At 65.7% G+C, this 57,474-nt stretch carries 49 protein-coding genes (1 of these 49 running past the window's edge); 17 read left to right on the forward strand and 32 right to left on the reverse strand.

All coding sequences use genetic code 11. The annotated features are described in order from the left end of the window. Positions 1-251 precede the first annotated feature (251 nt). From SFA35_RS23185 to SFA35_RS23205, 5 genes are all read right to left on the reverse strand, one after another. Positions 252-986: an aspartate/glutamate racemase family protein gene (locus SFA35_RS23185; RefSeq protein ID WP_320573083.1), complete on the reverse strand. Its 735-nt coding sequence runs from the start codon at positions 984-986 to the stop codon at positions 252-254. 91 nt (positions 987-1,077) lie between these two features. Continuing rightward, positions 1,078-1,473, reverse strand: coding sequence for an NUDIX domain-containing protein (locus SFA35_RS23190; protein WP_320573085.1), 396 nt, complete (start codon positions 1,471-1,473; stop codon positions 1,078-1,080). 81 nt (positions 1,474-1,554) lie between these two features. Then, on the reverse strand, positions 1,555-2,103 hold the full coding sequence (locus SFA35_RS23195) for a hypothetical protein (RefSeq protein ID WP_320573087.1): 549 nt from the start codon (positions 2,101-2,103) through the stop codon (positions 1,555-1,557). Positions 2,104-2,122: 19 nt separating this feature from the next. Continuing rightward, entirely contained in the window at positions 2,123-2,971 is an 849-nt protein-coding gene (locus SFA35_RS23200) for a TIGR03915 family putative DNA repair protein (protein WP_320573089.1), read from the reverse strand. After that, positions 2,968-4,188: a putative DNA modification/repair radical SAM protein gene (locus SFA35_RS23205; protein WP_320573091.1), complete on the reverse strand. Its 1,221-nt coding sequence runs from the start codon at positions 4,186-4,188 to the stop codon at positions 2,968-2,970. Before SFA35_RS23205 ends, SFA35_RS23200 begins: the two co-directional genes overlap by 4 nt. A gap of 199 nt (positions 4,189-4,387) precedes the next feature. On the opposite strand from SFA35_RS23205, the gene SFA35_RS23210 reads away from it, so the two are divergent. The 4 genes from SFA35_RS23210 to dxs all read left to right on the forward strand — a co-directional run bounded on the left by SFA35_RS23210 (position 4,388) and on the right by dxs (position 8,182). Then, entirely contained in the window at positions 4,388-5,011 is a 624-nt protein-coding gene (locus SFA35_RS23210) for an ATPase (RefSeq protein WP_320573094.1), read from the forward strand. Between the two features lie 64 nt (positions 5,012-5,075). Next, positions 5,076-5,330, forward strand: coding sequence for an exodeoxyribonuclease VII small subunit (locus SFA35_RS23215; RefSeq protein ID WP_320573096.1), 255 nt, complete (start codon positions 5,076-5,078; stop codon positions 5,328-5,330). Next, positions 5,327-6,214 (forward strand): (2E,6E)-farnesyl diphosphate synthase, encoded by an 888-nt coding sequence (gene ispA / locus SFA35_RS23220; RefSeq protein ID WP_320573098.1) that lies wholly within the window; start codon positions 5,327-5,329, stop codon positions 6,212-6,214. The genes SFA35_RS23215 and ispA overlap by 4 nt, the downstream gene beginning before the upstream one ends. A gap of 69 nt (positions 6,215-6,283) precedes the next feature. Continuing rightward, positions 6,284-8,182 carry a 1-deoxy-D-xylulose-5-phosphate synthase gene (gene dxs, locus SFA35_RS23225; protein WP_320573100.1) on the forward strand — a complete coding sequence of 633 codons (1,899 nt, stop codon included), beginning with the start codon at positions 6,284-6,286 and terminating at the stop codon, positions 8,180-8,182. Positions 8,183-8,260: 78 nt separating this feature from the next. Here the strand turns inward: dxs and SFA35_RS23230 are convergent, their stop codons facing one another. The 11 genes from SFA35_RS23230 to nrdR form a co-directional block, all read right to left on the reverse strand. Then, positions 8,261-8,689, reverse strand: a complete 429-nt coding sequence (locus SFA35_RS23230) for an MFS transporter (RefSeq protein ID WP_320573102.1) — start codon at positions 8,687-8,689, stop codon at positions 8,261-8,263. Then, positions 8,686-9,318, reverse strand: a complete 633-nt coding sequence (gene ribA / locus SFA35_RS23235; protein ID WP_320573104.1) for a GTP cyclohydrolase II — start codon at positions 9,316-9,318, stop codon at positions 8,686-8,688. Before ribA ends, SFA35_RS23230 begins: the two co-directional genes overlap by 4 nt. Before the next feature lie 105 nt (positions 9,319-9,423). Next, entirely contained in the window at positions 9,424-10,191 is a 768-nt protein-coding gene (locus SFA35_RS23240) for a transporter substrate-binding domain-containing protein (RefSeq protein ID WP_320573110.1), read from the reverse strand. Positions 10,192-10,219: 28 nt separating this feature from the next. Next, positions 10,220-10,735: a phosphatidylglycerophosphatase A gene (locus SFA35_RS23245; protein ID WP_320573112.1), complete on the reverse strand. Its 516-nt coding sequence runs from the start codon at positions 10,733-10,735 to the stop codon at positions 10,220-10,222. Next, positions 10,732-11,697 (reverse strand): thiamine-phosphate kinase, encoded by a 966-nt coding sequence (gene thiL / locus SFA35_RS23250; RefSeq protein WP_320573114.1) that lies wholly within the window; start codon positions 11,695-11,697, stop codon positions 10,732-10,734. The genes SFA35_RS23245 and thiL overlap by 4 nt, the downstream gene beginning before the upstream one ends. A 14-nt stretch (positions 11,698-11,711) precedes the next feature. Beyond that, a complete protein-coding gene (gene nusB, locus SFA35_RS23255; protein WP_320573116.1) occupies positions 11,712-12,209 on the reverse strand; it encodes a transcription antitermination factor NusB in 498 nt (165 codons plus the stop codon). Then, a complete protein-coding gene (gene ribE / locus SFA35_RS23260; RefSeq protein WP_320573119.1) occupies positions 12,206-12,682 on the reverse strand; it encodes a 6,7-dimethyl-8-ribityllumazine synthase in 477 nt (158 codons plus the stop codon). Before ribE ends, nusB begins: the two co-directional genes overlap by 4 nt. A gap of 134 nt (positions 12,683-12,816) precedes the next feature. Continuing rightward, entirely contained in the window at positions 12,817-13,908 is a 1,092-nt protein-coding gene (gene ribBA / locus SFA35_RS23265) for a bifunctional 3,4-dihydroxy-2-butanone-4-phosphate synthase/GTP cyclohydrolase II (RefSeq protein WP_320573121.1), read from the reverse strand. A gap of 25 nt (positions 13,909-13,933) precedes the next feature. Beyond that, complete coding sequence (locus tag SFA35_RS23270; protein ID WP_320573123.1) at positions 13,934-14,596, reverse strand: riboflavin synthase; 663 nt, start codon at positions 14,594-14,596, stop codon at positions 13,934-13,936. 43 nt (positions 14,597-14,639) lie between these two features. Next, on the reverse strand, positions 14,640-15,794 hold the full coding sequence (ribD, locus tag SFA35_RS23275; RefSeq protein ID WP_320573125.1) for a bifunctional diaminohydroxyphosphoribosylaminopyrimidine deaminase/5-amino-6-(5-phosphoribosylamino)uracil reductase RibD: 1,155 nt from the start codon (positions 15,792-15,794) through the stop codon (positions 14,640-14,642). After that, positions 15,791-16,255, reverse strand: coding sequence for a transcriptional regulator NrdR (gene nrdR / locus SFA35_RS23280; protein ID WP_320573128.1), 465 nt, complete (start codon positions 16,253-16,255; stop codon positions 15,791-15,793). Before nrdR ends, ribD begins: the two co-directional genes overlap by 4 nt. 107 nt (positions 16,256-16,362) lie before the next feature. Here nrdR and SFA35_RS23285 point away from each other — a divergent pair, with 107 nt between their 5' ends. Together SFA35_RS23285 and trxA are read left to right on the forward strand one after the other, a co-directional pair. Continuing rightward, entirely contained in the window at positions 16,363-16,812 is a 450-nt protein-coding gene (locus SFA35_RS23285) for a YbaY family lipoprotein (protein WP_320573130.1), read from the forward strand. A 75-nt stretch (positions 16,813-16,887) separates the two neighbouring features. After that, on the forward strand, positions 16,888-17,760 hold the full coding sequence (gene trxA, locus SFA35_RS23290) for a thioredoxin (RefSeq protein ID WP_320573131.1): 873 nt from the start codon (positions 16,888-16,890) through the stop codon (positions 17,758-17,760). 67 nt (positions 17,761-17,827) lie between these two features. Here the strand turns inward: trxA and SFA35_RS23295 are convergent, their stop codons facing one another. Beyond that, positions 17,828-18,199 carry a hypothetical protein gene (locus tag SFA35_RS23295; RefSeq protein ID WP_320573133.1) on the reverse strand — a complete coding sequence of 124 codons (372 nt, stop codon included), beginning with the start codon at positions 18,197-18,199 and terminating at the stop codon, positions 17,828-17,830. Between the two features lie 133 nt (positions 18,200-18,332). Between SFA35_RS23295 and SFA35_RS23300 the strand changes: the two genes are divergently transcribed. The 10 genes from SFA35_RS23300 to SFA35_RS23345 all read left to right on the forward strand — a co-directional run bounded on the left by SFA35_RS23300 (position 18,333) and on the right by SFA35_RS23345 (position 26,095). Then, on the forward strand, positions 18,333-18,899 hold the full coding sequence (locus SFA35_RS23300; protein ID WP_320573135.1) for a DUF2796 domain-containing protein: 567 nt from the start codon (positions 18,333-18,335) through the stop codon (positions 18,897-18,899). Between the two features lie 2 nt (positions 18,900-18,901). Then, entirely contained in the window at positions 18,902-19,615 is a 714-nt protein-coding gene (locus SFA35_RS23305) for an ABC transporter ATP-binding protein (protein WP_320573137.1), read from the forward strand. After that, positions 19,615-20,880 carry an ABC transporter permease gene (locus SFA35_RS23310; protein ID WP_320573139.1) on the forward strand — a complete coding sequence of 422 codons (1,266 nt, stop codon included), beginning with the start codon at positions 19,615-19,617 and terminating at the stop codon, positions 20,878-20,880. The genes SFA35_RS23305 and SFA35_RS23310 overlap by 1 nt, the downstream gene beginning before the upstream one ends. Positions 20,881-20,903: 23 nt before the next feature. Continuing rightward, a complete protein-coding gene (locus tag SFA35_RS23315) occupies positions 20,904-21,416 on the forward strand; it encodes a DUF3299 domain-containing protein (RefSeq protein ID WP_320573141.1) in 513 nt (170 codons plus the stop codon). 90 nt (positions 21,417-21,506) lie between these two features. Continuing rightward, positions 21,507-22,220: an OmpW/AlkL family protein gene (locus tag SFA35_RS23320; RefSeq protein WP_320573142.1), complete on the forward strand. Its 714-nt coding sequence runs from the start codon at positions 21,507-21,509 to the stop codon at positions 22,218-22,220. Between the two features lie 220 nt (positions 22,221-22,440). After that, positions 22,441-22,941 (forward strand): urease accessory protein UreE, encoded by a 501-nt coding sequence (gene ureE, locus SFA35_RS23325; RefSeq protein WP_320573143.1) that lies wholly within the window; start codon positions 22,441-22,443, stop codon positions 22,939-22,941. After that, entirely contained in the window at positions 22,938-23,612 is a 675-nt protein-coding gene (locus SFA35_RS23330) for an urease accessory protein UreF (protein WP_320573145.1), read from the forward strand. Before ureE ends, SFA35_RS23330 begins: the two co-directional genes overlap by 4 nt. Positions 23,613-23,621: 9 nt before the next feature. Continuing rightward, positions 23,622-24,236: an urease accessory protein UreG gene (gene ureG, locus SFA35_RS23335; RefSeq protein WP_320573147.1), complete on the forward strand. Its 615-nt coding sequence runs from the start codon at positions 23,622-23,624 to the stop codon at positions 24,234-24,236. Positions 24,237-24,276: 40 nt separating this feature from the next. Continuing rightward, complete coding sequence (locus SFA35_RS23340) at positions 24,277-24,849, forward strand: HupE/UreJ family protein (protein WP_320573150.1); 573 nt, start codon at positions 24,277-24,279, stop codon at positions 24,847-24,849. 166 nt (positions 24,850-25,015) lie between these two features. After that, positions 25,016-26,095, forward strand: coding sequence for an AGE family epimerase/isomerase (locus tag SFA35_RS23345; protein WP_320573152.1), 1,080 nt, complete (start codon positions 25,016-25,018; stop codon positions 26,093-26,095). Between the two features lie 85 nt (positions 26,096-26,180). Here SFA35_RS23345 and SFA35_RS23350 read toward each other — a convergent pair whose 3' ends face one another. From SFA35_RS23350 to SFA35_RS23400, 11 genes are all read right to left on the reverse strand, one after another. Beyond that, positions 26,181-26,942 carry an SDR family oxidoreductase gene (locus tag SFA35_RS23350; protein WP_320573154.1) on the reverse strand — a complete coding sequence of 254 codons (762 nt, stop codon included), beginning with the start codon at positions 26,940-26,942 and terminating at the stop codon, positions 26,181-26,183. Between the two features lie 451 nt (positions 26,943-27,393). Beyond that, positions 27,394-27,729, reverse strand: coding sequence for a phage holin family protein (locus SFA35_RS23355; protein ID WP_320573157.1), 336 nt, complete (start codon positions 27,727-27,729; stop codon positions 27,394-27,396). 16 nt (positions 27,730-27,745) lie between these two features. Next, a complete protein-coding gene (locus SFA35_RS23360; protein WP_320573159.1) occupies positions 27,746-30,655 on the reverse strand; it encodes an RHS repeat-associated core domain-containing protein in 2,910 nt (969 codons plus the stop codon). After that, positions 30,652-35,097 carry a SpvB/TcaC N-terminal domain-containing protein gene (locus tag SFA35_RS23365; protein WP_320573161.1) on the reverse strand — a complete coding sequence of 1,482 codons (4,446 nt, stop codon included), beginning with the start codon at positions 35,095-35,097 and terminating at the stop codon, positions 30,652-30,654. The genes SFA35_RS23360 and SFA35_RS23365 overlap by 4 nt, the downstream gene beginning before the upstream one ends. Positions 35,098-35,183: 86 nt before the next feature. Beyond that, positions 35,184-42,602 (reverse strand): neuraminidase-like domain-containing protein, encoded by a 7,419-nt coding sequence (locus SFA35_RS23370; RefSeq protein WP_320573163.1) that lies wholly within the window; start codon positions 42,600-42,602, stop codon positions 35,184-35,186. Between the two features lie 131 nt (positions 42,603-42,733). After that, positions 42,734-43,387 carry a helix-turn-helix domain-containing protein gene (locus tag SFA35_RS23375; protein ID WP_320573165.1) on the reverse strand — a complete coding sequence of 218 codons (654 nt, stop codon included), beginning with the start codon at positions 43,385-43,387 and terminating at the stop codon, positions 42,734-42,736. Positions 43,388-43,756: 369 nt separating this feature from the next. Continuing rightward, entirely contained in the window at positions 43,757-44,473 is a 717-nt protein-coding gene (locus SFA35_RS23380) for an ABC transporter ATP-binding protein (protein WP_320573166.1), read from the reverse strand. Next, a complete protein-coding gene (locus SFA35_RS23385; protein WP_320573167.1) occupies positions 44,470-45,345 on the reverse strand; it encodes an ABC transporter ATP-binding protein in 876 nt (291 codons plus the stop codon). The genes SFA35_RS23380 and SFA35_RS23385 overlap by 4 nt, the downstream gene beginning before the upstream one ends. Then, on the reverse strand, positions 45,342-46,625 hold the full coding sequence (livM, locus tag SFA35_RS23390) for a high-affinity branched-chain amino acid ABC transporter permease LivM (protein WP_320573169.1): 1,284 nt from the start codon (positions 46,623-46,625) through the stop codon (positions 45,342-45,344). The genes SFA35_RS23385 and livM overlap by 4 nt, the downstream gene beginning before the upstream one ends. 2 nt (positions 46,626-46,627) lie before the next feature. Next, a complete protein-coding gene (locus SFA35_RS23395) occupies positions 46,628-47,542 on the reverse strand; it encodes an ABC transporter permease subunit (RefSeq protein WP_320573170.1) in 915 nt (304 codons plus the stop codon). A gap of 169 nt (positions 47,543-47,711) precedes the next feature. Continuing rightward, entirely contained in the window at positions 47,712-48,854 is a 1,143-nt protein-coding gene (locus tag SFA35_RS23400; RefSeq protein WP_320573172.1) for a branched-chain amino acid ABC transporter substrate-binding protein, read from the reverse strand. Positions 48,855-49,377: 523 nt separating this feature from the next. On the opposite strand from SFA35_RS23400, the gene pncB reads away from it, so the two are divergent. After that, positions 49,378-50,577: a nicotinate phosphoribosyltransferase gene (pncB, locus tag SFA35_RS23405; RefSeq protein ID WP_320573174.1), complete on the forward strand. Its 1,200-nt coding sequence runs from the start codon at positions 49,378-49,380 to the stop codon at positions 50,575-50,577. 54 nt (positions 50,578-50,631) lie between these two features. On the opposite strand, the gene azu is transcribed toward pncB, so the two are convergent. The 4 genes from azu to SFA35_RS23425 all read right to left on the reverse strand — a co-directional run. Continuing rightward, on the reverse strand, positions 50,632-51,084 hold the full coding sequence (gene azu / locus SFA35_RS23410; RefSeq protein ID WP_320573176.1) for an azurin: 453 nt from the start codon (positions 51,082-51,084) through the stop codon (positions 50,632-50,634). A 127-nt stretch (positions 51,085-51,211) separates the two neighbouring features. Then, positions 51,212-52,114, reverse strand: coding sequence for a transglutaminase family protein (locus tag SFA35_RS23415; protein ID WP_320573178.1), 903 nt, complete (start codon positions 52,112-52,114; stop codon positions 51,212-51,214). Beyond that, entirely contained in the window at positions 52,114-54,600 is a 2,487-nt protein-coding gene (locus SFA35_RS23420) for a circularly permuted type 2 ATP-grasp protein (RefSeq protein WP_320573180.1), read from the reverse strand. Before SFA35_RS23420 ends, SFA35_RS23415 begins: the two co-directional genes overlap by 1 nt. A gap of 75 nt (positions 54,601-54,675) precedes the next feature. After that, on the reverse strand, positions 54,676-57,474 hold the 3' portion of the coding sequence (locus tag SFA35_RS23425) for a transglutaminase family protein (protein ID WP_320573182.1). Its footprint extends 483 nt past the window's final position; only the last 2,799 of its 3,282 coding nucleotides appear in the window; its start codon lies off the right edge, out of view; the stop codon is at positions 54,676-54,678.

The following is a 57,474-nucleotide window of genomic DNA, read 5'->3' on the forward strand; positions in this document are numbered from 1 at the left end:
CCCGCCATAACAGAGCGCCGCACCCCTTCAAAAGGGGCACGGAGACATCCAGCGCAGGTGCATCTGTTGTTCGGACCGCCAAGTCCGAGCCGCTACAGTTAACGGCGCGCTGAGGGTAGCCTCAGGGCCGCGCGGCGGCAAGGCAGGATGAGCTATCGTTACAAATTGGCAACCGCAGCTAGCCGTCATTGGGCGCGTACTGCACCGGCGCCATAAAAGCATTAGCCCACTCAGCAGAGCCTTCCATCCGCTTACCTCACCCGCCCAAATGCAAACGGCCACCCCGTCACCCTCTTCTCTCTGGGCTTGGCGTAGGTGCGCACCTTGGAGGTGCGCAAGCCGAGTCGCACCAGGGACTCGGCCAGGGTCACTGCCGCCGTCACCCCATCCACCACCGGCACCCCGGTGCGCTCGCGAATCAGCTGGTCCAGCCCGGCCATGCCGCCGCAGCCCAGGCAGATCACTTCGGCCTTGTCGTCGCGCACGGCGATGTCGGCCTGGGTGACGATGGCTTGCACGGCGCGGGCGGGGTCGGCTTCGAGCTCCAGCACGGCCAGGCCGCTGGCGCGCACCGAGGCGCAGCGCTGGAACAGGCCGGCCAGGCGCAGGCGATCTTCGATCAGGGGCACGGTGCGGTCCAGGGTGGTGACCACCGAGTAGGCATGGCCCAGCAGCATGGCCAGGCTGGCGGCGGCTTCGGTGATGTCGACCACGGGCACCTCGAGCAGCTCCTGCAGGCCTTCACGACCGTGCTCGCCGTAGCCGGCCTGGATCACCGCGTCGAAAGGTCTGTCGTAGGCCATCACGCAGTCCATCACGCCGAGGGCGGCCAGATAGCTTTCGAAATTGCCCTCCACCGATTCGGCGCCGAAACGCGGGGTCAAGCCGATGATTTCGGTACCCGGGGCGGCAACGCTGCGCGCTTGCTCGGCGATGCTGGCGGTAATGGATTCGGTAGTGTTGACGTTGACGACCAGAATACGCATGCAGTGACCTTGGCTGGCTCCCTAGAGATCACTGTTCTGCAAGAGCCGCACCAGAGCTTGCAAAAGCCGCCGCAGCTTCGCGCGGCCTTGCTCAGTTGAAGAAAGCAGGCAGCACCCAGTCCCGTGTCAGCGGCGCCAGTTGCAGTGCGGCGCTGGTGCGGTTGTCGACCCACAACGCCTGTTCGATCTCGGCCGCGGCCTGCACCTGGGCCGTCGTGGTGACCCGAAACAGTGCGCAGTGCACTTCATGGCCCGGCTCGTTGGCCGCTTCGGCGGTACGGCTGCCCAGATACTGCGCCTGCTCGGGCGCGATCTGCAGGCCTAGCTCCTCTCGCAACTCGCGGATAAGCGCCTGCACCGGTTGTTCACCCGCATCGATCTTGCCACCGGGTTGCATGAAGAACGCAGTGCCGCGCTTGCGCACCAGCAGAGTACGGCCTTGGGCATCGAGAAGCAGGGCGGCGGCGATGGTGATGAGCTTGTTCATGGGCGCAAGGATAGCGGCGCGCCCTGCCACTGGCTACGGCCTTGGCCTGGTGCGCTGGCCTGGCGGCGGGCGCCGCATTCGCTAGAGGATCGCCGGCTGGTCATACAGCCGCCGCTCCACCTCGAACGCTTGCGCCACTCCCATGCCGTTGACCAGATTGTCGATCACCACCTCGCGCAACTGGCGCATGACCTGGGCATATTCCTCGCGGTGCTCGAAGTAATACTCGGACATCAACCGGGTCGCGGTCTCGCGGCTGAGCCGGTGCCTGGGGGTCAGCGCCCGCTCGGCCGCTGCGCCGTACAGGTTGAAGTCGGTGGTGAACTCGGCCCAGTCGAACCCGAAGCAATCGCCACCCTGATGTTCGAGGAGGGCCGCTTGCTGCTGACGCGGCGCCAGTACCGTGCGAGTCAGGTCGGGCAAGCCATTGCGCTCGGTGAACAGGCGAATGACCGCCAGCACGCGGCCCAGGCGCAAGGGGATCAGTTGCCCGACTCGACGGTCGTCCAGATAGCGGGTCTGCGCCAGGTGCAGGAATTGCTGGGTGGAACGCGGAGTCTTGCCGCCGGCAATCTCGACCATCAGGGGGAACAGCAGGCGTGCCAGTTGTACGTCGAGCAAGGTGGTCATGAACACTCCTTGAGCGCGGCTACCGGCTGGCCTTGATCCGCTTGCCGCGCATGGCCGCGACCTCGCTGGCCTGGCCATCACGCTGCTTGCCGGTCCGCGCCTGGGTGATCAGCGCCGGAATCAACGGCCCTTCCGGCAGGTTCTTCCAGAAGCGGGCCGGCAGATGCCCCTGCATCACCTTGGGATTGAGCCGCGCCGGGTTGAAGATATGACTGTAGTAGGCCAGCCACAAGTCGCCATGGGGGTCGTCCACGCCTTGGGCCATCTGCTGCCACTCGAGCGGGCAGCGACGCTCGTGGATCAGTTGCTCGCCATCATAGTAGACGCCGTCGCGCGGCGTGGCGATCAGCCAGCGGTGCTGCCCCATGCGGCCGATGAAATGGCGGCTGGCGCTGGCGAGGATGTCGTGGGCCGGCTCATGCCAGGCGACGAACTCCGGCTGGTTGAGCGCCGCTGACGCCCCTGGCAACGCCACGAACCGCAAAAAGGCGTGCAGGTGATGGGCTTCGCGGCTGACCTGCTTGATGCGCCGATGCAACTCACTGCCCAGCCGGTCGCCGGCCAGCATGGCGGTCCGGTCGCCGTGGCAGACCCGCCAGAGCACCTCGTACAGCAGGCTCCAGCGCTGTTCGCCGCTTTGCTCGGCGACCAGATAGCGCCCAGCTTGTTCGAGCAGCTCGACCAGTTGCGCCGGAATGCGCGCCTGGAATGGCCCGAGCTGCTCGGGGAGCTGCTCGTCGCTGCCAAACAGGTCCGTCGAGCGCAGCCCGCTCCAACTCACCCTGCTAGGGTCGACCTGATGGCTGAGCAGCCAGCGTGCCTGCTGGCGCCAGGTGGCGAACAGCTCGTCGCAGTCCAGGCAGATCATCCCCACAACCCCAACTGCTGAGGTTGCGGGCGCTCGCGCAGCTGTTCGCGCAGCAGCACGCTGGTGGTTTCGGCCTGGTGCGGGTGGTAGTCGCTGGTGATGAAGAACGGCTTGGCCTTGGCCAGCACGCAGCGCAGGCGCGTCAGGTCGTCGAAACGGATGCGCCGCTCGCGGCGCAACTCGACCAGACGCTTGGTGGTGCGAATGCCGATGCCGGGGATGCGCGCGATCAGTGCCGGCTCGGCGCGGTTGAGGTCCAGCGGGAAGACGTCGCGGTTGTCCAGTGCCCAGGCCAATTTGGGGTCGATGTCCAGCGCGAGGTTGCCAGGGCCATCTAGCAGCTCGCCGGCGCTGTAACCGTAGCTGCGCAAAAGGAAATCGGCCTGGTACAGCCGGTGTTCGCGCATCAGCGGGGGCGCCGCGAGCGGCACGCTTTTGGGGCTGTCGGGGATAGGGCTGAACGCTGAATAATAGACACGCTTGAGCTTGAAATCGCCGTACAGCGACTGGGCGCTGTGGAGGATGACGCTGTCGTCGGTGGCGTCGGCGCCGACGATCATCTGCGTGCTTTGCCCGGCCGGCGTGAAGCGCGGCGCGCGCGGTTCGTTCTCGACGGTGCGCTGGCCGGTATAGATGGTCTGCATGGCCTGCTTGATCGATTTGACGTTCTTTTCCGGGGCCAGGGTCTGCAGGCTCAGGTCGGTCGGCAACTCGATATTGACACTCAGGCGATCGGCGTAGCGCCCGGCCTCCTCGATCAGCAGCGGGTCGGCCTCGGGAATGGTCTTGAGGTGAATGTAGCCGCGAAACTGGTGTTCCTCGCGCAGCAGGCGCGCCACCCGGTTGAGCTGCTCCATGGTGTAGTCGGCCGAGCGGATGATGCCGGAGCTGAGAAACAGGCCACTGACGCAATTGCGCCGGTAGAAGTCCAGGGTCAGGCGCACCACTTCTTCAGGGCTGAAGCGGGCGCGCGGCACGTCGCTGGAGCGACGGTTGACGCAGTACTGGCAGTCATACAGGCAGAAGTTGGTGAGCAGCACCTTGAGCAGAGAGACACAGCGCCCGTCCGGGGTATAGCTGTGGCAGATGCCCATGCCATTGGTCGAGCCGATGCCTTGCTGGCCCTGGGAGCTGCGCTTGGGCGCGCCGCTGCTGGCGCAGGAAGCGTCGTACTTGGCGGCGTCGGCGAGGATGCTCAACTTTTCGATCAGCTGCATGGAGGCGCTCGGTTACACTGTTTTTTTGTACAGTATAGAGATGCAGCGGTATTCTCAAGGCCGGTGGTCGGATGATGTTGCTCCAATGCTGACAGTCGCCATCAATGCCGGCGATATCCACCATCGAGACGTTCAAGTTCTGCATTGCGCCCTTCCCGTTCAGGATGAACCCATGCCACACCGCTCACGGAGCAGAGACATGAAATACGCCATCCCCACCTTGCTGACCTGGTTCTTCACCCTGGCCCTGGCCTCGGGCGGCGCCTGGGCGGCGCCCCTGTTCAAGCACTCGCAGACCGTGGGCGTGATCTTCACCGAAGACACGCAGATGAACCTGGCGTACCTCAAGGCCTACCACACCGCCGCGCAGCGCGGCGTCGGCAGCCAGGTGCTCGACCCGACCATCCAGCAGGCCTACGCCGACAGCTCGGACCCGCGCCTGGCGGTGAACTGGCTGGCCGCCTCGCTGAGCCGCTATTTCGCCACGGTCAAATTCTACGACAGCCTCGACACCCTGAAGGCCGCCCGGCCGGACGTGATCGTCATGCTCGACACCCGCAGCCACCTGGTCAGCGAGCGCAGCGCCGATGTCACGGCGAGCATACGCGCCGAGTTCTACGACGCCCACTTCAACTATATCGGCAAGGCCGAAGGCAGCGACGCCCGCTCGCTGTCGACCCTCTGGCTGCCGACCCGGCGCATCAGCCAGGTCGCCGACGACATCACGCAACAGAAGGCCGTGCAGGAAAACGCCCTGCGCCAGTTCGACAGTGCCCTGGGCAAATTGATAGCCGCTCCCCACAGCAGCCACGAACCAGCCTGATTTGCCCCGCTGGCCTGGCTCTGCTAGTGTCGCGCGGTTTCAACTCCTGTCGAGAATAGCCACCATGGCCCGGAAAAAAGCTTCCCTGGATTTCGAGCAGTCGCTCGCCGACCTGCAAACGCTGGTGGAGCGTCTGGAGAATGGTGAACTGTCACTGGAAGATTCGCTGACCGCCTTCGAGCAGGGCATCCGCCTGACCCGTGACTGCCAAAGCGCGCTGGCCCAGGCCGAACAGAAGGTGCAGGTGCTGCTGGAACGTGACGGTGAACTGGCCGAAGAGCCCTTCGAGGGCGACATCGAGATGGAACGACCCGAATGATCGCAGCCTACCAGGCCACCTGCCAGAAGCGCGTCGATGCCGCGCTCGACAGCCTGCTCAATGCGCCCTCCCCGGAGCTGGCGCGTCTCTATCAGGCCATGCGTTACAGCGTGATGAACGGTGGCAAGCGGGTGCGCCCGCTGCTGGTCTACGCGGCCTGCGAGGCACTGGGCATCTCGGCCGACAAGGCGAACGGCGCTGCCTGCGCCGTGGAGCTGATTCACGCCTACTCGCTGGTGCACGACGACTTGCCGGCCATGGATGACGACGACTTGCGCCGCGGCCAGCCGACCACCCACAAGGCGTTCGACGAAGCCTGCGCCATTCTCGCCGGCGATGGCCTGCAGAGCCTGGCGTTCAGCGCCCTGGTCGATCCGCGCCTGAGCCCGCAGGAGCCCCAGGTATTGCTCGGCATGGTGCAGACCCTGGCCAGCGCCGCCGGGCCGGCGGGCATGGTCGGCGGCCAGGCCATCGACCTCGAGTCGGTAGGCCGCAAGCTCGACCAGCAGGCGCTGGAGCGCATGCATCGGCACAAGACCGGCGCGCTGATCGAAGCCAGCGTGCGCCTGGGCGCCCTGGCCAGCGGCCACGCCGAGAAGGACGAACTCAAATCCTTGCAGACCTACGCGCAGGCCGTCGGTCTGGCATTCCAGGTGCAGGACGATATTCTTGACGTCGAAAGCGACACCGCCACCCTGGGCAAGCGTCAGGGCGCCGACATCGCTCGCGACAAACCGACCTACCCCGCGCTGCTGGGCCTGGAAGCCGCCAAGGCCTATGCCCTGGAATTGCGCGATCAAGCCCTGCACGCCTTGCGACCTTTCGACGCAGCCGCCGAACCACTGCGCGAGCTGGCGCGTTTCATCGTCGAGAGGCGCAGCTGATTCGACCTGCCCGAGTGACGTTGCATGATGTAAACTGCCGCGTCCTCATAATTTATAACGATTCGCCTGATGCCCACGACGTTTCATGAGATTCCCCGCGAACGCCCGCTGACGCCCCTGCTCGACAGCGCCGATACCCCTGCCGGCCTGCGTCGGCTGGGCGAGGCGGAGCTCGAGCCGCTGGCCGACGAGTTGCGCCAGGAGCTGCTCTATACAGTCGGCCAGACCGGCGGGCACTTCGGTGCCGGGCTCGGCGTGATCGAATTGACCATTGCCCTGCACTATGTCTTCGACACACCCGACGATCGCCTGGTGTGGGACGTGGGCCATCAGGCGTATCCGCACAAGATCCTCACCGGCCGGCGCGCGCGCATGGAAACCTTGCGCCAGAAGGACGGGGTGGCGGCCTTCCCGCGCCGCGCCGAGAGCGAGTACGACACCTTCGGCGTCGGTCATTCCAGCACTTCGATCAGCGCCGCCCTGGGCATGGCCATCGCCGCACGCCTGCAGAACAGCGGGCGCAAGTCGATTGCCGTGATCGGCGACGGCGCGCTCACCGCCGGCATGGCGTTCGAGGCGTTGAACCACGCGCCGGAAGTCAACGCCGACATGCTGGTGATCCTCAACGACAACGACATGTCGATTTCCCGCAACGTCGGCGGGCTGTCCAACTATCTGGCCAAGATCCTTTCCAGCCGCACCTACGCGAGCATGCGCGAAGGCAGCAAGAAAGTGCTGTCGCGCCTGCCCGGCGCCTGGGAAATCGCCCGGCGCACCGAGGAGTACGCCAAGGGCATGCTGGTGCCCGGCACGCTGTTCGAGGAACTGGGCTGGAACTACATCGGCCCGATCGACGGTCACGACCTGCCGACCCTGGTCGCCACCCTGCGCAACATGCGTGACCTCAAGGGCCCGCAGTTCCTGCACGTGGTGACCAAGAAGGGCAAAGGTTTCGAGCCCGCCGAGGTCGACCCGATTGGCTACCACGCCATCACCAAGCTGGAACCGCTCGATGCCCCGGCCGCTGCGCCGAAGAAAGTCGGCGGCCCGAAGTACTCGGCGGTGTTCGGCCAGTGGCTGTGCGACATGGCCGAGGCCGACTCGCGCCTGGTGGGCATCACCCCTGCCATGAAGGAAGGCTCGGACCTGGTAGCTTTCAGCGAACGTTTCCCCGAGCGCTACTTCGACGTGGCGATCGCCGAGCAGCACGCCGTGACCCTGGCCGCAGGCATGGCCTGTGAAGGCGCCAAGCCGGTGGTAGCGATCTACTCGACCTTTCTGCAACGCGGCTACGACCAGCTGATTCATGACGTGGCGGTGCAGAACCTCGACGTGCTGTTCGCCATCGACCGCGCCGGCCTGGTGGGTGAAGACGGCCCGACCCACGCCGGCAGCTTCGACCTGTCCTACCTGCGCTGCATTCCCGGCATGCTGGTGATGACGCCAAGCGACGAAAACGAACTGCGCCGCATGCTCAGCACCGGTCACCATTTTCCCGGCCCTGCGGCCGTGCGCTATCCCCGTGGCACGGGGCCCAATGCCCTGATCGAGGACAGCCTGGAGCCGATCGAGATCGGCAAGGGCGTGCTCCGTCGCCAGGGCAGCAAGACCGCCCTGCTGGTGTTCGGCGTGCAGCTGTCCGAAGCCCTCAAAGTGGCCGAGAAGCTCGACGCCACGGTGGTCGACATGCGCTTCGTCAAGCCGCTCGATGAAGCGCTGGTGCGCGAGATCGCCGGCAGCCACGAGCTGCTGGTAACCGTCGAAGAAAACGCCATCATGGGCGGTGCGGGCGCTGCCGTCAGCGAGTTCCTGGCCCGCGAAAACCTGCTCAAGCCGGTGCTGCACCTGGGCTTGCCGGACATCTATGTAGAACACGCCAAGCCGGCGCAGATGCTGGCCGAGTGCGGGCTGGATGCGGCGGGAATCGAAGCGGCGGTATTGCGGCGGCTGGCTTTGTTGCGAGGTTGAAAAGCCAGACTGGCCTGGCGGCCTCTCGGGGGCTCTGCCCCCTCCCAGGTTGAATGTGGCAGGCCGTCAGGCCGCTATTCAAACGCTGGTGCCCATCTTCCCCGGTATCCGGTAAAGGCACAGCAGCCCCACGCTCATCACCGCCAGGATGCACTGCGGCAACGGCTCCAGGCCAAAGGCTACATCCAGCGCCGCGACCCAGGCCGGGATGCCGGCCAGCAGGAAACCAAACCTTCTGATTCGCGCCAGCCCTACCCAGGCAGCCGGCTCGTTGGGCGTGCCGAGGGCATTCTCGGTGGCGTGCAGGGCGCGGCGGAACAGGCCCAGGCGCGGCACGCTGAGGAAGACTCCAGCGATGCCGGCCATGAACAGCGGCAAGGCCAGCACCGGCATCACCGGTTCCATCTGGCCAAATGCCCAACTCATCACGAACAACGGCGCCAGGGTCAGCCCCAGCTGTTGCCACCAGGCACTGGCCAGGCGGGCCTTGACCTGCGCCCGAGTCACCCGCGGTCGATCCGCGTGAGGACGATTTCGCCCTGGTGCTCGTTGCCCATCATGTGCCCGAGCTTGCCGGCCTTGGTCGCCAGGTAATGCTTGTTGTGCGGGTTGTGGCCGGTGTGCAGCGGCACCCGCTCGGTCACGGTGATGTCCATGCCCGCCAGCGCCTTGACCTTGCGCGGGTTGTTGGTCATAAGGCGCAGTGCCTTGACGCCCAGGTGCTCGAGCATCGGCTGGCACATGCCGTAGTCGCGTTGGTCGGCGGCGAAGCCCAGGCGCTCATTGGCTTCGACGGTGTCGGCGCCGCCATCCTGCAACTCGTAGGCGCGGATCTTGTTCAGCAGGCCGATGCCACGGCCCTCCTGACGCAGGTACAGCAGCACGCCACGGCCGGCTTCGGCAATGGCGCGCAGGGCCGCTTCCAGTTGCGAGCCGCAATCACAGCGCTGGCTGAACAACGCATCGCCGGTCAGGCACTCGGAGTGCAGACGGCCCAGCACCGGCTGGCCGTCGGCGACGTCGCCCAGGCTCAGCACGACGTGCTCGCGGCCGGTGGCCTCATCGAGGAAACCGTGCATGGTGAACTCCGCGAACGGAGTGGGCAGTTTGGAGGCAGCGACAAAAACGACGGGCACTTTGTGCTCCTGATCAATAAGAGTCTCGGTAAGGACCGGCATTGTACCCGAGCTGGCTATAGACGCTTATTCCGAATTAGCGAACATATAGATCGATGAAATTGATTACGGGATGTTAATCAATGGCGTGCTGCTCGGCTTGCCGCTGTCGAACGGGTACGGCTGCTTCCAGCGCTGGAATATTTCCCGCAGCTGGCCGTTGGCGACCAGCTCGTCCATGCGCTGGTCGTACAGGCGCAGCAAAGCGCGCCCACGCGGGTTGTCGGCAAAGCCCAGGTACATGGGCAGATCGACCAGCGGCGTGGTGTGATAGATGCCCGGGTCGGCAGCGGCCTTGAGGATGAAGTTGATCTCGTTCAGCGAGTCGATGTAATAGTCGGCGCGGTCATGCTGCAGCATCGCCAGGATGCCGCTGCGCCGCTGCACTTCGTTGAAGTGCTGGACGTTGGGCAGGTACTTCTGGAAGTCATAGCCGCGCACCCAGGTCAGGCGCTGGCTGCCGATGGTGGCGACGCTGGGGCGCGGGTGGCCGATCAGGCCCAGCGCATAGATGTGATCGGTGTCGTAGTTCCAGCGCGGGTACAGGGCCTGCGCCTCGTCCTTGTAGGAGCCGACCCAGGCGTCCGCCTCGCCGCGCTGCACCAGCCCGACCGAGCGCGAATACGGCACGATGCGAAAGCGCACACTGACCCCGGCCGGCTCGAATACCTTGCGCAGCAGGTCCCAGCCCAGCCCGGTGCCATCGGCGTTGGTGTACTCCAGCCACTGGTCGCTGGCCAGGTTGATCTGCGCCGGCGGCGCGAAACGATCATCGGCCCGGGCCGCAGTGCTGGCCAGCAGAACGATGCACAACCACCTCAACCATCGCGCCATTACCCACTCCCTAGGTCGAACCGCTCGCTCAGCCCCACCAGGTGTGTACCAGCCACACCAGCAATTGCATGCCAAACCAGGCGAAGACCCCGGCCAGCACGTCGTCGAGCATGATCCCCACACCACCGTGCACGTGCCGGTCAATCCAGCGGATCGGCCACGGCTTGAGAATATCGAAGAAACGAAACATCAGGAAACCGGCGGCGATCCAGTACCAGCCAGTGGGCACCAGCCACAGGGTGATCCACATGCCGACCATCTCGTCCCAGACGATGCCTTCATGGTCGTGCACACGCAGGTCGGTGGCCACCTTGCCGCACAGCCAGAAGCCGAACAGCATGGTCACCCCCAGCATCAACCAGTAGCCCCAGTCGGGCAGCATCTGCCACAACGGAATGAACGGTATGGCCACCAGCGAGCCCCAGGTACCCGGCGCCTTGGGCAAGGTCCCGGAGCCGAAGCCGAACGCGAGGAAATGCCAGGGATTGCGCCACACCGACGGCGGCACGAATTCGCCCGGAACCTGCTTGGGATGGTCTGTCACGGTGACTCCCGAAAATGTTGATAACCGCGAATGGCCGGGGTGATGTCCCGGCCGTTCGCGTCCAGCACCGACACGCCGCTGCCGGCCACCACACGGCCAACGACATGCACCGCCAGGCCCTGGCCGACAATGTACGGCAGATGCTCGGCAGGCAGGGTAAAAGCCAGTACATAATCGTCGCCACCGCTCAAGGCAGCGGTGCGCGCAGCGTCGTCACCGAGCAGGGCCAACAGAGCGTTGGACAGGGGCAGCGCCGATCGTTCCACTTGCAGGGCGCAGCCGGACGCCGCCGCGATATGCCCGCAGTCGGCGAGCAGGCCGTCGGAGATGTCCAGCGCCGCCGTGGCGCGGCCGCGCAGGGCCAGGCCGAGGGCAAACTGCGGCGACGGTGACCAGTAGTGGGCCAGCAGCGGCTCGGCGATCGCCGCCGGCGCCTCACGCTGGCCCAGCACCAGCGGCAGCGCGCCCGCAGCCTGGCCCAGCACGCCCCCCACGCACAGCAGATCACCTACCTGGGCGCCGGCCCGGGTCAGGGCCTGGCCGGCCGGCACGCTGCCGAACACCGTGACCGTCAAGGTCAAGGTCCCACGGGTGGTATCGCCGCCGATCAGGCGCAGCCGGCAGTGCTCGGCCATGTGGTTCAGGCCTTCACTGAAGCCTTGCAGCCAATGCGGGTCGGTATCGGGAAGGGTCAAGGCCAGGGTGAAGCCAAGCGGTTCGGCGCCCATGGCCGCCAGGTCGCTGGCCGCCACCGCGAGGGTGCGCTGGCCGAGCAGGAAAGGGTCGGCGCCGTGGGGAAAGTGCCCGCCGGCGACCAGGGTATCGGTGGACACGGCCAATTGCTGGCCGGGCGTTGGCGCCAGCAGCGCACAATCGTCGCCGATGCCCAGCGCCACCGCACCTCCGGCACGCGCACAGGGCGCGCCAGCGAAGTAGTGGCGGATCAGCTCGAACTCACCCATGCGCAGGACGCCGGTCAGCGCTTGTGGGCTTTGACTTCAGCGGCACGCACGCTGGGTGCGAGCTTGTCGAGGACGCCGTTGACGAACTTGTGGCCGTCCGTCGAGCCGAACACCTTGGCCAGCTCGATGCCTTCGTTGATGACCACCCGGTAAGGCACGTCGACGCGCTTGAGCAGCTCCCAGGTGGACAGGCGCAACACCGCCAGCTCCACCGGGTCGAGCTCTTCGAGGGTGAGGTCCAGGCACGGCGCCAGGGCCGCGTCGATTTCGCCGCGGTTGGCCGGAACCCCGTGGAGGATCTCGCGGAAATAGGCGCCGTCGATGTCGCTGAAGTCGTTGTCGACGCGAAACTGCGCTTCGATTTCGTTCAGCGAATGGCCGGCCATGTGCCATTGGTACAGGGCCTGGGTCGCCAGCTTGCGCGCTTCACGGCGCTTGGCACTCTTGCCCTTGGCGGCTTCAGGGTCTTTGGCTTCACGCGGGTTGAAGCGATCGCTGTCGTCGGAAATCACTTGGCCTCCAACTGCGCGAGCAGGCTGACCATTTCCAGGGCGGACAGGGCTGCTTCGGCGCCCTTGTTGCCGGCCTTGGTGCCGGAACGCTCGATAGCCTGCTCGATGGAGTCGACGGTCAACACGCCGAAGGCCACCGGAACGCCGAACTCCATGGACACCTGGGACAGGCCCTTGGTGCATTCGCCCGCGACGTATTCGAAGTGTGGCGTGCCGCCGCGAATGACCGCGCCCAGGGCGATGATGGCCGAGTACTCGCTTTGCTGGGCGACCTTCTGCGCCACCAGCGGAATTTCGAAGGCGCCCGGGGCGCGGATGATCACGATGTCGTTCTCGCTCACGCCATGGCGAACCAGGGCATCAACGGCACCGCTTACCAGGCTTTCGACGACGAAGCTGTTGAAGCGGCCAACCACCAGGGCATAGCGGCCCTTGGGGGCAATGAAGGTACCTTCGATGGTCTTCAGGGTCATTCGGGTGAGTCTCGTCTTAAAGAGCCAGGGCGCTGTCGCGCAGCCTGTGGGAGTCATTGGGTCACGAAAAACACGGCGGGGCCGTCAGAAAACCATAGCGTCCAGCGCTGGTTCCGGCGACCCCATTGCAGTGTTTATTCGGAGGGCACGTATTCTACAACTTCCAGATCGAATCCGGATATCGCGTTGAACTTCATTGGCGAGCTCATCAGGCGCATTTTACGCACACCCAGGTCGCGCAGGATCTGCGAACCGGCGCCGACGATGCTGTAAGTCGTCGGAATCTTCGCCGGCAGGTGCTCGGCGGTCTCGCGGATATGCGCCAGCAGCACGTCGCCATCCAATGGGTGGCCAAGCAGCAGAACCACGCCGCTGCCGGCCTCGGCCACTTCGCTCATCGCCGCCCGCAGGCTCCAGCGCCCGGGCTGCTTGACCATCAGCAGATCGCGCAGCGGGTCCATGTTGTGCACCCGCACCAGCGTCGGTTGGTCGGCGCAGACGGTGCCCAGGGTCAGGGCCAGGTGCACGTCGCCCTCCACCGAGTCGCGGTAGGTGACCAGATTGAACTGGCCCAGCTCGCTGTCCAGCGGCTGCTCGGCAATCCGCTGAACGGTACGCTCATGGATCATGCGGTAGTGGATCAGGTCGGCGATGGTGCCCATCCTGATGCCGTGCTCGGCGGCGAAGGCCTCGAGCTCGGCGCGGCGCGACATGGTGCCGTCGTCGTTCATCACCTCGCAGATCACCCCGCTCGGCTCGAAGCCGGCCATGCGCGCCAGGTCGCACGCCGCCTCGGTGTGGCCGGCGCGGGCCAGGGTGCCACCCGGTTGAGCCATCAACGGAAAGATGTGGCCGGGGCTGACGATGTCTTCGGGCCTGGCATCGCGGGCCGCAGCGGCCTGCACGGTCCGCGCGCGGTCGGCGGCGGAGATGCCGGTGGTCACGCCCTCGGCGGCCTCGATCGACACGGTGAACTTGGTGCCGAACCCCGAGCCGTTGCGCGGCGCCATCAAAGGCAGTTTGAGGGCCTCGCAACGCTCGCGGGTCATCGGCATGCAGATCAAGCCACGGGCATGGCGCGCCATGAAGTTGATGTGCTCGGCCTGGCAGCACTCGGCCGCCATGATGATATCGCCTTCGTTCTCGCGATCTTCGTCATCCATGAGGATGACCATCTTGCCGAGGCGGATGTCTTCGACCAGTTCTTCGATGCTGCTGAGCGCCACGCGGCACCTCCTGCAATAAGACGAGTTAGGACTTCAGGAAGCCGTTTTCGGCCAGAAAGCCTTCGCTGATGCCGCCCTTGCTCGACACCGCCGCCTTGTCGCCCAGCAACAGGCGCTCCAGGTAGCGGGCCAGCAGGTCGACTTCGAGGTTGACCAGCCGGCCGGGACGGTAGTCGTCCATGATGGTTTCGCTGAGGGTGTGCGGAATGATGGTCAACTCGAACTCGGCGCCGTCGACCTCGTTGACCGTCAGGCTGGTGCCGTCGACAGTGATCGAGCCCTTGTGGGCGATGTATCTGGCCAGCTCCTTGGGCGCGCGAATGCGAAACTGCACGGCGCGGGCGTTTTCCTCACGGGAGACGATCTCGCCGACGCCATCGACGTGGCCGCTGACCAGATGGCCACCCAGCCGGGTGGTCGGGGTCAGGGCCTTTTCCAGGTTGACCCGGCTGCCGCTCTTGAGCTGGTGGAACGCGGTGCAGTCGAGGGTCTCGCGGCTGACGTCGGCGACGAAACCGTCACCGGGCAACTCCACGGCGGTCAGGCACACGCCGTTGATGGCGATGCTGTCGCCGAGCTTGACGTCGCCGAGGTCGAGCTTGCCGGTGGCCACGTGCACCCGGACGTCGCCGCCTTTGGGCGTGAGGGCGCGGATGCTGCCGATCGATTCGATGATGCCGGTGAACATGGAAACTCCTCAAAGCGGAAAGTGGGCGGCGCGGCGCGCCGAATTATAGGATAACGGGCCGGGGCGTGGGCAGCTCGGCGGCGGGTGCGGGTATCGCGATCACCCGCCAGTCATCACCCACCGCGCGCATTTCGATGATTTTCAGCGCCGGCGCCTCGCTCATGTGCGCCAGCGGCCAGTCCAGCAGCGGCCGGGCGGACGAGCCGAGCAACCTGCCGGCGATGAAGATCTGGTATTCGTCCACCAGGCCGGCCTGGGCGAATGCCCCAGCCAGGCGCGCACCGGCTTCGACCAGCACCTCATTGGCGCCTCGCTCGGCGAGGGTCTGCAACAGCTGGCGCAGGTCGACCTGGCCCGCAGCGCCGGGCACCGCCAGCAATTCGTGACCCTGCTGGCGATAGCGCTCAGCGTCCGTGGCCTGCAGGCCCACCACCAGGGCGGCGCCGGCCTGGAAGAACGGCGCGTTCAAGGGCACCCGCAGGCGGCCATCGATCAGCACGCGCAGGGGCGTGCGCTCGGTGGCCAGGGTCAGGGTGGCGCCGCTCAGACCCAGCTCGCTGGCGCGCACGGTCATCCGCGAGCCGTCGGCGAGCACGCTGTCGGCGCCGGTCAACACCACGCTGGCACGCGCCCGCAGGCGCTGCACCGCCGAACGCGCGGCGGGGCCGGTGATCCACTGGCTTTCGCCGCTGGCCATGGCGGTGCGGCCGTCCAGGCTCATCGCCAGCTTCACCCGCACGAACGGCAGGCCATGCTCCATGCGCTTGATGAACCCCGGGTTGAGCGCTCGCGCCTCCTGTTCAAGCACGCCGGACTGCACCTGGATACCGGCGGCGGCCAGGCGCCTGAGGCCATTGCCGGCCACCTGCGGGTTGGGGTCCTGCATGGCCGCGACCACGCGCGCCACACCGGCGTTGACCAGCGCGTCGGCGCAGGGCGGGGTACGGCCATGATGGCTGCACGGCTCGAGCGTGACGTAGGCGGTGGCGCCGCGGGCCTGCTCGGCGGCCTGGCGCAGCGCGTGGACCTCGGCGTGACCCTCGCCGGCGCGCACATGCCAGCCTTCGCCGACCACCTGGCCGTCGCGCACGATCACGCAGCCGACCCGCGGGTTGGGGTGCGTGGAGTACACCCCCTGGCGCGCCAGCTCGAGGGCGCGGGCCATGTGCTGCAGGTCGATCTGCGCCTGGCTGCTCATGGCTTGCCGGGCTCGCGGGCCAGGCGGTCGAGCTCTTCGCGGAACTCGTTGAGGTCCTGGAAGCGCCGGTACACCGAGGCGAAACGGATGTAGGCGACTTCGTCCAGCTGCTGCAGCTCGGCCATCACCAGCTCGCCCACCACCAGTGATTTCACCTCGCGCTCGCCGGTGGCGCGCAGCTTGTGCTTGATGTGGGCCATGGCGGCCTCCAGCCGCTCGACGCTCACCGGGCGCTTTTCCAGCGCCCGCTGCATGCCGGCCCGCAGTTTTTCTTCGTCGAAGGGCTGGCGACTGCCGTCCTGCTTGATCAGGCGCGGCAGCACCAGCTCGGCGGTTTCAAAGGTGGTGAAACGCTCACCACAGGCCAGGCATTCGCGACGCCGACGGACCTGTTCGCCTTCGGCAACCAGTCGCGAATCGATGACCTTGGTGTCGTTGGCACCGCAGAAGGGACAGTGCATGGTGGCAGGCAACAAAAAAAGGGAGGGCCATGGTAGCGCATCCCACTGGCAAGACAAGTCAAAGGCTTTGCGGTATACAGACGACTTTGATTCTGCCGGATACATCCATGTCGTCCAGATCTCTCGTTTACCTCGGCCTCCTGGTTCTGTTGAGCGCCTGCAGCAGTACCCCACCCCAGCCCACCGCCCCGGCACCGGTTCCCGTCAAGGCGGTGCAGCCCCCCGTCGGCCTTGGCCCGCTGCCAGCCTTCCAGCGCGAGCTGAGCGGCACCTTGATGGGCGTCCCGGCCGGTGCCGAAGTCGAGCTGGCGCTGCTGGTGATCGACGAGCGCAACCGCCCACAGCGCCTGCTGGCCAGCGGCAAATGGACCGGCAACAATCAACCGCTGGCGTTCCAGCTGCGCTTCAACCCCGATGCCTTCCCCGCCGACGCCCGTGTCGAATTGCGTGGCCGCGCCTCGCAGTCCGGCCAGTTGATCCTGCATCTGCCGTCGCAGCGCATTACCCAGCCAACCACCCAGGCGCTGGGCGCCCTGCAGTTCGAGAAGGCGCCGTGAGGCCAGCCGCTTCTACCCACGCCCCAGCCCAACGGATATAGTTCCTCCATTCCCGTTTTTGCCGCCGAGACCGCGATGAGTCAAGAAACCCCCTACATTTTCGATGCCACCGCGCTCAACTTCGACCAGGCGGTGATCCAGAATTCCTTCATCAAACCGGTGCTGGTGGACTTCTGGGCCGAATGGTGTGCGCCCTGCAAAGTGCTGATGCCGCTGTTGGCGCGCATCACCGAGGAGTACCAGGGCGAGTTGCTGCTGGCCAAGGTCGACTGCGATGCCGAGCAGGACATTGTCGCCCGCTTCGGTATCCGCAGCCTGCCCACCGTGGTGCTGTTCAAGGATGGCCAGCCGGTCGACGGTTTTGCCGGGGCGCAGCCGGAGTCAGCCATTCGCGCCTTGCTCGAACCCCACGTGCAACCGCCGTTGCCGAGCGAAGCCGACCCGTTCGAGGCCGCTCAGGCGCTGTTCAACGAAAGTCGCTTCGCCGAAGCCGAGGCCAGCCTCAAGCTGCTGCTCAGTGAAGACAATACCCACGCCCCGGCGCTGATCCTCTACGCCCGCTGCCTGGCCGAGCGCGGCGAGCTCGACCAGGCGCAGAGCGTGCTCGACGCGGTCAAGGGTGACGAGCACAAGGCCGCCCTGGCGGGCGCCAAGGCGCAGCTGACCTTCCTGCGCCAGGCGGCCACCCTGCCCGACCCGGCCGAACTCAAGAGCCGCCTGGGCCAAGACCCCGGCGACGACGAGGCGGCTTATCAACTGAGCATCCAGCAACTGTCGCGCCAGCAATATGAAGCGGCGCTGGAAGGCTTGCTGAAACTTTTCGTGCGCAACCGCAGCTTCAACGAGGGCGCGGCGCACAAGACCCTGCTGCAGGTGTTCGAGCTGCTGGGCAACGATCACCCACTGGTGACCACCTACCGCCGGCGGTTGTTTGCGGCGTTGTACTAGCCCCTCCACATCCATCGGATAACCCGTGGGGGCGGGCAGAGCCCGCGATCTTCGGCCCTCGGCAACATCAGGCCGGCCCGCCGTCCATTGCAGGTTTGGCACCCACCCAGCAATACACCGGTGCCTGGTCGCCGGCCTGCACCGCCACCTGGCTGCTGTGACGCAAGCGCACCAGCAGGCGCTTGCCCGCTGCGGTGCTGCCGGCCAGCCCTTCCAGCTGTTCGAGCAACTGCGGCCCGCTGACCTGCCCAGCCTGCTCCACCAGGCGCAGGGCGGTCTGCCACAGTGCGTCGTTCTGGTTGCGCGGCGCCGCCGGGACTGCCGGGCCGGGCTCGGCCGTCACCGGCAACTGCGCGCCCAGGCGCGCCCAGTCGTCAGCGTCCATTTCCACGGTCAGGTCGACCGCCGTTTCACCGATGTTGCCTCGGATTCGTATCATCTTGATTCCTCGATCAGTCGCGCTGTGCATCATACGCCGCCCGGCGGATGAATCTTGCTTGAGCCGATGGCGGCGCCCGAATAAAGTTGTTATAACGTTACACTTTCCTGCCGTGCTGCCCTGGAGCCCGTTCATGCCTCGCCTGCTGATTGCCCTGCCATTCGCCCTGCTGCCGTTGTTCGCCGTCGCCGTGCATGCCGATGAACAGGTGCACGCCGGCCTCGGCACCCATGAACATGGCGTCGCCCAGCTCGACGCCGCTCTCGACGGCTCGGTACTGGAGCTGGAGCTGCGCAGCCCGGCGATGAACCTGGTGGGCTTCGAGCACCCGGCCAGCAGCGCCGAAGACCAGGCCAAGGTGGCGCAGATGCGCAAACAGTTGGAACAACCTCTGGCGCTGTTCCAGCTGGACAGCGGCGCCGGCTGCCACGTCACCACGCAAACCCTGCAAAGCCCGCTGTTTGGCGATCAGATGCCGTCCGAGCAGGACGACGACGGCGATGGCGACGACCATCAGCACAGTGAAGTGCATGCCCACTACCAGCTCACCTGCAGCCATCCGGCGGCCCTGCACCAGCTCGGCCTCGCACCGCTGTTCAAGACCTTCCCGGCCACTCGCCGAGTGCAGGTGCAGCTGATTGCGCCCAGCGGGCAGCAGGGCCTGGATGCCAGCGCCGCCGCCGCCACGCTGACGTTCTGAACATGCATCAGGCATTGATCGAACTGCGCGACCTGCGCTTCGCCTGGCCCGGCCAGGCCACCCTGCTGGACATCCCCGCGCTCACCCTGCAGGCCGGAGAAACGCTTTTTCTCAAGGGGCCCAGTGGCAGTGGCAAGACCACCCTGCTGAGCCTGCTCGGCGGCGTGCAGATGCCCGGCGCCGGCTCGGTGCAGGTGCTCGGCCAGGCCTTGGGCGAACTCGGCCAGGCGGCCCGTGATCGCTTCCGAGTGGACCACACTGGCTATATTTTCCAGCAGTTCAACCTGCTGCCGTTTCTGTCGGTGCGCGAAAACGTCGAGCTGCCCTGCCGCTTTTCCAGGCTGCGCCACCAACGCGCCCGGCAACGTCACGGCAGTGTCGACCACGCCGCGCGCCACCTGCTGGCGCACCTGGGGCTCAAGGACCCGGCGTTGCTGGAGCGGCGCGCCGGTACTCTCTCCATCGGCCAGCAACAGCGGGTCGCCGCCGCTCGTGCGCTGATCGGTCAACCCGAGCTGGTGATCGCCGACGAACCGACCTCGGCGCTCGACACCGAAACCCGCGAAGCCTTCCTCCGCCTGCTGTTCGACGAGTGTCGCGCGGCCGGCGCCAGTCTGCTGTTCGTCAGCCACGACCAGGGCCTGGCGCCGTTGTTCGACCGCGCGCTGTCGCTGGCCGAGCTCAATCGCGCCGCCCTGCCCGCCGAGGACCTGTGATGTATTTGTTGCGTCTCGCCCTGGCCAGCCTGGCCAACCGCCGCTTCACCGCCCTGCTCACCACCCTGTCGATTGCCCTGTCGGTGTGCCTGCTGCTGGCCGTCGAGCGGGTCCGCACCGAGGCCCGTACCAGCTTCGCCAGCACCATCAGCGGCACCGACCTGATCGTCGGCGCCCGCTCAGGCTCGGTGAACCTGCTGCTGTATTCGGTGTTTCGCATCGGCAATGCCACCAACAACATCCGCTGGGACAGCTTCGAGCACTACGCCAGCGACCCCCACGTGAAGTGGGCCATCCCGGTTTCGCTGGGCGACTCGCACCGCGGCTACCGGGTCATGGGCACCACCGAAAGCTATTTCGAGCACTACCAGTACGGTCATCATCAGAACCTGCAACTGGCCCAGGGCCGCACCTTCGCCAGCGATCCCTTCGAGGTGGTACTCGGTGCCGAAGTCGCCGACACCCTGCATTACAAGGTCGGCGAGCAGATCGTCCTGGCCCACGGTGTGGCCGCCATCAGCCTGGTCAAGCACGACGACAAGCCGTTCACCGTGGTCGGCATCCTCGCCCGCACCGGCACCCCGGTGGACCGCACCCTGCACATCAGCCTGGGCGGCATGGAAGCCATCCACATCGACTGGCACAACGGCGTGCCGGCCCGGGGCGCCGAGCGCATCAGCGCCGACCAGGCGCGCAACATGGACCTCACGCCCAAGGCCATCACCGCCTTCATGCTGGGCCTGAACAGCAGGATCTCGACCTTCGCCCTGCAACGCGACATCAACGAGTTTCGCGGCGAGCCGCTGCTGGCGATCCTGCCCGGGGTGGCCCTGCAGGAACTGTGGAGCCTGATGGGCACCGCCGAGCAGGCGCTGATGGTGATTTCGGTGTTTGTCGTGCTGACCGGCCTGATCGGCATGCTCACGGCGATCCTCACCAGCCTCAACGAGCGGCGCCGCGAGATGGCGATCCTGCGCTCGGTCGGTGCGCGGCCTTGGCATATCGCCAGCTTGCTGATTCTCGAAGCCTTGGCTCTGGCCGCCGCTGGCCTGGTCGTCGGGGTCGGCCTGCTGTACGCCGGCATCGCTGCGGCGCAAGGCTACGTGCAGGCCAATTACGGCCTGTACCTGCCGCTGTCGCTGCCAACGGCCTATGAATGCGGCCTGCTGGGGCTTATTCTCGCCGCTGCCTTGCTGATGGGCGCGATTCCCGCCTGGCGGGCGTACCGCCAGTCGCTGGCCGATGGCCTGTCGATTCACCTGTGATTTCACCTGTAAGGAGCCGAGCCATGCGTCGCGTCTGGGGTCTGGTGTTGCTGCTGGCCAGTTTTCCGTTGTGGGCGGCCGAGCCACGCGAGATCAACTGGGACGCGCTGATTCCGCCCGACGCCCCGCACCTCAAGCCGGTCATGACGCCCATGCACGACCTGTCGAAGATGGGCACGGCGCTGATGGAAGCCGCGCCACCTGCGCCGCAGCAGGCGCCCAACGCGCCGGTGGTCAAGGCGCTGGACGGCCAGCAGCTGCGCATCCCTGGCTACATCGTGCCGCTGGAGGTCAACGAGCAGGGCCGCACCACCGACTTTCTGCTGGTGCCCTACTACGGCGCCTGCATTCATGTGCCGCCGCCGCCCTCGAACCAGATCGTGCACGTCACCAGCGAGCTGGGGGTGAAGGTCGACGAGCTGTACCAGCCCTACTGGATCGAAGGGTCGATGCAGGTCAAGGCCAGCAGCAGCGAGCTGGCCGATGCCGGCTACCAGATGGCCGCGCAGAAGATCTTCGTCTACGAGCTGCCCTGATCGCGCTTTCATTGAGCCAGGTCAAAAGCCCTGGCCGGCGCCTCACTACCATCTGAAGCCAATTTTCAACCTTGGCCAGATGGAGTTCCCATGCCTGACTTCCCTCGTTTCACTCCGCTGTTGCGCGCCAGCGCGCTGGGCCTGGCGCTGCTTGCGCCGCTGGCGCAAGCGCACCAGGCCGGCGATTTCATCATCCGCGCGGGCGCGGCCACCACCGCCCCCCACGAAGACAGCGGCAACCTCAAGCTTGATGGCGCCAAGGTCGCCGGCACCAAGGCGACGCTGGACAGCGACACCCAGCTGGGCCTGGCGCTGGCCTATATGTTCGCCGACCACTGGGGCGTCGAACTGCTGGCCGCCACGCCGTTCCAGCACACCGTCGGCGTGCACGGGGTCAGCGCCGCCACCGGCGTGCCGGGGCTGGACGGCAAGCTGGCGACGGTCAAGCAGCTGCCGCCGACGCTGTCGCTGCAGTATTACCCGATGGCGCCGACCTCGGCCCTGCAACCCTATGCCGGGGTGGGCCTGAACTACACCTTCTTCTACGGCGAAGACCTCAGCGGCGCGCGTCGGCAGGAAGGCTTCAGCAACCTCAAGCTCAAGGACTCGGTGGGCCTGGCCGGGCAACTGGGTGTGGACTACATGCTCACCGACCATCTGCTGCTCAACGCCTCGGTGTGGTACGTCGACATCGGCACCAAGGCCAGCGTTGACGGCCCTACCGCCTTGGGAGTCGGCCGCACCAAGGTCGACGTCGACGTCGACCCGTGGGTCTACATGGTCGGCCTCGGCTACCGCTTTTAAGCCCCCACCCTCTCAATCACCATTAAGGTGCGCCGAATCCGTCAGCGCACCTTAATGGCGCACCTGCCATATTTTTCCGGCATCCCCTTCCATTTTCCGCGCCCAATGTTGCGAGATGTTTCGGTAGTCTGCGCAGTGCTTTGCGGTGCCTGCCCGATGTGGCAAGGCCCTTGCTCTGCAAACTCCATCGCGTCTTCAAACAGCCTCCGGATGCCCAAAAATGCTGGTGATTCACCGCAGAATCGAGCCAAAACCTGACTGGTCGGCCGAAATCCATCTCAACTACGACGCCCGCAGCAAAAGCCGCCTGCGCTGTTTCAGTGCCAGTGGCGAAGACGTCGGCCTGTTTCTCGAGCGCGGCCAGTCGCCGCTGCGTGACGGCGAATTCCTCGAAGCTGAAGACGGCCGCATCGTGCGCGTCTGTGCCCGCCCCGAGACCCTGCTGCACGTAACCTGCGCCAGCGCCTTCGAACTGACCCGCGCGGCCTACCACCTGGGCAACCGCCACGTGGCCTTGCAGGTCGGCGACGGCTGGCTGCGCCTGCTCGATGACTACGTACTCAAGGCCATGCTCGACCAGTTGGGCGCCACCAGCGAGCAGATCGAGGCGCCCTTCCAGCCCGAGCATGGCGCCTATGGCGGCGGCCATCACCATTCCCGGCACGGCGACGAGGATTTCAACTATCCGCCACGCCTGCACCAGTTCGGCGTGCGCAAGTGAACCCGGCCTGGGCCTTGCTGCGCCTGGCCAGCCCGCAGTTGCCGATCGGCGGCTACAGCTATTCCCAGGGCCTGGAAATGGCAGTGGAGCAGCGCCTGGTCAGCGATGCGGCCAGCGCCGCCGGCTGGATCGGTGATCAATTGCTGCTCAACCTGGCGCGCTTCGAAGCGCCGCTGCTGCTGGCTCACTGCCAGGCCGCCGCCGACGCCGACTGGCCTGCCTTGCTCGCCCGTTGCCATGAGCACCGCGCCAGCCGCGAAACCCGCGAGCTGGCCCAGGAAAGCCGGCAGATGGGCTACTCGCTCAAGCAACTGCTGCTCGGCCTGCCCGAGCTCGACCGGCCGGCCCGAGACCTGCTCGACCAGGTCGGCGAGCCGCACCTGGCGCTGGGCTGGGCCCTGGCTGCACGGGCTTGGCAGATCAGCCCGGGCGACGCCCTCGCCGCCTGGCTGTGGAGCTGGCTGGAGAACCAGTTGGCGGTGCTGATGAAGACTCTGCCGTTGGGCCAGCAAGCCGCCCAGCGCCTGACCAGCCAACTGCTGCCGGTGCTGCAGCAGGCCGAGCGCCAGGCCGCGCAGCTGGACCCCGATGATTACGGCAGTGCGCCGTTCGGCCTTGCCTTGGCAAGCATGGCCCACGAACGGCAGTACAGCCGCCTGTTCCGTTCCTAGGAGAAAACCATGAATGCTCAACCCCTGCGCGTCGGCATCGGCGGCCCCGTCGGCTCCGGCAAGACCGCATTGACCCTGGCGCTGTGCCTGGCGCTGCGCGAACGCTACAACCTGGCGGTGGTGACCAACGACATCTACACCCGTGAAGACGCCGACTTTCTGGTGCGCAACGAAGCCCTGGCGCCGGAGCGCATCATCGGCGTGGAAACCGGCGGCTGCCCGCATACCGCCATCCGCGAGGACGCCTCGATCAACCTCGAGGCGGTCGACCAGCTCAACCGGCGCTTCCCCGGCCTGGACCTGATCCTGGTGGAATCGGGCGGCGACAACCTCTCGGCCACCTTCAGCCCCGAGCTGTCGGACCTGACCATCTACGTGATCGACGTCTCCGCCGGTGACAAGCTGCCGCGCAAAGGCGGGCCAGGCATCTGCAAGTCGGATTTGCTGGTGATCAACAAGATCGACCTGGCGCCGCTGGTCGGCGCCTCGCTGGAGATGATGGACGGCGACACCCGGCGCATGCGCGGCGAGCGGCCGTTCGTGTTCAGCAACCAGAAGACCGGCCAGGGCCTGGAGCAGATCGTTGCCTTCATCGAGCGCCAGGGCCTGCTGACGGCCGCCTGAACCGTTCATGATCGATACGTCCCACTGATAAGGAAGCCCCATGACTGCAAAGAAAACTCTCGCTGGCCTGGCGCTGCTGCTCGCCCCCGCGCTGGCCTTCGCCCACCCCGGGCATGATGAAAGCGGCCTGCTGGCCGGCATCGCCCACCCCTTGACCGGGGTCGACCACCTGCTGGCAATGCTCGCCGTTGGCCTGTGGGCCGCGCAGCAGAAAGGCACTGCGCGCTGGCTGCTGCCCTGCACCTTCGTGGTGACCATGCTGGTGGGCGGCGTGCTGGGCTTCGCCGGCCTGCAACTGCCGGCGATGGAGAACGGGATCGCCGCCTCGGTGCTGGCCCTGGGGCTGGCCGTGGCCCTGGCGGTACGTCCGCCATTGGTGCTGGCGACTGCCGCGACTGCACTGTTCGCCCTGTTCCATGGGGTGGCGCACGGCCTCGAACTACCGGACATGGCCAGCCCATGGGGCTACGCCCTGGGCTTCGTCGCCGCCACCGCTGCGCTGCATGCCGTGGGCTTTGCCCTGGTGCGCTTCGTGCCCAAGGCCGCAGCGCCGCTGGTGCGGGTGGCGGGGGCCTTGTCGGCCCTGGCCGGAATGTGGTTGCTCGCGGCCTGATCCGCAAGGCCGAGCCTGCTCGGGAACCGGGTCGCCTCGATTCCGGTAGGACTGAGCTTGCTCGGTCCTACAGTGGCCCGTTACGCGGTTTGCCTGACAGCTGACACACCTCACCTGCTACCATGTCGCCCACAAAAAGCCCCTCTTTGTGACGACTGCCTGCCCCATGCCCCATCAAGCCTCCCTTGCCGCCCTTACCGCCGCCACCCACGAGCACTTCCTGCGCAGCGTCGTGCCGCTGTGGCTGGGCCCGGGCTGGAACGCCGAACTGGCCCTGCCCTATGAGGCTCTGGATGCCACGCACCGGCCCCTGCCAGCGCAGCGCTACCGGGCCATGGCCTGTGCGCGGCAGTTGTACCTGTTCAGCCGCCACATCGAGGTGGACGGCGCCCGCGAGCGCGCGGCGGCGTTGTTCCGCTCGCTGCAGCGGCACTTTCATGACGCCGAGCACGGTGGCTGGTTCTACAGCATCGACGCCCTGGGCCAACCGCTGGATCGCAGCAAGGACCTGTACACCCACGCCTTCATCATCTTCGCCTGCGCTCACTATTGGCACGCGGTCCGCGAGCCACTGGTGGAGTCGGTGCTCGATGCGGCGCTGGCAGTGGTGGCCGAACAGTTCGCCGGCAGCGACGGCCTGTATGCCTCGGCCCTGGCCGAGGACTGGTCGGACAACGGCGGCGGCCCGCTGCAAAACCCCTTGATGCACCTGACCGAGGCCTTCCTGGCCACCTTGGCGGTGCGCGACGACGCCCCGACCCAGGCCGCACTGCTGGCCCTGGCCGATGCCATGCAGCAGCACTTCATCGAACCTGCTCGCGGGCTGATGCTGGAGAAGCCCTGCGGGGCTGTGGATAACTGGTTCGAACCAGGGCATCAGTTCGAGTGGTTCTACCTGCTCGAATCGTCCGCATTGATGCGCCAGCACCCGCTGCGCGAGTCGGTGGCGCGCTGCTTTGCCTTCGCCGAAGAATACGGGGTGGAGGATGGAGCGGTGTTGTCGATGCTGGAACCCGATGGCCGCGTGCGTGACGCTACCCGGCGGATCTGGGCCCAGGCCGAATACCTGCGCGCACTGACCCTGCGGCCCGGCGCGGACGTCGCCGGGCAATTGCGGGTGTTCGGCGAGCAGTTTCTGCATGCCGGCGGCTGGTACGAATGCCGCGATGCCGCAGGCCAGGTCAGCCGCAGCGATATGCCCTCGACCACGCCTTACCATTTGGTGACGTGCTACCTGGCCCTGTGAACTGCGGCGATCGCTGCACGGCGGGATGTGGGAGGGGGGCCAAGCCCCCGAGCCCGTTTTGCCCATCAATGACAGGCAGGTGCCCTTATTTCTTGCGCTCTACCGCAAACCCGGCCCAGCTTTGCGAAACTGGCATGATTTCCAGGCTGTTGATATTGATGTGCGGCGGCTGGGTCATGATCCAGTAGATGGTCTCGGCGATGTCCTGCGGCTGAATCGGGTCGGCGCCGGCGTAGGTGGCGTCGTACTTGGCCTGGTCGCCGCCAAAGCGCACCAGCGAGAACTCGCTCTCGCACATGCCCGGTTCCAGGTTGGTCACGCGCACGCCGGTGCCTTGCAGGTCGCAGCGCAGGTTCAGCGAAAACTGCCCGACGAAGGCCTTGGTGCCGCCGTACACATGGCTGCCCGGGTAGGGATAGTTGCCGGCCACCGAGCCCAGGTTGACGATGCCGGCGCCCTTGCCGTGGGCGATCAGCCGCGGCAACAGCAGGCGGGTGCTGTAGATCAGGCCCTTGATGTTGGTGTCGACCATGGTGTCCCAGTCGTCCAGGTCGCACTTGGGCGCCGGGTCGGTGCCCAGGGCCAGCCCGGCGTTGTTGATCAGGCCCGCTATCTTGTCGAACTGCGGGGGCAGGCCGGCGATGGCGGCCTCCATGGCCTGGCGGTCGCGCACGTCGAGCACCAGGGTGTGCACCGCCGTCTGCTGCGACAACTCGGCGGCCAGCGCTTGCAGACGCTCCTCACGGCGGCCGGTGAGGATCAACGACCACCCCGCCTCGGCAAAGCGCCGGGCGCAGGCTTCGCCGAATCCGGAAGTGGCACCGGTGATAAACACAGTGGAAGTCATCTCGTTCTCCAGGTCAGTCAGGCGTTCACAGTAGGTGAATCGTTTCAAAAGGATGCCCGGCACGGGCCGCATGAGCAAGCACCGGGTGTGGCGCCAAGGCGCTTGGCGACCGGTCTGGCGCTTTGTTTCCAAAGCTTTCCCACAGACTTATCCACAGGTCGGCAGCGCTCCCATGAGCGCGTTCGACCGGTGGATAAATGGGTTGACAAAAGCGCTGCGTGCTTGGCTGAACTGCATTGATCATAAAATAATCACCTGGCTGCAGACCGCGTCCTCCGTGGCCTGCAGCTCACTACCCCCAAGTTGTGCACAGTCACACCCACAGTAATGGGGGACAAGTGAAACAGGTGACAAAACAATGAATTACAGCGGCCAAGTGTCGCAGTTTGGCAGGCCCGTGAATTTCTTTTCCACATTTGCCGATTGGCGTTCGTCAAGCCTGCCGAACACTTCAATTGCGTTCTTTTTCACCCCTCGGTTTGCTCAGTTTCAGTTTGTCGTAGACGTAGGTCTGCAGGAGCATCAGCGTCGCATCGGCGCCGAGCCAGCCGCAGAGCCCTACCAGCACGGCGCACATCTCGGGCGGCAAGCCCGCCAACCTGCCGATCAACAGGATGAGGCCGCCGGCAAACCCGGCTGCCACCCCCTGCAGCGCAGTTTCCCCCAGCGATATCTTTTGCCGGGCCTTGCGCTTGCGCATCAAGTAGCCCAGTACGCCACCGATGATTGCGATCACGATATACCCCCACGACAGGGAAAATGCGGTCAGCAGCTCGACCTGACTCATCACGGAAACTCCCTGGCTAGATGGAGTGCCTTCGGGTTTGCCTGACATTGCCGGAAACCTTGCCGGTCATGACATTTTCCAGTCCGGAAATGATTCCTGCGCAGTTGTGACAGGCCGGGAAGTCATCGCCTTTCTCCTGGCCCACCAGACGCTGGGTGTAGATGAACAAGCTATTCAAGGTGGCCGACGTCCCCGCCCCCTGCGCACGAGGCTGCGACAGCGCATGGTTGAGCGCCTGCACTTCGGCATGCAGGCCGGCCACCCCCGCCTCCTTGGGCAGGACGTGGGCGTTGCGGGCGACGTGTTGACGGATCCTCGACTCCACCACCGGGTGCAGCTCGGTTCCGCTGGCCGAATATTGCTGCCTGATGGCGCCGACGAAGGCATCCTCGTCGGTAACCCGGTAGTAGCCCATGTCAATCCATGGCCGCCAGGCCTTGGCAGTGAGCAAGGTCTCGGGGTGGTAGGCGCCGAGTCGGCTGGAGCGGCCTGGGTCGATACTCTGGATGCCGGCGAAGATCCCCTTGCCGGCGACAGTTCCGGGAAAGTTGACGAAGCCGTCCTGGTACGCCTGGGTAGCGCCATTGAGTACCCCGGCATGGGCGGCGAAATTCTTCAGCTTGGCATTGGTGTACGTCATGGTTTGCGAGCGCTTGATTCGTTGCGCCGGCGTCTTCTGAGCCTTGAGCACCTTCTCGCTGTCCTCGGTCTCCTTGAGAATGGCCTGGGTGTTGGCGCTGAAGGCTTGATACTTCTCGCGTACCTCTGGTTGGTTGGCATAGATGGCCGACTCCAACCGCGCCGGGCGCTCGGTGCTGGCCAGGTCCAGCCAGTCCAGTGAATCCACCGGGGTGAGCCCGTCAGGGTCGAGCAGGGTCATGGGGTTGTTGCGCACCATGCGGTACAGGTTCAGGCCGTCGACCTCCCCCGCCGGGTCGGCGCTGATCCAACGGCACAGCCACGGCGCATAGTAGCGATAGCCATAGCAGTACAGGCCGGTGGCATCACGCTCCTTGCCCGAATAGCGCACTGTCTTGTAGCTGGCCTCCAGCTGGCTGCGCGCTGCCCATACGGCGGTGCCGCCAAAGGGGTAGTACTCCTCGCGGCTGAGGGTCTGGCCAAGGCCATCAAGCTCCAGGCGCGACGAGCCGACCAGGTCGTCCAGGCTCAACCGCAGCCCGTCGTTGGCCAACCCCGCCGGCTTGCCCAGCAGCCAGTGCAGCACCCGCACACCGCTGCGACCGGCCTGGCAGACGAGGGTCTGCAAGCTTTCCCGGGCGGCAGATTGCAGCATGCCACTGGCGCCCTGGCTCTCCTGGAACGAGGTGCGCCATTCCAGCCCCGGCAGGTAGCGCACCTCCTCCACCGACCACAACCCCGTGGCGGCGTTGACCAGGCGACGCGTCTGCTTGCGCACCCGCACACCCTCCCGATACTGGTACAGCTCGCGATCGCTGCGCTGCAGATCGCCTTGCCGATCGAGCAGGACCACGGCTTGCAGGCCGTCGTCGGCGTTCCAGAGCAGCGACTGCTGCGTGTCGGGCTGGGTTTGCAGGCTCTGCAGATTGCCGTTGGCGTCGAACCAGCGACTGACACCAACCTGGGCTGCGCCCTGGGGCTGGCGCACGCTGCGGTTGGACAGCGGATCGATGAGCATGGCCTGGGTATAGGCGCTCGCGCCGACGTGCACCAGGCTCGTCAGGTTGCCGCTGTCGTCGTAGCTGTAACGGCGGGTGTAGTTGACGCAATGCCCGCTGTCACCCGGGATCGGCGTCAGCAAGGCCGGCAGACGCTGGTCCTGCGGGCCGGCACCGGCCTGTTCGCGGCCGGTGGCGCTGATCAGCTGCGACAGGGCGTCGTAGCCGAACGTGCGCACGGCGTTGGTCGCCTGATTGCGAAAATGGTCGGTGGCCACGCTTGCGTCGTCAGACTCGACGAGATTGCCCACCGGGTCGTATCGGTAAGCCAGCGACTGCAGCAGCGCCTGGTCGTGCTCGCGCACCACGCGCATGCCCTGCAGGCGTCGGGTCTGCGCCTGATAGGCGTAGGTGGTGGTGCAGGCCGCCGCAGTTCGTTCGTGCAGCACTTGCCCGGCCGCGTTGTAGGCCACCTGGTCGAACAGGATCTGCGCCTGTTCCTGGCCGGCCAGCTGCAACTGCCGGCCGAGCAGCTGTCCGCTGACATCATAGGCCCAGTGCTGCTGGTGACCGCCGGCATCGGTCTGCACCAGCGGCGCACCCAGGGCGTCGACCTGGGTCAAGGTGCCGTAACTGACCGCCTCCAGCCTGGCCGAGTCCGGGCTCGGCGCAGTGCCCCAGTCCACGGGGCCCTCGGCGTTGCGCAGGAAGGTCTGCGAGCTGCGCAACACGGCGCCGGACAGGCCGACACTGGCGGTGCTCAGCTGGCCGGCCTGGTCATATTGATGCACACAGACGCCGCGCAGGTTGTGCCTTTCGGGCTGCGGCGTGGCGGGGTCAGCGTCGCCGTAGACATAGCGGGCGCTGACGAACGACGCCGCGCCGTCACCCGGCTGGGTGCGCCGGGACAACGGTCGGCCCAGCAGGTCGTAATCGACCTGCTGCACGGTGCCGCGACCGTCACGGCTCCAGGCCAGCCGGCCCTGCACGTCGAACAGGGCGATGCGCTCGCCGTTGTCGCTACTCTCACGCCGCAGCACCTGGCCGCTCAGGCAGGCGGTCTGCGTCAGGTTGGCCGCAGCGCCGGGGTCGGCCGTCCAGGCGTCGAAGCGGCGCGGGTCGCGCCAGCAGGTGACGCGGCTGGCGTCGCAGTAGCTGACGTGGCTGATCAGCCGTTGCGCGGGCGCGTCGAGGCGCGAGCGGTTGTAGTGCAAAGTGCGCACGGTGCGCCCGCGCGGATCGAAGACCTTGAGGGTCGGTGTGGCGGTGGACAGTGTCGGGGATTTCATTGCATACCTCCCTGGCCGAGGCCCTGGGTGTCGTTTTCGTCTTCGTGGGCCTCGAACCAGGGGTAGTAGTGGGTCCGACGCAGGTCGCCAAGGGCGGTCACGGTGTGGGTTTCCCGACCCAGCGGGTCGTAATGATGGCGGTCGCTGTGGCCACGACCACGCAGCGCGCGGTCGGATACAGGACGCCAGTCATCGATGAAGAACGGCTGGTAGCGGCGCACCACCTGGCCCTTGCTGTCATATTCGACCCGCGCCGACACCACCCAGCGCGGATCGGCCGGCGCCGCGCGGGTATCGAGCTCGCCATCGGCGCGGCGCTGCCAGGCCTCGCCCGGCGCCACGCGGGTGCATTGCTGCAACAGACGGCCGAAGCCATCGCTGTAGCTCAGGCTGATGCGGATCTGCTGCACAGTACCGGCCTGCGGATAACGGTCCGCCACCAGGCTCAGGCTGTGCACCGGTACGCCACCACGAGAAGCCAGCAGCGCGACCACCGCGTGCGGCAACTCGCCAGCGCCGGGCACCTGGGCGGCCCACTCTCGCCCAGCCAGGCGAACGTGCCCCGAGGCGGTGATGCAGCGCGCCTCCAGCAGCGCCTGCCACAGGCGCCGAGCGCTCGCCGGGTCGGCGGACAGGTCGGCCGGCTCGACCTGGCCCATCCAGCTGAAGGGGTCGGTCAGGGTCACCGTCGCCGTCTGCTGGACGTGCACGGGGTCCAGCGCCTGGGCGATCGCCGCCGCAATGCTCGCTGCGGGCGCCGGCCCCAAGCTGTCGAGGGAGCGGAAACCGACCGCCACGCCGTCCTCCTCGCTGCCGTGGTGGCTGCTCTGGATGACCTGACCAAGGGCATCGAAGCGAACTTCGTGAACATTGCCGTTGATGTCGGTGAGCGCTCGCGCGGTGCCGAATCGATAGTCCGGGACGGTCTTGACGATGTTCCCCAGTGCGTCGGTGTGGCTGATCGGCAGCAGGCTGCAGGCGTCATAGGACAGGGTTGTGCGGCCGGCCAGCGCGCTGCTCTGCTCAGCGGTCTTGCGGTAGAAATGCGCCGGCCCGGCATACTCGCTCAAGCCTACGTCCGCCGCCCACAGCGGCTCGGCGCTGGCGCCGTCGACATTCAGTTGCGTTTGCCAGGGCGCATAGCCAAGCCTGGCCGCTTGTAGCGACGGCATGTCGGCCACGCCCTGGTAGGCCTCCAAGGCGCGCCCGTCGAGCAGCGCTGTGCGCACCGCGCGCACTTGCACGGGCAAGGTCGGGGGCGTGCTTGAATAGAGGTTTTCGCTCTGCCCTTGCAAGTGCCGAGGCCTGGCCGGCGCCAGCAGCCCGTCCTCGGCCTTGAGGGTCTCATGGCTGACCCCCGCCGCTGGCAGGCCGACAGCGCTCAGCCGGTTGCTGCGCTGCAGCGCCGGCAGGCCGAGGGCCCAGTACGGGGCCGTGGCGGTATTGGTGTAGTCGAGGCGGTCCAGGTGGTAGGCGCTCGCCCGTCGTTCATCGATGCTCAGGGTCTGCTGCTGGGCATCGTAGCTGCCGGCCCAGGCATCGGCGGGCAGATAGTCCGGGTAGGGCGAGGGGGTGAAGGCTGCGCGCCGCGGGTAGGCCAGATCGACCGTCCACAGGGGTACGCCATAGGCGTCCATCTGCAGCAGCACGCGATGGCTGACGGCGGGGTCCTGCACCAGTTGCTCGTAGACCAGCTCGACGCTCTCCAGGGTGACTGGCAGCGCCACCGGTTGCGCGCCGGCCTGCACCAGCCGCACCTGATGACGCTGGTAACGGCAGCTGTAGGGGGCGCTGGCCTGTGGATCGGCCGCCCAGGTCTCACTGCGCAGCAACCTGCCGCGCAGGGCGCGGTACAGCCACCACTGGCTCTGCGGATCGAGGTTGGCCAGCGGCTGATCATCGCTGCGGCCGGGGTCGTAGCGAACCAGGCGCGTAGCGTTCAGCCGTGGCGCCAGGGCGTCGCCGGCGAAGGGCACGCCATACAGCTGGCGCTCGTCGTGCTCGCGCCCGCAATGGTACCAATGGCGCGTCAACAACGCCGGCGCTGGCGTCAGGTCGGCGCCTGTGGCCTGGGCACCCTCGCCGCTGTCCAGCGTCTGGACGTAGGCAAAACCGCGAAACTCACGTTGCTGGCCGTCATAGACGCCCTGGCGGTAGCTGTGCTGCGAGCTCAGGACATTGCCGGTGACCTCGTCGGTCAGGGTACTGTGGTGCAGCAAGGGCATGGCCAGTGGCAGGCCAGGCACTGCGCCGGGGTGTTCGGCTTTCTCATCCAGCCAGAATTGCGTCGAGTTGCGGTAGCTGAACGTTGTCTGCGCGCCGCGATTGTTGACCACCCGGCTCAACAGCCGTGGGGTGGTGTCGAAGAAACGGTAGCGCCAATGCCGCCGAGCGCCGCCGGGCACCGTCAGGATCAGCTCCACGCAGCCGGTGCCGGCAATGTCGGCGAGGGTAATCCGGCACTGCGAGTCATAGCGCAAGCCTGGCGGCAGCGCCAGGCGAACCGGGGCGGCGAAACCATTGCCGGCCAGGTTGCGGTACAGGCTGATGCTGTCGTGGCGGGCGTAGATCAGGTCGCTGGTACCGCTGCCATCGAGGTCGGCGAGAAACAGCTGATCAGGATTGAACACGCCTTGCCGGTCGATGGCCTGGTCCAGGCGCAGGTCGACGGGAGCGGCAAAACGGCCACGGCCCAGGTTCGGCCAGCAACGCACCCGGGCGTGGCTGATCTGCACCAGATGCGCCTGGCCGGAGCCGAGCATGTCGGCAAAGGCGATCAGCACCCCGGCGTCCTGGCCGGCCACCGGCAAGGTCACCTCGCTGTCGGTGGCCAGGCTGAGGGCCGGGGCGAACACGCCGCCCTGATTGGCATACAGCCGCACGCTGCGCGGCCCGATCAACGCCAGGTCGGCCAGCCCGCTGCCCACCAGGCGGGCCAACTGCGCCTGGGGATGGAACCCCTCCGACGGCAACGCGCCAAGCGGCTGAAAATCACCCCAGGCGCCCTTGGCGCTCAGGCTGAAAAACCCGGCCAGCCCAGGCTGGGCGAGCATCCAGTCCAATTGGCCGTTGCCGGTCAGGTCCAGCAGCTGCAATTGCTGCCCTTGCAACGACGGAACCTGCGGCAGCGCCTCGGCGGGGCCGTAGGCGACCTGTTCGGTCTGCTGCCGGGCCCGCACCGGCGGGCGGTATTGCCAGTTGGCAGCATCGCGATAAAGCACGCCCGGCAAGCCTTCGCCATACAGGTCAACCAGGTGGAACGGGCGTGTGCCGTCGAGGTTGGGAAAGTCCTCCAACGCCTGCCAACGCGCCGGGTCGTCGGGCAGTTGCGACGCCGTGTAGCCCAACTCCAGCGGCGGCAGGCTGCACAGGCTGCCGTCGACCTCGTAGGCCAGCGACTGCGCGGCGGTGAGCAGACTCATTGCCGGGTCGGCGCGATATTCCAGGAGCAGGCGGGTCACCAGGCTGGGTTCGTCTGCCGCACTGTCGACCGCGCAGTGGTACATCAGCACCTGATGGCACAGGCGCTGGGTGCGAACCTCGAACCCGTAGTCGTAGCGGGAAAAGCTGTCCGCGCGCGGCAGCCATGGCCCGCTCGGGGCGTAGGATGGGCAGGTGTCGGCGGCCAGGCCGCGCTCGCCATAGTCGAACACCAGGGTAAACAGCCAGCGCTGCGCCGCCGCGGGCGCATCGCCCTGCCACAGGAACAGGCGCTCGGCGGGCGTGCGGTTGCCATAGCTGACCTGGCTCAGATAGCGGTTGGCGCGGGCGCCGGGCGACTCGACGTGAGCTTCCTGGCGGTACTGGAACCACATGTCGTCGCCGTTGGGCGCGAGCATTTCCTCGAGCAGCCAGGCGGCGGTATGCGCCGGCTGCGCCGGGTCGCTGATGCGCGCGGCGGTGGTCTTGCCGAACATCTGCAGGGTGCCTTCGCGCCCGTGCAGCAGCCAAAAGTCCTTCCCCGGCTCGGCGAACCAGTGCTCCAGGCGGTCGAAGCGAGCCTCGGTGCGCGGGAAATAGCGGGTTACCCGATAGCGGGCGCCGAGCCGCTGCGGGCCGAAATGCTCGGTCTGTACGCTGACCACCGTGCCCTGGGCGTCACGCTCGGGCACCAGCAGCTCGCCGTCCGGGTCAAGAAACTCATCCTGCAGCTGATCGCTGCCGGGCATGCCGTACTGCGGCACGCCGAGGCGGGTGCGTCGCGAGATCATCGGTGCGGCGCAGGACCAGCCGAGGCCGAATGGGCCATTGCCGCCGGCGCTGCTGTAGCTCAGCGCCAAGGCCGGGGTCAGGGTACGCCCGCTGCTGATGGGCAATGGCAAAGTCATCTGCACCTGGCCGCTGGGACCCTGGCCGCCGGAGCTTTCGCCCATGCCAGTGATCGCCCCGCCGCCTTTGGGCAGGGTCGGTGCCGAAATCGACAGGTTCTGTGGGTTGTTCATGAATCGAATCCTTACTGCGGCCGACCGCGCTGCGGCCGGGCAGATCAAGAGGGGTGGGCACAGGGTGCCCACCCGTGGGCGCCGGCTCAGGGCGCGATGGTGTAGTCGATGTGCAGGATGATGTCGCTCAGGGTCTTCAACACCTCCAGCTGCTTGCCCCGCGCATGGGCGAAGCGCAGGGCAAGCCCGCCATCAGCCACGTCGGCGCCTTCGAAGGGCAGCCAGCGCCCATCATCGGCTCCGGGCTGGAACAGCCCGCTGTCGTTCAGGCCCTGGGAGATGGCCATGCGCTCGCAGCCCGGCGGCAGCGGCTGCCCCCCGGTGTAGCCGAGCACTGCCTGCAGGTTCTGGTAAGGCCCCAGCAGCGCCGGCAGCGACACGCGAATCTGCTTGACGCGGCGCCGGCCTCCCAACCCGGCCGGGTAGTCGGTCGCTATCGCCAGGTCGGGCAGGTTGACTCGGGCGATCAGCTCGCCGGACTCCAGGCGCAGGCCGTTGGCAACAGTGCCCGCTTCGGTCTGTCGGCCCTCGACCATGGCGGCCACGGCCGCCGCCAGTTCGAAGCGCTGGGCCTGAGGCAGCCTGTCGCTGCGGTACAACTCGCCCAGCGAGACGGTGCGGGTCACTTCCAGGGCGCGGCGGGCGCTCTTGATGTGTGCTGCCTCCAGCTGCGCGAGGTTGAGCATCAGGCCTTCGCCGCAGGTCAGCCCGGCCCAGGTGCCCTGCCAGCCGCCGCCCTTAATGAAGGTGCGGGTTTCGCCGCTCTGCCACTGCCAGGCGCGCTCGGCCATCAGGCAGCGCGAGGCGGCGATGTCGTAGAACTGGAAGTAGATGGACGCCAGGCGGCCACGCATCCAGCTGTACAGCGCCTGATTGGTGAATTTGCTCTGCAGGAAGTCCAGCCCCACGCGCAGCTGGCGCTGCTGGGTCTTCAGGTAGCCGGCCTGCAGGCGAGCCGATTCGCAGCGCACGTCAAGCGCTGCCAGCTGCGCCTCGACATGTTCGACGTCGTGTTGAGCGATATCGCGCTGCCTCTCCCAATCCTGACGCCGGCGACGGAAGGCCTCCACCTGGAGCATCTGCCCGCTCGTGGCCAAGGCGGCTTCTGCGGTCAGGGTGACACCGATACCCACGGCATTGGCGATGCTGCCAAATTGCATGCCGCCGCTGGCCAGACCGAAGATATTGGGCGCCACGTCAAGGGCTGCCGCCGTCATGTGAGCGGCCTTGCCCGTGACCGTCAAAGCCTTCGAAGTGCCCGCCAGCAGCAAGGCGGCCTGCTCGCCAGCGTTGACATTTTCGTCGTAAACCCGGGTGTAGCTCTCCAGGCGCTGCCGCGCACCCGCCAGTGCCCCGTGCAGCAGCGTCCGCTCGGCTTCGAGCTCTTGCCCAAGATTCTCCTGCAGCCGGAGACTGCTGCCCATCAACTCAAGGCCATGGTTTTGCAGCAGGGCGTTGAGCGACTCGGCGTCCTTGCGCTCCAGAACACCCTGCAGGGCAGCGCCGAACTGGATCAGCCGGCTGACCAGGTCACGGGCGCTGGCGAGCATCGGCTCAAAGCGCCACAACGGCAGCTCGACCGGGGCCAGGCCCGCGCCCGCCCCGCTCTGCGCAGCCACTGCCGCGTTGAGCAAGGCCTTTGGATCGACAGGCTTGGCAAAGAGCGGCAACTGCAGCGGTTGGCCATCCAGGGTCAGGTTGTGGCGCAGGTTGAACAACCGTTGACGCAGGGTCAGCCAATACCCCTGCATCACGTCGTTGACTTCCGGCAGGAACTCGATGGCGCTGGTGGGCGCCATGGCCTTGAGGTCGCCGGCCCGCCCGTCGCACAAGAGGCAGAGCACCTCCAGGTGACGCGCCGCAGCGGCCTGCGAACCGGCCTGACTCAGGGTCGGCGCGGACCAGCCGCGGTCGGCCTCGATGTAGGCCTGCTCGCCCAGCAGGTTCAGCGCCTGGCTGTACCAGACCTTGGCCTCGGTCAGGGTGTCGCGCTCCAGCCGGCGGTAGGCGGCGTCGCCACGGGCCAGCAGCAGGTCGAGACCGCGCATGAAGGTCGCCACCTTGTAGTGCATCGGGTCGTTCTGGGCCACCGCGTCGGGGTCCACCGCGCGCAGCGGTGCGTCGTTCCAGCGGGTGTCTTCCTGCAAGGGGCGAACGTTCCAGTAGCGCTGTTCTTTCTGGCCGCGCACGACGTAGCCGGTCGGATCCCAGACATAGCGCAGCCAGCGGGCGGCCAGGTCGAACTGCTGCTCCTGGAGCAGACGCTGGGCCATCATCATCGGCGTGTAGTAGAACAGCTCCCAGAAATACAGGGCGTTGGCGCCGCCGAAGTCCATGGGCAGGCTGTCGCGCAGCGTGACGTTTTCGACGATGTCCTTGGACAGCGCACTGCTGCCTGGCCGGGTCACTACTGCGGTATCGGTCGCCGGGTTGTAGGCGAACATGACCGAGCGACCAGAAACGGCTGTGTTGGCGGCTTTTTTATAAGCGACCTGCAGATGCGCAGTGTGGGTTTGTGCCCAGCCCTTGGCCGGGCGGGGCACGAACAGCGTCACCTGAGTGAGCTCATCCGGGCTGAGCCTGCCGCTCCAGATCGGAAAAGCGTCATTGTTGGCGTAGAAATAGGTGTAATAAATCTTCACCCACGGCTCATCGCCATGCACCGACGGCTTGTATTTGGGCAGGGTCAAGGTGGTGTAGAAGCCTTGCCCCAGCTTGGGCTCCTTAATCTGCTGGGTCTCATAGCTCAGAATGGTGTCGATACCCGCCCCCGCCCGCTCCACCAGCTGGCGGGCGAACAGCGTGTTGAGGCGCGTGCGATAGGGCCCAAGTTCCATGTATTGGGCATGTTCGGAGGTAGTGCCCAGGCGAATCACGTTCTGCGGATCCTGGGCAGAACGATACAGACGCAAGGTGTAGCGGGCGTAGTCGGCGCCGCCGACCTTGAAAGCGACGTCCAGCAGCAGCTCGTTGCGCCCGCCCCAGTCCTTCCTGACCGGGATATCGGCGAGGTCGGGAAAGACATAGCTCATCGTGCCGGAAGGGTTGAAGGGCGGCAGTGGTTTTACGTGCTGGCTGGCCGGGAATGTCGTTCGCGTCTTGCCGTCGAAGAATTCGATGCTGACGCTGCCGGGGTCTATGGAGCTATAGGGGTTATCCAACAACGCGGCGTTATCGGTATCCAAAATGTAGCGCAGGTATGCCTGTTCGAGTATGTCCACCTGGACAGGATAAATACCCTTGGGAATAGGCCGAGTGGGCTGGGGATCTCGGAACACAGCGATCTTGTATAAAACCCGAGTTACCGAATCGGTGTAAGTCAGGCTCTGAGTTTTGGTCAACTGAATCTCAGGCGATGACAAATCGTACCTGATCCTCATGCTACTTGGTGTGCCAAAGGCCTCGGCCGAAGCTAGATAGAAAAAGCCATTGTGGCGAACCATACCGATTCGTGTCCCACCATACGGGGCGCAGTAGTACAACTGCGACGCCGCCTTCAACTCGGGGATTCGCCCGATCAGAGCGCCCAGTTCATGGCCGACCGGGTTCAGCGTGCAATCGAGCTGGCCCTGCAGCGAAAGCTTTACCTCTCCCGCAGCTCCATTGAGGTCCACCTTGACCGAGCGTACAGCTCCGTTGATGCCATAGGTTGAGCCTTGTACCACCCGATTGGCCAAGGCATTTTCCACCTGCAAACCCTGCGCGTAACGGTTGTTCACCATCACCGAGGTCGTGGTGTCCAGCTCCTGGCGCATGTATTCGATAAAGCCGCGGGCTGCGGCCGCCGTCTGGTGGGCGATGCTCATGTCCTCATGCACATACAGCAGATGGCTGTTGGCCGGCTGATTGGCGGCATAGCTGGCCTGCTTCCTGTAAAGCAGCACGGGCATGCTGGCCTGCGCCTGGAAATGACTGCAGTACAGCCCTGGCGCTTCATTGCCGAGCTCCATCACCTGGATCGGTGCGGTCACATCGATGACGTTCGGCGTGCTCCAGTTGCCGTCATAACGCAGGTAAGCCACCTTGATTTCATGCCGGTACTGCTTCACGGTCCCGGGCTGGCCGTTGGCAGTGGGCGGCGTCACGTCCTGGCGTTCCAGCCAGCACAGATACAGGCGCGACTTGTACATCACCGGGCGGATGCAATCACCCCAAGGCTGCGGCGAGCCGCCAACCTTGCGCCAATCGCTCCAGGCATTGGCCGGCAGCTGGCCCTCGCTGTTGCGCCGGGCCTCGTCGACGCTGCGCCAGAAGAACTCGCGCGGCTCGCTCTGGTTGGCGCCGATCAAGTAGCTCTTGCCCTCGCGAGCGTCGAGGTTGTCGTGATAACCGCTGATCACGCGCAGGTTGGCCACTTCCTCGAAGCCGGTGAGGTAGGTGTGGAAGGCGTCGCCGATGGTGTCTTCGTTGAGCTGCGACTGGCCGAGAGTCTGCAGCATTTCGTCCATCATCTGCGTCTGGCCCAGGCGCACCGTGGGGTCGATGTAGTTCTCCGGGTAGTACAACAGCTTGGCCGCGCCGGCCCAGGTGCTGTAACGCTGATTGTATTGTTCCCAGTCGGTGAAGAACTGCGTGGTCAAGGCCGCTTGATTCACTTCGCCTTCCGGCGCACTGAGGGTGCGCTGGATGAAGGTCTGCAGGCTGACGATGGCTTCAGCCAGGCGGGAGGTGTCGACCTGCGTCCCGTTGAGGTTGTCGGCCAGCAGGTATTGGTAAAGCTGTTCGCGAGAAGCCTGGCTGAGGATGCCAGCCCAGTGCGAGCCCAGCAGGCAGCCACTCAGGGCGGCGCTGAGCTGCAAGGCGCGGCCGCGCGCCAGGTCGGCGCTCTGTTGCGGGGTCAGCGCGGCGGCGAAAGCGTCGGCCACCTGCTGCCAGTGGGCACGAACGGCCGGGCTGTCCTGGCGGTAGTCCAGGGCGATGCAGGCGCCGAGGCTTTCCGGGGCCAGGCCGCAGGCCTGGCTAAGCGCCAACCATTGGCACGTGGCATCCACTTGCGCCCAGCTGCCGAGCCTGGACGCCTGGGCGACCTGCCCATGCTTGACGGCCTGGACGATGGCCTGCTGCACACTGGTGAGCTCGACGTGCAGCGCTTGCGCCAGCGTGTGGGCGTCCAGGGTGTCGGCGCTGAACGCGCTGAGCACTCGGTCGGCGCCCTCGCCGAGGCCCTTGAGCCAGGCAGAAAAACCCTGCAGCCCTTTGATCGACTCCAGGCTGAGCGGCAGCACGCGTGGCTCGCCGCTGACCAGCCTTGCGGGGCTGTGTACGAACAGCGCCAAGGCCTGCGGGCTGCTGCCGCTGGCTCGGTAGACCAGGCCCAGCTGGGCCAGCCAGTAGATGAAGGGAAAGGCCGACTGGGCAACGTTCTCAGGCGAGGCGAGCAGCGACCAGGTGCGCTCCAGGGTCAGCCCCGAAATGGCCAGGCCATCGCACCAGACCAGCAGCGTGCTGCCGACCTCGGCGCTGGGCAGCTGGAACGCGGCGGCGACGTGCGGCGCCAGCAACGCCAGCTTCTCTGCAGAGGTTGCTGTCGGGCGACTGGCAACGGCTTCCCTGAAGGCATTGAACAGCGCGACGGCTTCCGGAGTTTTGTGCGCAGGTGCCCCCTGGAGCATCAAGCGCAGATCCGCGACGGACCATTGCCGCTCACGCAGCCAGTCGAGGGTGTCGCTCAGCTCGTGCAGCGTCTGGGCCCAGGCGCCCGGGCTGGCGCCTGCAGCCAGGGTAACGCCCGCCAACCCGATCAGCGCCTTGAGGTCCCCAGCGGTGAGGCCGTGCAACCGCGCCCAGCAACTGAGGGCATAAAGGCGCGACAGATAGTGCAGCGACAGCACGATCGAGGTGCTGTTGTTGAGGATCGTGACCAACGCCACCAGACCGAGCTCGTCAACCTGCAGGGCGCGCTTGAGCACGGCCTTCTCCGCCCGGTGGCTGGCGGCCTGGTTCGGGCTGACATCCACCATGACAGTGCCAGGCAAGAAAGGGCGGTCGCCGAGGACCGGTTCGTTGAAAACGCGGTCGAACTGGCTCACATCGGTGGCCGAGGCCGACTGGCTCAGCTCTCCGCCGGTGACTACCAGAGCGTCCTCGGCCGCCAGCTCGTCACGGCTCATGCAGCGCTGCAGCTGGAACAGCCGGGGCTCCGGCTCCGGCTCTTCGATGATCGCCCTGACGACCTCGGGCGCCAGCCCTGTGGCGCGCCAGGTGCGGATGGCCTTGTTCAGCAGCAACGCCTGGGTCGGTGGCGCGATGACTTCGATGCGAATCTGTGCAGAGGCGCTCAAGAGGGTATCGACGATGGCCTTGGCCCTGCAGCGCAACGAGAACGCACGCCCCTCCGGCAACTGGCCAGCGGCGATGGTGTATTCATAGGTGACACCTGCTTGCAAATCCGCAAACGTATATCCCGCCACCAACGAGTTGCCGCCACCGTCCAGTTGAACCGTGATCTGGACCTGTCGGGCAGCATCCCTGCTCCAGTTGAGCTGAAGCTTGTAGCTGCCATCCGTCTGTGGATACAGCCGGGCAAAATTCAGGTCGGAATCTACCGACAGGCAGCGCAGGCGGTATAACTTGGCACCCACCTGCGTCACCAGGACGCCGTTGACGTAATCGGCAGTGATCGCAGGGGCCACGCTGGCAAACTGTGCATATTCCTGGGCACTCAAGCCATAGAACCGTTGCAGGTTCTGCGGTTGCAGGAACGACTCCGGGGCCACCTCGCCGAAATTCTTCTTGTAGCTCTGCGAATTCAAGGGCTCATTGAGGATTTCCCGCAATGCGGGTGAGATAGCGCAGGTCATGCCCGCCCGGGCTGTGGCGCCGAACAGGCGGGCGACCAGCGGGTTGGCGTCCAGGTGCCGGTCGCCGTCCAGCAAACCCCAGGCCTGCTGCAAGCGCCCATGGGCGTCGTGCCAGGGCGTACCGGCGCTGCTGCGGTCGGTGTACAGGTGCTCGAGGACGGCGCTGTCGCTGTCCTTGTCCAGCACGCTGCGCGCCTGGGCCATCAGCACCTCGTTGCTCAGGCTCAGCGCGGGCACCACGGCAGTCATGTTGCGCGTATCGAGGGTCAGCTGCTGCAAGTCTGGCCGGCGCTGGTCCAGGTGCCAGGGGGACTGCTCGGGGTACAGCTGGCGGGCGTTGCGGTACAAGGCGGTCAGGTAGGCGGCCGGGGAGAACATCGAGGACACCGAACCTGGGGTGGTATAGCGGCTGGCGCGGTTGCCGAACTGGCTTTCATAGTCACGCAGCGCGCCGGGGGCCGCCTGGATGCCCAGGCTCGGCAGGTTGCTCAGCAACGGCGAGGCACGGGTCACCAGGCACTTTTCATGGATCAGTGCGGCATCCCGAACTTCAGCGGCGTGTCGGTACAACTCTCCGGCCTCGCTGGAAAGCAGCTCATGTTGCTGGTGGAAGATTTCCGGAGCCTCCTGCAAAGGCTCTACCGAAGTTTGCAAAGCCGCCTTCTCGGACAACTTTTGGATCCGCGAATAAGTATCAAGGCTCATCTCATCATCCCTTCAAGTCAGGAGCCGACGCAGCGGCTCAGTCAACGCTGGTTTCAGCGTGGACCCACACTAACGGGCACTGCCGAGCCGCCACGAGAAAAGTCCAGTTTCCGACTCCGGCTGAACAATTATCAATAAGCCGCCGGCATCTTCCTGGCGATACCCATTAGATAGCCGGCATCAATATCGATATAGCCTCCCTCTTTCAGAGACTTCATGATGGCCAAGGCATGAGAGCGTGAGATACCGGTAGTGTCGACAACATAGGAAATGGCTGAGAGGCGAAAGCGAATCGACTCAGGTAGTTTACTCATCCGTTCAAGTGCCGTTCTTATTTTGCGGTAGCTGTCATTGCCGCATTGATCCAGCCACATGTTAGTGATGGTTCGGCTGTTGAACGAGGCGAACTCGAGGACTCCGGCCAGCAGGCGCTCGCTGTCGGCGGATTCGCGCACCAGGCGCATGGGCACCTCGTAGTAGGTCGAGCTGATCATTACCTCGCAACGGCTGGTGGCGCCTGGATAGTCCCTGGGCGGACGGTCCAGCCAGAGCATGCCGCCGGGCACCAGCACGCCCAGGGTCTTGCGCTGGTCTACCAGCAGACGCCACACCCCCTCCTCGAGCAGCAGGAGGGTGCTCTCGCAGGCGGCATGGATGACCGCACCACTTTGCGCCACTTTGAGATCCGTGTTAGTTCGGATCCACCGCAAAAGTTCACTGTACGCGCTCGACGCGCAGAACTTTTCTACGCCGGAGCTGAAACCGACCAGACAGGTATCTTTCATTGTCACTCTCCTTGGATGGATCAGTGACCCCGCGCTCAGCCGAATCCGCTACCGCCTGCAAAAATCAGACAATACCGTAGACGATCCGCTGTGACGTTCGGTGTAACACTTCTATCCATCATCGCTATCACTGGATACTCGATTAGTGCATTTTTCATACAGTCCTACTTGAGACCATCGCCCGCTAAACTTCCTGTTACTACCGCAATAGTCACAGCTCCCTACGAAAGCAAAAAACAATTGTACAGGCAACGCCGGGTCTGAATACAGACTCGAAATTACCCTCAATATCAAGATGTTATTGGTAACCATAAGAAGCAAAAAAGCCCGGAAGCGGGAGCGTCCGGGCTTTGGTTGTAACCTCGGGGGTCAATGGCCGCCGAGATAGGCGTTGCGTACTTCGTCGTTGCTGAGCAGTTCCTGGCCGGTGCCGGTCAGACGAATCTCGCCGTTGACCATCACGTAGGCACGATCGGACAACCTGAGCGCGTGGTTGGCGTTCTGCTCCACCAGGAAGATGGTCATGCCGCTCTGCGCCAGCTCGCGCAGGGTCGAGAAGATCATCTTCACCACGATCGGCGCCAGGCCCAGCGACGGCTCGTCGAGCAGCAGCAGCTTTGGCCGGCTCATCAGCGCGCGGGCGATGGCCAGCATCTGCTGTTCGCCCCCGGACATGGTCATGGCGCGCTGGTTGCGGCGCTCCTTGAGCCGCGGGAACAGCTCGAACATGCGCTGCATGTCCTCGCCCGAGTGCTTGTCGCCAATGGGGATGGTACCCATCATCAGGTTCTCTTCCACCGACATGTCCGGAAATACCCGCCGCCCTTCCGGCGACTGGGCGATACCATTGGAAGCAATGTAGTGCGAAGACTTCTGGGTGATATCGGTGCCCTGGTAGATGATCTGCCCGGCACTGGCGCGCGGCTGGCCGAAGATCGACATCAGCAGGGTCGACTTGCCGGCACCGTTGGAGCCGATCAGGCTCACGGTCTCGCCCTCGTTGATGTGCAGCGAGACCTTCTTCAAGGCCTGGATAGGCCCGTAGTGAACGTCGATATCCTTCATTTCGAGGATGGGGGCAGTCATACCAGCTCCTCTTCATCGGCGCCCAGGTAGGCGGCGATCACTTTCGGGTCGTTGCGGATCTGCTCGGGCTTGCCAGCGGCGATCACGTTGCCGTGGTCGAGCACCACGATGTCGTCGGAGATGCTCATGACCATGCCCATGTCATGTTCGATCAGCACCACGGTCATGTCGTGCTGGTCGCGCAGCAGGCGAATCATGCCACTGAGCGCTTCGGTTTCCTGCGGGTTGAGGCCGGCGGCGGGCTCGTCCAGGCAGATCACCTGCGGGCGCGTGCACATGGCCCGGGCGATTTCCAGGCGGCGCTGCTGGCCGTAGGACAGCTCCCCGGCCAAGCGGTTGGCGCAGTCCACCAGGTCGACCACTTCGAGCCAGTAGAACGCGGTGTTCATCGCGTCTTCCTCGGCCTTGCGGTAACCGCGGGTATTGAGGATGCCGGCCAGCATGTTGCGGTTGACCCACATGTGCTGGGCCACCAGCAGGTTCTCCACCACCGACATTTCCTTGAACAGGCGAATGTTCTGGAACGTCCGCGCCATGCCGGCACGGTTGACCAGGTGGGTACCGCCGAACATCTTGTAGTAGAGCCGGTTGAGAAAGCGCTTGGGCGAGACGAAATCGTTCACCTGGAACGACTCGCCGAGCAGCTTGATGACATTGGTGCTGTTGCCGCGGGCATTGAGCTGGATGCGCCCGCCGGTGGCCTTGTAGAAGCCGGTCAGGCAGTTGAACACGGTGGTCTTGCCGGCACCGTTCGGGCCGATCAGGGCGAAGATCGAGTTGCGTCGTACCTGCAGGCTGACATCGCTCAAGGCCTTGATGCCACCGAAGTGCATCATCAGGTGTTCAACCGAAAGGATCACGTCGTCGCTCATGGCGCCACTCCCTTGCGTGGGGTCACACCGGTACGGCTGACGCGAATCAAGCCGCGGGGACGCCAGATCATCATCAATACCATCAACACGCCGAACAGCAGCACGCGGTACTCGGCAAAGCTGCGCAACAGTTCAGGAGCCACGGTCAGCACGAACGCGGCGATCACCACACCCACGGTCGAACCCATGCCGCCGAGCACGACGATGGCGAGGATCAGCGCCGATTCGAAGAAGGTGAACGAGGTCGGGTTGACGAAGCCCTGGTAGCTGGCGAAGAACACCCCGGCCAGGCCTGCCGTGGAAGCGCCCAGGGTGAAGGCCGAGAGCTTGACCAGCACATGGTTCAGGCCCATCGAGCGGCAGGCGATCTCGTCTTCGCGCAAGGCCTCCCAGGCGCGGCCGACCGGCATGCGGGTCAGGCGGTGCTTGATGTAGAGCACGGCCAACACCACCAGGAACAGCACGCCATAGATGAAGATGAATTTCAGGTCCGGGTTGTATTCGAAGCCGAAGTACTCGTGGATCGGCACCCCGCCGTCCTTGGCCCGGCGGCCGAATTCCAGGCCGAAGAACGTGGGCGAAGGCACCGGCACCCCGTTCGGGCCGCCGGTAAAGGACACCCAGTTGGTCAGCACCAGGCGGATGATCTCGCCAAAACCCAAGGTCACGATGGCCAGGTAGTCACCGTGCATGCGCAACACCGGAAAGCCCAGGATGCAGCCCGCCAGCGCTGCAGCGATGGCCGAGAGGGGCAACGCCGACCAGAACCCCAGCCCGAGGTACTGGTAACCCAGCGCCAGGCCATAGGCACCGATGGCATAGAACGCCACGTAGCCGAGGTCGAGCAGGCCGGCCAGGCCGACCACGATGTTCAGGCCCAGGCCCAGCAGCACGTAGATCAGGCCGAGGATGACCACGGTGAGCAGGTACTTGTTGGCGAACACCGGGAACACGATGGCGATGACGATCAGCGCCGGGATGATGAAGCGCAGCTGCGACTTGTGGTTGGGCGCCAGCACGTGCACGCCGGAGCCGGCGCTTTCGAAGCGATGGGACATGGCCTGGCCGCGAGGCGTCTGCAGGAACAGGCTGAGCAGCAGGCGGCCGATCATCACCACCAGCACCAGCCAGGCGACGCGGGTCGGTTGCAGGTTGAAGCCGTAGCCGTCGAGGACGATGCCGACGATGGGGCCGAACACGATCAGCGCCAGCAGGCCGGCGATGACCATGTCGATCAGGCTTTTCTTGATATCGATGGGTTTGTTCAGGGCAGCGGACATACTTATACCTTCGCCACGTGAGGACGACCCAGAAGGCCTTGAGGACGGAAGATGAGGATCAGCACCAGCAGAGCGAAGCTGAACACGTCCTTGTAGTCGGAGTTGACCAGCCCGGAAAACTGCGACTCGGCAATCCCCAGGATCAAGCCGCCGAGCATGGCCCCCGGCAGCGAGCCGATGCCGCCGAGCACCGCCGCGGTGAAGGCCTTGATGCCGATGATGAAGCCGGCATAGAAGTCGAAGGTGCCGTAGTTCAGGGTCACCAGCACCCCGGCCAGCGCGGCCATGGCAGCGCCGATGATGAACACGTAGGAGATCACCCGGTCGGTGTTGATGCCCAGGATCGAGGCCATCTTGCGGTCCTGCTGGGTGGCCCGGCACATGCGGCCCAGCTTGGTGTACTTGATGATGTAGGTCAGCACGGCCATGCCGATCAGCGACACCAGCAGAATGAACGCCTTGGTGTAGGTGATCTGCACGAAGCCGGTGCCGATGTCCAGGCGCCAGGCGCCTTCGAGCAGGGTCGGTATCCCCTGCTGCTTGGCGCCCTGGGCGATCTGTGCATAGTTCTGCAGGATCAGCGAGATGCCGATAGCGCTGATCAGCGGCGCCAGCCGGGTCGAGTTGCGCAGGGGCTTGTAGGCCACCCGCTCGATGACGAAGCCATACACGCCGGTCACCACGATGGTGAAGATCAGCGTGCCGAGAATCAGGAAGGGGAACGACTGGATACCGAAGAACGACAGCACCGCCAGGCCGATCGCGGCGAGGTAGGCGGAGATCATGTACACGTCGCCGTGGGCGAAGTTGATCATGCCGATGATGCCGTACACCATGGTGTAGCCGATGGCGATCAGGCCATAGACCGAACCCAGGGTCAGGCCGTTGACCATTTGCTGCAGGAAAATACCGTCCATCTATGCACTCTCGTGAACGTCGGTCATCACCCACCCGCTCCCGGCGCCCAGTCAAGCCTGGCCGCGGGTACGGGAAGGTGAATGAGAAAACTGACGGGCGACGCCGCGGCGCCGGCCCGAAGCGAAACCGGCCGGCGCACAGGCGCGTCGACCGGGTCGGTTGCCCTGCTTACTTCTGCTTGTCCAGCTGGTGGTACTTGCCGGCGTCGTCCCACTGGTACATCACGTAGTCGGAGACCTTCAGGTCGCCCTTGCTGTCCCAGGTCTTCTCACCCATGACGGTATTGACCGGGTGCGCCTTGAGCCACTTGGCGGCGTCCTCGCCCTTGTTCGACTTGGCGCCGTTGAAGCCGGCTGCCAGGGCCTGGACCGATGCATAGGCGTAGAGGGTGTAGCCCTCGGGCGCGAAACCTTTTTTTGTGAACTCATCGACCACCGTCTTGCTGCTCGCCAGCTTCTGCGGGTCGGCACCGAAGGTCATGTAGACGCCCTTGGTGTATTGCGGGCCGCCGGCGGTGGTGACCATTTCGTCGGTGACGATGCCGTCGCCGGAGACGAAGTTGACGTCCTTGAGGCCAGCGTCACGCAGCTGGCGAACCAGCGGGCCGGCCTCCGGGTGCAGGCCGCCGAAGTACACGGTATCGGCGCCGGTGCCGCGGATCTTGGTGACCAGGGCGCTGAAATCCTTCTCGCCGCGGGTCAGGCCTTCTTCCAGCACCGGCTTGACGCCGCGCTTGGTCAGCTCCGCCGAAGTGGCATCGGCCAGGCCTTTGCCGTAGGTGTCCTTGTCGTTGATCACCGCGATTTTCTTGGCCTTGAGCACGTCGACGATGTAATCGCCGGCGACCACACCTTGCTGGTCGTCACGGCCGCACATGCGGAACATGGCGCTCAGGCCGCGATCGGTCACGGTGGGGTTGGTGGACCCCGGGGTGATCGCGATCACGCCGGCGTCGGCATAGACTTCCGAAGCCGGAATGGTGGAAGAGGAGCAGAAGTGACCGACCACACCGGCTACCTTCTCCTGGTCGACCAGCTTGTTGGCCACGGCGACAGCCTGTTTCGGCTCACAGGCGTCGTCACCAGCCACCAGAACGATCTTGTCGCCGTTCACCCCACCTGCCGCGTTGATTGCGTCGGCCGCAGCTTGCGCACCTTTCATGTACTGCTCGCCATAAGCGGCGTTGGCCCCGGTCATCGGGCCAGCAACGCCAATCTTGATGGTGCCCTCAGCTTGAACAAACGAAGAAACACCCAGCGCGGAAGCCACTGCGAGGGCCAGAAAACCTTTCCTGTAAAACGTCTGCGACATGAGGTGGTGCTCCTGAGATTTTTTGGTTTGGCACAACAACTTCAGCACTGAGCTGTGAGCAAGCAGCGTGCCAGCACTCCGTGCTGATCACTGCAAGGCTGCGCACCAGCGGCCTAGACCCGTCGCCCAGTGACCATTGCCGGGCTGTGCAACCGTCTGGATCGCGGCGGGCGCCACCCACCGCCGGACCGGGTGCAACCATCGCTGCCGGACGTTGCAACCTTTTGCTACAGCTTTGTGCAACCTTCCTGTAACAGCATGCGTAACCTTACTGCACAGTGCCGGTGCGTGACTGCTACAGGACGCACCATTACAGGCTAGACGCTGTAGCGTTTTTTGAAAGATGAGTGTCAAGCCCTTGTATTTATTGGGCATGGTGCTAGCAGTTGGCAGAATGCCATTAGCTGGATAAGAGCGAACCCGGTAAAAAATACTGGCTCGTTGCCTCAGGTTGTGACCCACTAGGGCTCTATTGCCGTATCCGGCCCCCGTGCGGGCCCGCGTATTCACCCCGGAGAGATTCATGAGCGAAGGCGTCTTCGCGGATCGCATCGTGCAAAACCTGCTCGACACCGATCTGTACAAACTCACCATGATGCAGGCCGTCCTGCACAACTACCCCAACGTGGAGGTGGAATGGGAGTTTCGCTGCCGCAACGGCGAAGACCTGCGCCCGTACCTGCCGGAGCTGCGCACTCAGATCGAGCGCCTCAGCGAACTGAGCTTGAGCCCCGACCAGTTGGACTTCCTGGAGCGCATCAGCTTCATGAAGCCGGACTTCCTGCGCTTTCTCGGGCTGTTTCGCTTCAACCTGCGCTACCTGCACATGGGCATCGAGAACGATCAGCTGTTCATTCGCCTGCGCGGGCCCTGGCTGCACGTGATCCTCTATGAAGTGCCGCTGCTGGCCACGGTCAGCGAGGTGCGCAACCGCGCCATCCACCCCGACGTGACCCTGGCCCAGGCCCGCGACCAGCTGTACCGCAAGTTCGACTGGCTGAGCGCCAACGCCGCACCGGATGAACTGGCGCAGTTGCAGCTGGCCGACTTCGGCACCCGCCGGCGCTTCTCCTATAAAGTGCAGGAAGAAGTGGTCAACGTGCTCAAGCATGACTTCCCGGGGCGCTTCGTCGGCACCAGCAATGTGCACCTGGCCCGCGAATACGAGCTCAAGCCGCTGGGCACCATGGCCCACGAATGGATCATGGCGCACCAGCAGCTGGGCCCGAGGCTGATCGACAGCCAGGCGGCGGCGCTCGATTGCTGGGTGCGCGAGTACCGCGGGCTGCTCGGCATCGCGTTGACCGACACCATCAACATGGACGCCTTCCTGCGCGATTTCGACCTGTACTTCGCCAAACTTTTCGACGGCCTGCGCCATGACTCCGGCGACCCGATCATCTGGGCCGAAAAAGCCATCGCCCACTACCACAAGCTGGGCATCGACCCGATGAGCAAGACCCTGACCTTTTCCGACAGCCTGACGCTGCCCAAGGCGCTGGAGATCTTTCGCCAGCTGCGTGGGCGCATCAATGTCAGCTTCGGCATCGGCACCAACCTGACCTGCGACATTCCTGGGGTCAAGCCGATGAGCATCGTGGTGAAGATGACCGACTGCAACGGCCAGCCGGTGGCGAAGATCTCCGACGAGGCGGCCAAGACCCAGTGCCGTGATCCGAACTTCGTGGCCTACCTGAGGCATGTATTCAAGGTGGCAGGCTGAAGATCGGTGCTGGCGTGGGAGAGGCTACCCCCTCCCGCGTCCACCGTACCCGGCTCAATCCTTCAGCGTGACCGTACCCTTCATCATCGAGATATGCCCCGGAAACGAGCAGAAAAACACATAGCTCTGCCCTGCCACCAGCCGCGAGACATCGAAGCTCACCGAGTCGGTCTCGCCTGCGCCGATCACCTTGGTGTGAGCCAGCACGCGCTCGTCGCCTTCCTTGATGTAGTCCTTGTCGAGGTTGGCCGCCATGCCGTCGCTGACGATGCCCTGGGCGTCAGCGTCTTTGCTGAGCACCCAGTTATGGCCCATCACCGCCTTGGGCAAGGTGCCGGAATGGGTCAGGGTGACCTTGAAGCTGGGGCAGCTTTTCGGCACTTCGATGGCCTTGGTGTCGAAGGTCATGGAATCGGTGGAGTCGACGGTCACGGCACACTGGTCGTCGGCCAGGGCGTGGGCGCTGGCGAGGGTCAGCAGGGTTAACGCGGCAGCTTTGGCGAACATGGTGGATCTCCGGTGCGGAAAATGATCAGTCGGGCTCTGGTGGCCCGATCGACGGCGAAAGCCGCTCCATCATAATGCACCAGCAGTTGTATACAATCTGTGTTGCCGTCTTTTTCCATGGAATGCTTCAAGGAGCGGGTTCGTCCAAGGGCATCACCGTGACCTGCACCTCGGGGTCATGATTGCCGCCGCCAAGGATGACCCCCCGCAGTGGCGAGACGTCGGAAAAGTCCCGGCCCCAGGCCAAGGTGATGTGCTCCAGCGCGGGCTGTACGTTGTTGGTCGGGTCGAAGTCGACCCAACCCAGCAGTGGGCAGAACACCGAGACCCAGGCGTGCGAGGCGTCGGCGCCGATCAACCGTGGCTGGCCGGGCGGCGGCTGGGTCAGCAGGTAGCCGCTGACGTAGCGCGCGGCCAACCCGCGCGAGCGCAGGCAGGCGAGCATCAGGTGGGCGAAGTCCTGGCAGACGCCCCGGCGGCTTTCCAACACCTCGATCAATGGCGTGGCCACCTGGGTCGCCTCGGCGTCGAAAGTGAATTCGGCGAAGATTTTTTCCATCAGCGCCCGCACGGCCTGCAACAGCGGCCGGCCAGTGGGGAAACAGCTCTCGGAAAACGCCACGAAGCTCTTCTTGAGGCGCACGTAGGGCGATTCGAACCGGTAGCGACAGGCCTCCAGCACATCGGCCGCCATGGCTTTGCCGCTGTAGCAGAGGGTCGCGCGAGTATGCTCCCAGGCCGGGGACAGATCGAAATTCAACGGCGGCCGAGGCAGCACTTCGACCCACAGTCGCGCGCAGACCTTCAATTCATCGTGGGGACGCTCGAAGGCCAGGCGGGTCAATGGGTTGCCGAACACGTCCAGCTCGTCCATGCGCGCCGTCGGCTCGGGGCAGATGTGCATCTCGTGGCGCTCGCAGCGCTGCCAGGCGCACGGCCGTGGCCACAGGTGCGCGAGCTGCTTGGCCAGGGACACCGGGCTGTCGTAGCTGTAATGGGTGTCGTGGCTGATCTGGTATTTTGCGCTCATCACACCGACACCGTCTGCTGGTTGACGTCGTCGACGTGGGCGAAGTGGCGCAGCGCCAGGCGGTCGGAGACCTGGCTGCTGCTGGCGGCGATTTCACCGAGCAGGCCGGCCAGGCCTTCGAGTACGGCATTGGCGCTGCCGGTACCGAACAGCGGGTTTTCCAGGGTACCCAGATCGAAATGCCGCAGCCGTTCGATCAGCAACGCCAGGCCGCGCTCGCGCGGGGCGGCGAATTCGTCGTTGAGCCGACGCAGCGCGCGGTTGACCAGCTTGAGCTGGAACAACACGGCGTGGGGGTTCTGCTCGTCGAGCAGGAGCAGGTCGAGCACCGGGATCAGTTGCGGCACCGCCAGGTAGCGCGAGCGGTAGGTGATGCTGCTGTTGCCCAGTTCCAGCAGCCACTCCAGGCCCGCCTGGTCGTCCACGGCGGCGCCGCGCAGGAAGGCCGCCAGGCTGGTGCTGAGAAACTGCAGGCGTTCCAGGCGGCGGCCGATCATCAGGAAGCGCCAGCCTTCGTCGCGCGTCATGTCATCCAGGGCGAAGCCGGACAATGCCGCCAGCGACATGACCAAGCGGTTGAGAAAGTCGAGCAGTTCACCGAAGTCCGGCTCCTCGGTGTCCAGGCTCTGTGCTTCGCGCTGCAGTTCGACCAGCGCCTGCCAGTTCTCCCGGGACAGCTTGCCGCGCACCTGTGAGGCCGCCCACTGCAGGCGTTGCAGGTTGGCACGCAGGCTGAACGGCCAGTCCTCGCCCAGCAAGGCGGCCAGCAAGCGTTCTTCCAGGTCGCCCTCCTCGGGCAGCAGGTGCAGGCTGTCGGCCAGCGCCACCGCGGCCTCCAGTGCCTGCGGGTCGTCGCCGTCGACGTAGCGGCCGATGATGATGCGCAGCAGCCGCGCGCTGTCGTCGCAGCGTTCGCAGTAGCGGCCGAACCAGAACAGGTTTTCCACCACCCGCGACGGCAGGTAGGGGTCCAGGCGCACCAGGTCGTGCACACCGATGGCGCGCTGGGCCTTCCACTGCTCACCGCTGGGCGAGCGCTCGCCGAGCACCCAGGTGTCCTTGCTGGCGCCACCGCGCTGCATCGACACCACCTCGGCATCGGCCTTTGCAGCGACCCGGGTCAGGCCGCCGGGCAAGACCCGGTAGTCGTGCTTGCCGGCCACCGCGTACACGCGCATGCCGATGGCCCGCGGTTGCAGCTGGCCGCCTTCGGCCTGCCACACCGGCGCCTGGGACAGCTGGGCAATTTCCTGGGCGACATAGGCATAGGGGCGTGCCTGCAGGCGCTCGACCATGGCCTTGCGCTGGGCGGCGTCGAGGTCGCGGCCGAATACCGGGGGAAAGCTCTGCGAGGGGAACGCCGGTTTGATCAGCAGCTCGCCCAGCTTTTCGATGGCCTGGTCGAGCACCGGCGGCTCACCGCACCACCAGGTGGCGATGGACGGCAAAATCAGCTTCTCGCCGAACAGGTGTTCGTTGATCTTCGGCAGAAACCCAAGCAGCCCGGGCGACTCCAGCACGCCGCTGCCCAGGGCGTTGCCCACCACCACGCGGCCCTGGCGCACCGCCTGCAACAGCCCCGGCACGCCGAGGGCCGAGTCGGTGCGCAGTTCCAGCGGGTCGCAGAAGTCGTCGTCCAGGCGGCGCATGATGGCGTGCACCCGGCGCAGGCCGCTGAGGGTCTTGAGGTACACCGTGGCGTCGCGCACGGTGAGGTCGCCGCCTTCGACCAGCGGGTAGCCCAGCTGGCGCGCCAGGTACAGGTGTTCGAAGTAGCTTTCGTTGAAGCGGCCCGGGGTCAGCAGCACCACCAGCGGCGTCTCGCCGTCGCTGGGTGCCAGCCGCGCCAGGGTTTCCTGCAGCGTGCGGAAGAAGCCGGTGAGGTGTTGCACGCGCAGGTCGCGGTACAGCTCGGGGAAGGCGCGCGAGACGATGGTGCGGTTCTCCAGCGCGTAACCGGCCCCCGAGGGCGCCTGGGTCCGGTCGGCAGTGACCCACCAGCGGCCGTCCGGGGTGCGCGCCAGATCCACAGCGTACATATGCAGGAACGTGCCCTCCGGGGGCGCAATTCCCTGGCAGGGCCAAAGGAAGTTGTTGTGCCCGTAGACCAGCTCGGCCGGCAGCAAGCCCTCGGCGATAAGCTTCTGCGGCCCGTAGATGTCGGCCAGCACTGCGTTGAGCAGTTTCGCCCGTTGGGCGATGCCGGCGGCGACCTGCTGCCATTCGGCGGCGGGAATCAGGTGCGGCAACAGGTCGAGCTCCCACGGGCGATCGGCGCCCTTGGGGTCGGCGTAGACGTTGTAGGTGACGCCGTTTTCCTGGATCTGCCGGGCCAGCAGGGCCTGGCGCTGGCCGAGCTGGGCCGCAGTGCTGCGCTGCAACTGGTCGAACAGCCGCCGCCAATGGGGCCTGACGGCGCCATCGGCTTCGAGCATTTCATGGTAGGAACCCGCGCTCAGCGGGTAACGGTCAAGCAGGTCAGGCATGGAAGGCTCGGCAACGGCGGTCGGCTAGCTGATGACCCGTCCCTGGGGGGCGCGCAATATACATTAAAAACCCTGTCAGAAGCGGCGCATATCCAGGGTCATCGGCAACTCGTCGTTGATCTTGAGAACCGGCACCGGTAACGGCCCGGCACTGTGCCCAACGCGGAAGAAACGCGCCATGCGGCGGCTCTCGGCCTCGTTGGCGTTGACCGGCAGGGTCTCGTAGTTGCGTCCGCCGGGGTGCGCCACGTGGTACTGGCAACCGCCCAGCGAGCGCCCCATCCAAGTGTCAAGCAGGTCGAAGGTCAGGGGGGCGTGCACCGGGATGGTCGGCTGCAGGCAGTTGGCCGGCTGCCAGGCACGAAAGCGCACCCCGGCGACGAACTCGCCGACCTTGCCGGTGGGCGTCAGCGGCACGGCCAGGCCGTTGCAGGTGAGCACGTAGCGTTGCGGCGCCAGGCCGTTGAGGCGCACTTGCAGGCGCTCCAGCGACGAGTCGACGTAACGCACGGTGCCGCCGGCACCGCCCTCCTCGCCCAGCACGTGCCAAGGCTCCAGCGCTTGGCGCAGTTCCAGCTCGATGCCATTGACCGCGTAGTCGCCGACCATGGGGAAGCGGAACTCCATGTGCGCGGCGAACCACTCGGCACGCAGCGGGTAGCCGGCAGCATTGAGGTCGCCGATGACGTCGGCGAAGTCCTGCTCGATGAAGTGCGGCAGCATGAAGCGGTCGTGCAGCTCGGTGCCCCAGCGCGCCAGCTTGGCCGGCGCATAGGGTTCGCGCCAGAAGCGTGCGACCAGCGCGCGCAGCAGCAGTTGCTGAACCAGGCTCATGCGCGCGTGGGGCGGCATCTCGAAAGCCCGCAGTTCGAGCAGACCCAGGCGCCCGGTGGCGCCGTCGGGGGAATACAGCTTGTCGATGCAGAACTCGGCGCGGTGGGTGTTGCCGGTAACGTCGATCAGCAAATTGCGCAGCAGCCGGTCGACCAGCCAGGGCGCGCACGGCTGGCCGGGCGGCGGCATCTGCGCGAAGGCAATCTCCAGCTCGTACAGGGAGTCGTTGCGCGCCTCGTCGACCCGCGGTGCCTGCGAGGTCGGGCCGATGAACAGGCCGGAGAACAGGTACGACAGCGACGGGTGGTTGTGCCAGTAGCTGATCAGGCTGCGCAGCAGGTCGGGCCGGCGCAGGAATGGCGAGTCGCCGGGGGTGGCGCCGCCCAGCACGAAATGGTTGCCGCCACCGGTGCCGGTGTGGCGACCGTCGATCATGAATTTTTCCGTGGTCAGGCGGGTCAGGCGGGCCTGTTCGTAGAGAAACTCGGTGCGCACCACCAGCTCGTCCCAACTGGCCGAAGGCTGCACGTTGACCTCGATTACGCCCGGGTCGGGGGTGACCTTGAAGTTGCTGATGCGCGGGTCGTGGGGCGGCTCGTAGCCTTCGAGCATGACCGGGGTGTTCAGCTCGCTGGCGGTGGCTTCGATCACCGTGACCAGCTCGAGGTAATCCTCCAGGCGCTCCAGCGGCGGCATGAACAGGTACAACCGGCCGTCGCGGGCCTCAGCGCACAGCGCGGTGCGGGTCAGCCAGCTGGCCGATTCGTCGAGCTTGGGCTCGCGCTCGTCGATCACCGGGGTCTGCGCGGCGGCACTGCCCTGCAGTTGCGTCAGGGTCGGCAGCGATGGCAGGTCCTGGTTGGCGTCGGTGGGATGCACGTAGGGGTATTCGGCGGCCTTGACCCACGGCTGCGAGCCCAGCGGCAGGCGATAACCCAGGGGCGAGTCGCCCGGCACCAGCCGGCAATGCTCATCGCGCAGGTACCAGCGCCCGCTTTGCCAATGATCGCCTGCGGCGGTACGGGCCAGCGGCAGGACCTGGCCGATGACCTTGTCCAGGCCTTGTGCAAACACCTTGCGCAGGCGCTTGCGTTCCATCTCGTCGCCCAGTCGCGAGTCCTCGGGCTTGACGTTGGCCGGCAGCGCGCCTTCGCGCCACAGGTAGTAGAACTGGTCTTCATAGGCCGGGAAGACGAAACGTGCCGGCAGCTTGAGCCGCTCGGCGACGCTGGCCAGGAAGCGCCCGGCCAGCTCGCCGGTGACACCGTCGTCGCGGCTCTCGTCGGCGATCAGCGCATCGTTGTTCCAGATCGGCTCGCCGTCCACCCGCCAGTAGCAGTTCAGCGACCAGCGCGGCAGTTGTTCGCCGGGGTACCACTTGCCCTGGCCGAAATGCACCAGGCCACCGCTCCCGTACTGGTCGCGCATGCGGTGGTACAGCTCGGTGGACAGCTTGCGCTTGTCGTCGCCCAGCGCTGCGGTATTCCACTCGGCGCCGTCGGGGTCGTCGATGGAGACGAAGGTCGGCTCGCCGCCCATGGTCAGGCGCACGTCGCCACGCTGCAGGTCGTCGTCGATCTGCCGGCCGAGGTGCTCGATCTCGGCCCATTGTTCTTCACTGTAGGGCCGGGTGACCCGCGGCGCCTCCCAGAGCCGTTCCACCGACATCTCGTGGCTGAACTCGCACTCGCAAGGCTCCACCAGGCCACTGATCGGCGCCGCCGACGACGGATCGGGGCTGCATGCCAGCGGGATGTGGCCTTCGCCGGCGAACAGCCCGGAGGTGGCGTCCAGGCCGATCCAGCCGGCGCCGGGCAGGTACACCTCGCACCAGGCATGCAGGTCGGTGAAGTCGACCTCGGTGCCCGACGGGCCGTCCAACGCCTTGACGTCGGCGGTCAGCTGAATCAAATAGCCGGAGACGAAGCGGGCGGCGATGCCGATATGACGGAACAACTGCACCAGCAACCAGGCCGAGTCGCGGCATGAGCCGCTGGCGTCGACCAGGGTGTGCTCGGGGGTCTGCACCCCAGGCTCCAT

The sequence above is a fragment of the Pseudomonas sp. HR96 genome, from assembly GCF_034059295.1.
In the GTDB taxonomy this organism is placed as follows: Bacteria; Pseudomonadota; Gammaproteobacteria; order Pseudomonadales; family Pseudomonadaceae; genus Aquipseudomonas.

Excerpts from the sequence above, each read along its gene's own strand:
- dxs (WP_320573100.1), top strand. The coding sequence starts at position 6,284 with ATGCCCACGACGTTTCATGAGATTCCCCGCGAACGCCCGCTGACGCCC.
- ispA (WP_320573098.1), top strand. The coding sequence starts at position 5,327 with ATGATCGCAGCCTACCAGGCCACCTGCCAGAAGCGCGTCGATGCCGCG.
- SFA35_RS23185 (WP_320573083.1), bottom strand. The coding sequence starts at position 986 with ATGCGTATTCTGGTCGTCAACGTCAACACTACCGAATCCATTACCGCC.
- SFA35_RS23370 (WP_320573163.1), bottom strand. The coding sequence starts at position 42,602 with ATGAGCCTTGATACTTATTCGCGGATCCAAAAGTTGTCCGAGAAGGCG.
- pncB (WP_320573174.1), top strand. The coding sequence starts at position 49,378 with ATGAGCGAAGGCGTCTTCGCGGATCGCATCGTGCAAAACCTGCTCGAC.
- SFA35_RS23285 (WP_320573130.1), top strand. The coding sequence starts at position 16,363 with ATGTCGTCCAGATCTCTCGTTTACCTCGGCCTCCTGGTTCTGTTGAGC.
- ribD (WP_320573125.1), bottom strand. The coding sequence starts at position 15,794 with ATGAGCAGCCAGGCGCAGATCGACCTGCAGCACATGGCCCGCGCCCTC.
- SFA35_RS23355 (WP_320573157.1), bottom strand. The coding sequence starts at position 27,729 with ATGAGTCAGGTCGAGCTGCTGACCGCATTTTCCCTGTCGTGGGGGTAT.
- ureE (WP_320573143.1), top strand. The coding sequence starts at position 22,441 with ATGCTGGTGATTCACCGCAGAATCGAGCCAAAACCTGACTGGTCGGCC.
- SFA35_RS23420 (WP_320573180.1), bottom strand. The coding sequence starts at position 54,600 with ATGCCTGACCTGCTTGACCGTTACCCGCTGAGCGCGGGTTCCTACCAT.
- livM (WP_320573169.1), bottom strand. The coding sequence starts at position 46,625 with ATGTCCGCTGCCCTGAACAAACCCATCGATATCAAGAAAAGCCTGATC.
- SFA35_RS23210 (WP_320573094.1), top strand. The coding sequence starts at position 4,388 with ATGAAATACGCCATCCCCACCTTGCTGACCTGGTTCTTCACCCTGGCC.
- SFA35_RS23295 (WP_320573133.1), bottom strand. The coding sequence starts at position 18,199 with ATGATACGAATCCGAGGCAACATCGGTGAAACGGCGGTCGACCTGACC.
- SFA35_RS23315 (WP_320573141.1), top strand. The coding sequence starts at position 20,904 with ATGCGTCGCGTCTGGGGTCTGGTGTTGCTGCTGGCCAGTTTTCCGTTG.
- SFA35_RS23310 (WP_320573139.1), top strand. The coding sequence starts at position 19,615 with ATGTATTTGTTGCGTCTCGCCCTGGCCAGCCTGGCCAACCGCCGCTTC.
- SFA35_RS23375 (WP_320573165.1), bottom strand. The coding sequence starts at position 43,387 with ATGAAAGATACCTGTCTGGTCGGTTTCAGCTCCGGCGTAGAAAAGTTC.
- ureG (WP_320573147.1), top strand. The coding sequence starts at position 23,622 with ATGAATGCTCAACCCCTGCGCGTCGGCATCGGCGGCCCCGTCGGCTCC.
- SFA35_RS23240 (WP_320573110.1), bottom strand. The coding sequence starts at position 10,191 with ATGGCGCGATGGTTGAGGTGGTTGTGCATCGTTCTGCTGGCCAGCACT.
- SFA35_RS23345 (WP_320573152.1), top strand. The coding sequence starts at position 25,016 with ATGCCCCATCAAGCCTCCCTTGCCGCCCTTACCGCCGCCACCCACGAG.
- SFA35_RS23400 (WP_320573172.1), bottom strand. The coding sequence starts at position 48,854 with ATGTCGCAGACGTTTTACAGGAAAGGTTTTCTGGCCCTCGCAGTGGCT.
- SFA35_RS23320 (WP_320573142.1), top strand. The coding sequence starts at position 21,507 with ATGCCTGACTTCCCTCGTTTCACTCCGCTGTTGCGCGCCAGCGCGCTG.
- trxA (WP_320573131.1), top strand. The coding sequence starts at position 16,888 with ATGAGTCAAGAAACCCCCTACATTTTCGATGCCACCGCGCTCAACTTC.
- SFA35_RS23200 (WP_320573089.1), bottom strand. The coding sequence starts at position 2,971 with ATGATCTGCCTGGACTGCGACGAGCTGTTCGCCACCTGGCGCCAGCAG.
- SFA35_RS23365 (WP_320573161.1), bottom strand. The coding sequence starts at position 35,097 with ATGAACAACCCACAGAACCTGTCGATTTCGGCACCGACCCTGCCCAAA.
- nrdR (WP_320573128.1), bottom strand. The coding sequence starts at position 16,255 with ATGCACTGTCCCTTCTGCGGTGCCAACGACACCAAGGTCATCGATTCG.
- ribE (WP_320573119.1), bottom strand. The coding sequence starts at position 12,682 with ATGACCCTGAAGACCATCGAAGGTACCTTCATTGCCCCCAAGGGCCGC.
- SFA35_RS23350 (WP_320573154.1), bottom strand. The coding sequence starts at position 26,942 with ATGACTTCCACTGTGTTTATCACCGGTGCCACTTCCGGATTCGGCGAA.
- SFA35_RS23190 (WP_320573085.1), bottom strand. The coding sequence starts at position 1,473 with ATGAACAAGCTCATCACCATCGCCGCCGCCCTGCTTCTCGATGCCCAA.
- SFA35_RS23395 (WP_320573170.1), bottom strand. The coding sequence starts at position 47,542 with ATGGACGGTATTTTCCTGCAGCAAATGGTCAACGGCCTGACCCTGGGT.
- SFA35_RS23305 (WP_320573137.1), top strand. The coding sequence starts at position 18,902 with ATGCATCAGGCATTGATCGAACTGCGCGACCTGCGCTTCGCCTGGCCC.
- SFA35_RS23215 (WP_320573096.1), top strand. The coding sequence starts at position 5,076 with ATGGCCCGGAAAAAAGCTTCCCTGGATTTCGAGCAGTCGCTCGCCGAC.
- SFA35_RS23340 (WP_320573150.1), top strand. The coding sequence starts at position 24,277 with ATGACTGCAAAGAAAACTCTCGCTGGCCTGGCGCTGCTGCTCGCCCCC.
- SFA35_RS23195 (WP_320573087.1), bottom strand. The coding sequence starts at position 2,103 with ATGACCACCTTGCTCGACGTACAACTGGCACGCCTGCTGTTCCCCCTG.
- SFA35_RS23205 (WP_320573091.1), bottom strand. The coding sequence starts at position 4,188 with ATGCAGCTGATCGAAAAGTTGAGCATCCTCGCCGACGCCGCCAAGTAC.
- SFA35_RS23360 (WP_320573159.1), bottom strand. The coding sequence starts at position 30,655 with ATGAAATCCCCGACACTGTCCACCGCCACACCGACCCTCAAGGTCTTC.
- SFA35_RS23300 (WP_320573135.1), top strand. The coding sequence starts at position 18,333 with ATGCCTCGCCTGCTGATTGCCCTGCCATTCGCCCTGCTGCCGTTGTTC.
- thiL (WP_320573114.1), bottom strand. The coding sequence starts at position 11,697 with ATGGGTGAGTTCGAGCTGATCCGCCACTACTTCGCTGGCGCGCCCTGT.
- SFA35_RS23415 (WP_320573178.1), bottom strand. The coding sequence starts at position 52,114 with ATGAGCGCAAAATACCAGATCAGCCACGACACCCATTACAGCTACGAC.
- azu (WP_320573176.1), bottom strand. The coding sequence starts at position 51,084 with ATGTTCGCCAAAGCTGCCGCGTTAACCCTGCTGACCCTCGCCAGCGCC.
- SFA35_RS23380 (WP_320573166.1), bottom strand. The coding sequence starts at position 44,473 with ATGACTGCCCCCATCCTCGAAATGAAGGATATCGACGTTCACTACGGG.
- SFA35_RS23385 (WP_320573167.1), bottom strand. The coding sequence starts at position 45,345 with ATGAGCGACGACGTGATCCTTTCGGTTGAACACCTGATGATGCACTTC.
- SFA35_RS23270 (WP_320573123.1), bottom strand. The coding sequence starts at position 14,596 with ATGTTCACCGGCATCATCGAATCGATCGGCAGCATCCGCGCCCTCACG.